The 57,671-nt window shown below is 69.5% G+C and carries 53 protein-coding genes and 1 tRNA gene (1 of these 54 running past the window's edge); 19 read left to right on the top strand and 35 right to left on the bottom strand.

Features of this window, described 5'->3' with window-relative positions:
* From PKD89_RS03305 to PKD89_RS03330, 6 genes are all read right to left on the bottom strand, one after another.
* On the bottom strand, positions 1-1,237 hold a 1,237-nt coding region (locus PKD89_RS03305), incomplete at its 3' end, for a DUF222 domain-containing protein (RefSeq protein ID WP_324332273.1).
* 169 nt (positions 1,238-1,406) lie between these two features.
* A tRNA-Asn gene (locus tag PKD89_RS03310) sits at positions 1,407-1,479 on the bottom strand.
* Positions 1,480-1,541: 62 nt separating this feature from the next.
* The gene (gene rpoD / locus PKD89_RS03315; RefSeq protein ID WP_289010997.1) at positions 1,542-2,822 is read right to left on the bottom strand and encodes an RNA polymerase sigma factor RpoD; all 1,281 of its coding nucleotides are present in this window, start codon (positions 2,820-2,822) and stop codon (positions 1,542-1,544) included.
* Positions 2,809-4,725, bottom strand: coding sequence for a DNA primase (gene dnaG, locus PKD89_RS03320; protein ID WP_287374182.1), 1,917 nt, complete (start codon positions 4,723-4,725; stop codon positions 2,809-2,811). Before dnaG ends, rpoD begins: the two co-directional genes overlap by 14 nt.
* A 4-nt stretch (positions 4,726-4,729) precedes the next feature.
* Positions 4,730-6,268 carry a putative PEP-binding protein gene (locus PKD89_RS03325; RefSeq protein WP_287392471.1) on the bottom strand — a complete coding sequence of 513 codons (1,539 nt, stop codon included), beginning with the start codon at positions 6,266-6,268 and terminating at the stop codon, positions 4,730-4,732.
* Positions 6,269-6,289: 21 nt separating this feature from the next.
* On the bottom strand, positions 6,290-7,669 hold the full coding sequence (locus tag PKD89_RS03330; protein WP_289010996.1) for a glycine--tRNA ligase: 1,380 nt from the start codon (positions 7,667-7,669) through the stop codon (positions 6,290-6,292).
* Between the two features lie 100 nt (positions 7,670-7,769).
* Here PKD89_RS03330 and PKD89_RS03335 point away from each other — a divergent pair, with 100 nt between their 5' ends.
* Entirely contained in the window at positions 7,770-8,141 is a 372-nt protein-coding gene (locus PKD89_RS03335; protein WP_287392476.1) for a tRNA-binding protein, read from the top strand.
* A 207-nt stretch (positions 8,142-8,348) separates the two neighbouring features.
* Positions 8,349-9,104 (top strand): hypothetical protein, encoded by a 756-nt coding sequence (locus PKD89_RS03340; RefSeq protein WP_287392479.1) that lies wholly within the window; start codon positions 8,349-8,351, stop codon positions 9,102-9,104.
* 53 nt (positions 9,105-9,157) lie between these two features.
* On the opposite strand, the gene recO is transcribed toward PKD89_RS03340, so the two are convergent.
* Positions 9,158-9,871, bottom strand: a complete 714-nt coding sequence (recO, locus tag PKD89_RS03345; RefSeq protein ID WP_287379688.1) for a DNA repair protein RecO — start codon at positions 9,869-9,871, stop codon at positions 9,158-9,160.
* A gap of 61 nt (positions 9,872-9,932) precedes the next feature.
* On the opposite strand from recO, the gene PKD89_RS03350 reads away from it, so the two are divergent.
* Positions 9,933-12,011 carry an ATP-dependent DNA helicase gene (locus tag PKD89_RS03350; RefSeq protein WP_287379687.1) on the top strand — a complete coding sequence of 693 codons (2,079 nt, stop codon included), beginning with the start codon at positions 9,933-9,935 and terminating at the stop codon, positions 12,009-12,011.
* Between the two features lie 137 nt (positions 12,012-12,148).
* Positions 12,149-12,985 carry a hypothetical protein gene (locus PKD89_RS03355; RefSeq protein ID WP_289010994.1) on the top strand — a complete coding sequence of 279 codons (837 nt, stop codon included), beginning with the start codon at positions 12,149-12,151 and terminating at the stop codon, positions 12,983-12,985.
* Between the two features lie 24 nt (positions 12,986-13,009).
* Here PKD89_RS03355 and era read toward each other — a convergent pair whose 3' ends face one another.
* Genes era through PKD89_RS03375 form a run of 4 tightly spaced genes read right to left on the bottom strand, consistent with a single transcriptional unit; the run spans position 13,010 to position 16,955 of the window.
* Complete coding sequence (gene era / locus PKD89_RS03360) at positions 13,010-14,011, bottom strand: GTPase Era (protein WP_289010993.1); 1,002 nt, start codon at positions 14,009-14,011, stop codon at positions 13,010-13,012.
* Complete coding sequence (locus PKD89_RS03365) at positions 14,004-15,407, bottom strand: hemolysin family protein (RefSeq protein ID WP_287392486.1); 1,404 nt, start codon at positions 15,405-15,407, stop codon at positions 14,004-14,006. Before PKD89_RS03365 ends, era begins: the two co-directional genes overlap by 8 nt.
* Positions 15,392-15,934 (bottom strand): rRNA maturation RNase YbeY, encoded by a 543-nt coding sequence (gene ybeY / locus PKD89_RS03370; RefSeq protein ID WP_289010992.1) that lies wholly within the window; start codon positions 15,932-15,934, stop codon positions 15,392-15,394. The genes PKD89_RS03365 and ybeY overlap by 16 nt, the downstream gene beginning before the upstream one ends.
* Positions 15,918-16,955, bottom strand: coding sequence for a PhoH family protein (locus tag PKD89_RS03375; protein ID WP_425591225.1), 1,038 nt, complete (start codon positions 16,953-16,955; stop codon positions 15,918-15,920). The genes ybeY and PKD89_RS03375 overlap by 17 nt, the downstream gene beginning before the upstream one ends.
* Positions 16,956-17,126: 171 nt before the next feature.
* Here PKD89_RS03375 and PKD89_RS03380 point away from each other — a divergent pair, with 171 nt between their 5' ends.
* Both PKD89_RS03380 and PKD89_RS03385 read left to right on the top strand, forming a co-directional pair.
* Entirely contained in the window at positions 17,127-17,681 is a 555-nt protein-coding gene (locus PKD89_RS03380; RefSeq protein ID WP_287379680.1) for a hypothetical protein, read from the top strand.
* Positions 17,682-17,756: 75 nt separating this feature from the next.
* The gene (locus PKD89_RS03385) at positions 17,757-18,398 is read left to right on the top strand and encodes a hypothetical protein (RefSeq protein ID WP_289010991.1); all 642 of its coding nucleotides are present in this window, start codon (positions 17,757-17,759) and stop codon (positions 18,396-18,398) included.
* On the opposite strand, the gene dapB is transcribed toward PKD89_RS03385, so the two are convergent.
* On the bottom strand, positions 18,384-19,175 hold the full coding sequence (gene dapB / locus PKD89_RS03390) for a 4-hydroxy-tetrahydrodipicolinate reductase (protein WP_289010990.1): 792 nt from the start codon (positions 19,173-19,175) through the stop codon (positions 18,384-18,386). The genes PKD89_RS03385 and dapB overlap by 15 nt on opposite strands.
* Positions 19,176-19,234: 59 nt before the next feature.
* Here dapB and PKD89_RS03395 point away from each other — a divergent pair, with 59 nt between their 5' ends.
* The 4 genes from PKD89_RS03395 to PKD89_RS03410 all read left to right on the top strand — a co-directional run bounded on the left by PKD89_RS03395 (position 19,235) and on the right by PKD89_RS03410 (position 22,951).
* Positions 19,235-20,215 (top strand): galactokinase, encoded by a 981-nt coding sequence (locus PKD89_RS03395; RefSeq protein WP_324332275.1) that lies wholly within the window; start codon positions 19,235-19,237, stop codon positions 20,213-20,215.
* A complete protein-coding gene (locus PKD89_RS03400) occupies positions 20,212-20,988 on the top strand; it encodes a sugar phosphate nucleotidyltransferase (protein WP_289010988.1) in 777 nt (258 codons plus the stop codon). The genes PKD89_RS03395 and PKD89_RS03400 overlap by 4 nt, the downstream gene beginning before the upstream one ends.
* Before the next feature lie 85 nt (positions 20,989-21,073).
* Positions 21,074-22,321, top strand: coding sequence for a glycosyltransferase family 2 protein (locus PKD89_RS03405; protein ID WP_287374207.1), 1,248 nt, complete (start codon positions 21,074-21,076; stop codon positions 22,319-22,321).
* Between the two features lie 3 nt (positions 22,322-22,324).
* Entirely contained in the window at positions 22,325-22,951 is a 627-nt protein-coding gene (locus PKD89_RS03410) for a class I SAM-dependent methyltransferase (protein WP_287374208.1), read from the top strand.
* On the opposite strand, the gene PKD89_RS03415 is transcribed toward PKD89_RS03410, so the two are convergent.
* The 12 genes from PKD89_RS03415 to PKD89_RS03470 form a co-directional block, all read right to left on the bottom strand.
* A complete protein-coding gene (locus PKD89_RS03415) occupies positions 22,908-23,705 on the bottom strand; it encodes a TylF/MycF/NovP-related O-methyltransferase (protein ID WP_289010987.1) in 798 nt (265 codons plus the stop codon). The genes PKD89_RS03410 and PKD89_RS03415 overlap by 44 nt on opposite strands.
* Positions 23,706-23,742: 37 nt before the next feature.
* A complete protein-coding gene (locus PKD89_RS03420; protein ID WP_287374210.1) occupies positions 23,743-24,483 on the bottom strand; it encodes a transaldolase in 741 nt (246 codons plus the stop codon).
* 42 nt (positions 24,484-24,525) lie between these two features.
* Positions 24,526-25,329: a hypothetical protein gene (locus PKD89_RS03425; protein ID WP_287374211.1), complete on the bottom strand. Its 804-nt coding sequence runs from the start codon at positions 25,327-25,329 to the stop codon at positions 24,526-24,528.
* Positions 25,330-25,403: 74 nt separating this feature from the next.
* A complete protein-coding gene (locus PKD89_RS03430) occupies positions 25,404-27,011 on the bottom strand; it encodes an ArnT family glycosyltransferase (RefSeq protein ID WP_289010986.1) in 1,608 nt (535 codons plus the stop codon).
* Positions 27,008-27,163, bottom strand: a complete 156-nt coding sequence (locus tag PKD89_RS03435; RefSeq protein WP_287374213.1) for a hypothetical protein — start codon at positions 27,161-27,163, stop codon at positions 27,008-27,010. Before PKD89_RS03435 ends, PKD89_RS03430 begins: the two co-directional genes overlap by 4 nt.
* Positions 27,160-27,330, bottom strand: a complete 171-nt coding sequence (locus PKD89_RS03440; protein ID WP_287374214.1) for a hypothetical protein — start codon at positions 27,328-27,330, stop codon at positions 27,160-27,162. Before PKD89_RS03440 ends, PKD89_RS03435 begins: the two co-directional genes overlap by 4 nt.
* The gene (locus tag PKD89_RS03445) at positions 27,327-28,337 is read right to left on the bottom strand and encodes an NAD-dependent epimerase/dehydratase family protein (protein WP_289010985.1); all 1,011 of its coding nucleotides are present in this window, start codon (positions 28,335-28,337) and stop codon (positions 27,327-27,329) included. The genes PKD89_RS03440 and PKD89_RS03445 overlap by 4 nt, the downstream gene beginning before the upstream one ends.
* Positions 28,334-28,942, bottom strand: coding sequence for an SIS domain-containing protein (locus tag PKD89_RS03450; protein ID WP_349257317.1), 609 nt, complete (start codon positions 28,940-28,942; stop codon positions 28,334-28,336). The genes PKD89_RS03445 and PKD89_RS03450 overlap by 4 nt, the downstream gene beginning before the upstream one ends.
* Before the next feature lie 55 nt (positions 28,943-28,997).
* On the bottom strand, positions 28,998-30,221 hold the full coding sequence (gene serB, locus PKD89_RS03455) for a phosphoserine phosphatase SerB (RefSeq protein ID WP_287374217.1): 1,224 nt from the start codon (positions 30,219-30,221) through the stop codon (positions 28,998-29,000).
* Positions 30,218-31,732: a hypothetical protein gene (locus PKD89_RS03460; RefSeq protein WP_287374218.1), complete on the bottom strand. Its 1,515-nt coding sequence runs from the start codon at positions 31,730-31,732 to the stop codon at positions 30,218-30,220. The genes serB and PKD89_RS03460 overlap by 4 nt, the downstream gene beginning before the upstream one ends.
* Positions 31,719-32,471 (bottom strand): hypothetical protein, encoded by a 753-nt coding sequence (locus tag PKD89_RS03465; RefSeq protein WP_289010984.1) that lies wholly within the window; start codon positions 32,469-32,471, stop codon positions 31,719-31,721. Before PKD89_RS03465 ends, PKD89_RS03460 begins: the two co-directional genes overlap by 14 nt.
* Positions 32,452-35,010 (bottom strand): polyribonucleotide nucleotidyltransferase, encoded by a 2,559-nt coding sequence (locus PKD89_RS03470; protein ID WP_287392516.1) that lies wholly within the window; start codon positions 35,008-35,010, stop codon positions 32,452-32,454. The genes PKD89_RS03465 and PKD89_RS03470 overlap by 20 nt, the downstream gene beginning before the upstream one ends.
* Positions 35,011-35,337: 327 nt before the next feature.
* Here PKD89_RS03470 and PKD89_RS03475 point away from each other — a divergent pair, with 327 nt between their 5' ends.
* Positions 35,338-35,622, top strand: a complete 285-nt coding sequence (locus PKD89_RS03475; protein WP_289010983.1) for a hypothetical protein — start codon at positions 35,338-35,340, stop codon at positions 35,620-35,622.
* A gap of 48 nt (positions 35,623-35,670) precedes the next feature.
* On the opposite strand, the gene rpsO is transcribed toward PKD89_RS03475, so the two are convergent.
* From rpsO to PKD89_RS03490, 3 genes are all read right to left on the bottom strand, one after another.
* Positions 35,671-35,952 (bottom strand): 30S ribosomal protein S15, encoded by a 282-nt coding sequence (rpsO, locus tag PKD89_RS03480; protein ID WP_425591226.1) that lies wholly within the window; start codon positions 35,950-35,952, stop codon positions 35,671-35,673.
* A gap of 104 nt (positions 35,953-36,056) precedes the next feature.
* Positions 36,057-37,181, bottom strand: a complete 1,125-nt coding sequence (locus tag PKD89_RS03485; protein ID WP_287392520.1) for an alpha/beta hydrolase — start codon at positions 37,179-37,181, stop codon at positions 36,057-36,059.
* Positions 37,174-38,163: a bifunctional riboflavin kinase/FAD synthetase gene (locus PKD89_RS03490; protein WP_287374223.1), complete on the bottom strand. Its 990-nt coding sequence runs from the start codon at positions 38,161-38,163 to the stop codon at positions 37,174-37,176. The genes PKD89_RS03485 and PKD89_RS03490 overlap by 8 nt, the downstream gene beginning before the upstream one ends.
* A 159-nt stretch (positions 38,164-38,322) precedes the next feature.
* Between PKD89_RS03490 and PKD89_RS03495 the strand changes: the two genes are divergently transcribed.
* The 3 genes from PKD89_RS03495 to PKD89_RS03505 all read left to right on the top strand — a co-directional run bounded on the left by PKD89_RS03495 (position 38,323) and on the right by PKD89_RS03505 (position 43,020).
* Positions 38,323-41,028, top strand: coding sequence for a GNAT family N-acetyltransferase (locus PKD89_RS03495; RefSeq protein ID WP_289010982.1), 2,706 nt, complete (start codon positions 38,323-38,325; stop codon positions 41,026-41,028).
* Between the two features lie 129 nt (positions 41,029-41,157).
* Positions 41,158-42,618: a C1 family peptidase gene (locus PKD89_RS03500; RefSeq protein ID WP_289010981.1), complete on the top strand. Its 1,461-nt coding sequence runs from the start codon at positions 41,158-41,160 to the stop codon at positions 42,616-42,618.
* Positions 42,619-42,699: 81 nt separating this feature from the next.
* Positions 42,700-43,020, top strand: a complete 321-nt coding sequence (locus PKD89_RS03505) for a protease inhibitor I42 family protein (protein ID WP_289010980.1) — start codon at positions 42,700-42,702, stop codon at positions 43,018-43,020.
* Between the two features lie 11 nt (positions 43,021-43,031).
* Here the strand turns inward: PKD89_RS03505 and truB are convergent, their stop codons facing one another.
* The 7 genes from truB to PKD89_RS03540 form a co-directional block, all read right to left on the bottom strand.
* Positions 43,032-44,009, bottom strand: coding sequence for a tRNA pseudouridine(55) synthase TruB (truB, locus tag PKD89_RS03510; RefSeq protein ID WP_287392528.1), 978 nt, complete (start codon positions 44,007-44,009; stop codon positions 43,032-43,034).
* 55 nt (positions 44,010-44,064) lie between these two features.
* Entirely contained in the window at positions 44,065-44,523 is a 459-nt protein-coding gene (rbfA, locus tag PKD89_RS03515; protein WP_287374226.1) for a 30S ribosome-binding factor RbfA, read from the bottom strand.
* A gap of 72 nt (positions 44,524-44,595) precedes the next feature.
* Positions 44,596-44,895, bottom strand: a complete 300-nt coding sequence (locus tag PKD89_RS03520) for a DUF503 domain-containing protein (protein WP_287374227.1) — start codon at positions 44,893-44,895, stop codon at positions 44,596-44,598.
* A gap of 42 nt (positions 44,896-44,937) precedes the next feature.
* Positions 44,938-48,126, bottom strand: coding sequence for a translation initiation factor IF-2 (gene infB, locus PKD89_RS03525; protein ID WP_289010979.1), 3,189 nt, complete (start codon positions 48,124-48,126; stop codon positions 44,938-44,940).
* A gap of 271 nt (positions 48,127-48,397) precedes the next feature.
* On the bottom strand, positions 48,398-49,747 hold the full coding sequence (nusA, locus tag PKD89_RS03530) for a transcription termination factor NusA (RefSeq protein WP_289010977.1): 1,350 nt from the start codon (positions 49,745-49,747) through the stop codon (positions 48,398-48,400).
* Positions 49,744-50,334 (bottom strand): ribosome maturation factor RimP, encoded by a 591-nt coding sequence (gene rimP / locus PKD89_RS03535; protein WP_289010976.1) that lies wholly within the window; start codon positions 50,332-50,334, stop codon positions 49,744-49,746. The genes nusA and rimP overlap by 4 nt, the downstream gene beginning before the upstream one ends.
* Before the next feature lie 146 nt (positions 50,335-50,480).
* Positions 50,481-51,608 (bottom strand): branched-chain amino acid aminotransferase, encoded by a 1,128-nt coding sequence (locus tag PKD89_RS03540; protein ID WP_289010975.1) that lies wholly within the window; start codon positions 51,606-51,608, stop codon positions 50,481-50,483.
* Between the two features lie 129 nt (positions 51,609-51,737).
* Between PKD89_RS03540 and PKD89_RS03545 the strand changes: the two genes are divergently transcribed.
* A complete protein-coding gene (locus tag PKD89_RS03545) occupies positions 51,738-51,962 on the top strand; it encodes an AbrB/MazE/SpoVT family DNA-binding domain-containing protein (RefSeq protein WP_289010974.1) in 225 nt (74 codons plus the stop codon).
* Positions 51,959-52,324: a type II toxin-antitoxin system VapC family toxin gene (locus PKD89_RS03550; protein ID WP_289010973.1), complete on the top strand. Its 366-nt coding sequence runs from the start codon at positions 51,959-51,961 to the stop codon at positions 52,322-52,324. Before PKD89_RS03545 ends, PKD89_RS03550 begins: the two co-directional genes overlap by 4 nt.
* Before the next feature lie 14 nt (positions 52,325-52,338).
* On the opposite strand, the gene proS is transcribed toward PKD89_RS03550, so the two are convergent.
* On the bottom strand, positions 52,339-53,757 hold the full coding sequence (gene proS, locus PKD89_RS03555; protein ID WP_287392542.1) for a proline--tRNA ligase: 1,419 nt from the start codon (positions 53,755-53,757) through the stop codon (positions 52,339-52,341).
* 164 nt (positions 53,758-53,921) lie between these two features.
* Here proS and PKD89_RS03560 point away from each other — a divergent pair, with 164 nt between their 5' ends.
* The 3 genes from PKD89_RS03560 to PKD89_RS03570 all read left to right on the top strand — a co-directional run.
* Positions 53,922-55,442 carry a flavin monoamine oxidase family protein gene (locus PKD89_RS03560; RefSeq protein WP_289010972.1) on the top strand — a complete coding sequence of 507 codons (1,521 nt, stop codon included), beginning with the start codon at positions 53,922-53,924 and terminating at the stop codon, positions 55,440-55,442.
* Complete coding sequence (locus PKD89_RS03565; RefSeq protein WP_289010971.1) at positions 55,435-56,658, top strand: hypothetical protein; 1,224 nt, start codon at positions 55,435-55,437, stop codon at positions 56,656-56,658. The genes PKD89_RS03560 and PKD89_RS03565 overlap by 8 nt, the downstream gene beginning before the upstream one ends.
* Before the next feature lie 80 nt (positions 56,659-56,738).
* A protein-coding gene (locus PKD89_RS03570; RefSeq protein WP_289010970.1) for an N-acetylglucosamine-6-phosphate deacetylase crosses the window boundary here: on the top strand, positions 56,739-57,671 show its 5' portion. Its footprint extends 234 nt past the window's final position; the window shows 933 of its 1,167 coding nt (coding positions 1-933); the start codon lies at positions 56,739-56,741; its stop codon lies off the right edge, out of view.

Below are 57,671 nucleotides of genomic sequence, written 5' to 3' on the forward strand. Positions count from 1 at the left end.
TGGCGGCTGTGCGGGCCGAACCGGTGAACCGTCGGGCCCGGCCGAGGTCGATGACGACTCCTGCCGCGTCGACGATCACCCGCCGGACCTTGTGGAGCAGGCTGTTCGCTGCGGCTTCGGTCGGGTCGACGTCGTGGCCGTCGCCGGTGCGGCACATGAACATGTCCGGGTCGAACCTCGGCTGCCGGTCGGCGTCCATTGCGGCGAGCATTTCCTCGTAGGCCTGAGCTGACCAGTGGATGTTGTGCACCCATCCCGGCGCAATGGTTCCGGCGAGCGAACCGGCGGCGTCCCGGAAGATTTTCACCAGGGCGTCGGCGCGGCGTTGGGCATCGGTCCGGTCCAGGTCCTCCTTTGAAATCCCACCGCGGGCCAACACGTCGTCACCCAAACGGGCGACGGCGGCCTCCCAATCGGCCTTGAACTCGGCGTCGACGTAGCGGTCGAGGATCTCTCTCAGCTCGGCGCCTTGGGCGGACGCGAGGAACCCGGTCAGATCCCACGACAGATCAAACGGGTTCTGCACCAAACGGACGTCGCGCTTCTCGTGGTTGCGTTCGTTCGGCGGTTGCGGGCCGTCCTCGTCGATCAGCCGTGCCCACCGGTGCACCTTGTGCCCAAACGCCTTCGCACTCATCGTTTGGGCATCAGCCAAAAACTCGTCGTCACGCTGACGTAACGCTGCAGCGACCCGAGGGTTCGCATCCACCCGCCCCAACGCCCGCACCGCACACGTCGACACCTCACCGGCCTGCCACGCTGCAGTCACCTCCGGAACATCGGCGGCCAGCCGGGCCGTCTTCGCCCGGGCCAACGCCTCGGCCTCGGTCAAACGGGCGACATGGCGGACCATGATCTTCGCCGACCCATGACCGTCGGCGGTGTGCAACACCTGCCGCTGGATCGACCCCACCAACGCAGCACGAGCCGCGTCCAGCCGACGCCCCAACCGCTCGAGTTCCTCAATCCACACCACCGCATCACGAGCATCGGCAGGATCAACCCCAGCAGCAAACAACTCATCAATCGCAGCCTCCGCATCCGCCAACGCTCGGGCCGCAGCAGCATCGGCCACCCCCGAATCGGCCCTCGGTTCGGACGACGACGGAGGTGCCACCGCTTCCCTGGCCAGCCGCTGGCGCAGAGCCGCCAACGCTGCATCCCCGCAACCGGGGCGCCCTCGACCCACTCCCTCCGGACCGCTCCCGGCCGGATCGAAACCCGTGATCGAAGCCATGGGTCCATCCTGACGAACAGCTGTGACAACGAAGCCGACGTCCGAGCAGATGCTCAAGAATTTTTCAGATTCTTTCGGCGATCGCCGGCTCGCTGCCGTGCCCGCTCACGCTGCCAACCCGCCTACAACGACCGAAGGCCCTCGCCGGGAGCGAGGGCCTTCGATCTTGCTCCGGGGGTGAGGCTCGAACTCACGACATTCTGATTAACAGTCAGACGCTCTGCCAGCTGAGCTACCCCGGAATGGACGTGTCACTCTATCAGCGCGGGTGCATACCGGGACCAACCGGTTGGCCCCCGATCGGTCAGTTCTCCAGGTAATCGCGCAGGCGATCGGAGCGGTTGGGGTTACGCAACTTGGCCAGCGTCTTCGATTCGATCTGGCGGATGCGCTCCCGAGTGACGCCGAAGGTCCGGCCCACGTCCTCCAGCGTGTGGATCGTGCCGTCCTCCAGCCCAAAGCGAAGCCGGACCACCGCCCGCTCCCGCTCGTCGAGGTCGCCGAGGGCCTCGACGAGCGCCTCGCCCAGCATCTGCTTGGCGGCCAGATCCGCAGGGGCATCTGCACCGGCGTCGGGGATGAAGTCGGCCAGCGAGGTATCGGCCTCATCGCCCACCGGCGAATCGAGCGACAACGGATCCTGGCTCATGCGCAGGATCTCGCGCACCCGGGTCGGGGTGAGGTCGACCTTGTCGGCCAGCTCCTCGACGGTCGGCTCACGCTCGAGCTCCTGGATGAGCTGGCGCTGATAGCGGTGGATCTTGTTGATCGACTCGACCATGTGCACCGGAATGCGGATCGTGCGTGCCTGGTCGGCGATGGCCCGTGTGATCGCCTGACGAATCCACCACGTCGCATAGGTGGAAAACTTGAACCCTTTGGTGTAGTCGAACTTCTCGACCGCCCGCATGAGGCCCAGGTTGCCCTCCTGCACCAGGTCGAGCAGCGCCATACCCCGCCCGGCGTAGCGTTTGGCAATCGACACGACCAGGCGCAGGTTGGCCTGGGTGAGAGCGGACTTGGCCTGCTCGCCGTCTCGACGGGTGCGCTCCAGCGCCACGCGTTGCTCCCGACCAAGAGCATCCTGGCTCCCCTCGGTCGCCACTTCGGCGAGTCGCTGATCGGCTTCGAGCCCAGCCTCGATGCGCTTGGCCAACGAGACTTCTTCGGCGCCGTCGATCAGGGACACCTGGCCGATCTCGCTCAGGTAGAGCCGGACCGAGTCGCCCGAACCCCCCGACTCGCTCGACGATGACTTCGACCTCGTGCGCTGCTTGGCGCGACTTGGGCGATGGGGCCGCTCGATCACCCCGCTGCTGCGCCCACCCACCGTGACCTCCTCAGCGGGTTCGACGGATCGGTCCCGGTGATCGGGCGTGTGGTCGGACGTGTGGTCGGGATGAACCTCAACGTCGAGTCGGATGCCCTCCGGCTGCAGCGCCGCCTCGACCTCGGTGAGCACATCGATGGTGAGTTCGACCCCGAGAACCGACAACACCTCGTCCAGCGTCAGGCTGCCTCGCCGCCTGCCCTCGTCGATCACGCCTCGCCATTCCGTTGCCTCTACTTGTTCAATGATCGACACCCGATTGGTCCTCCCCCTCGTCCCCGCGTAGATACGCTACCAAGGCTCGGGCTGAAACTTCGGCCGTTTCGGGATCCCGGAGCTGATCCACCCGGCGGGCGACCCAGGCGTGCAAGTTCAACAGCTCGGAGGTGATCGACGTCCCCGCCTCGTCGCGATCTGCCTGGCGCAGCTCGGCTTCGAGCTCCTCCATCGCCCGCGCGCCCGCCCTGGCCACCAGGCTGTGGGCGGCCTCCTCCGGCGTGCCGTCGGGCTCACTGACCGCCAGCCGCGAGAGCAGGCGGGCCTCCCACGACTCGGGATCGGCCTCCGCCACCGCCTGGGCCACCGACCCCGCCGACACGAGGGCGGAGCGCACCGACCGGGCGAGCGGATGGGTAAACAGTTCGGCCGGCAGCGCCGCCAACTCGCCATCGGGTTGTGACGCCAGGTGGATCAGCACGGCCATCTCGGTGGTGTGCACCTTGCCGACCGGACGCGGTGGCGTGCGGATGGCCGGCTCGTCGCCGAAGGCGTCGGCCTCCGGACCCCGCGGCCCAGGATCGCCGTCCCCTGGCCGGATCGACTTGGCCGTGGTCGTGGTCGCGGCGGTGGACGTCGAGACCGCCTCACCCGTCACCACCAGAGTTCTGAGATCCTCCAGCTGGTTGCGCAGCAAGGACGGGTCGAGACGGGAACGGTCGGCCACTTCGAGTAGGTAGGGGTCGCGCACCATCGGGTCGGGGTGCTCGGCCACCACACCCAACGCCGTCGTCGCCCGACGGGCCCGGGCCTCGGGGGTGTCGGCGATCGCGGCCCCCAGCACGCGCTCCAAGCGGAAGCGCAGCATCGGCTCGGCGCTCTCCACCGCTGCGGCCAGGGCGTCGGGATCGGACCGGCTGAGCTCGTCGGGATCGGATCCCTCCGGCAGACGCACCACCTCGACCGCCAGGTTGAAGGCCTTTTCCCAGGCGTAGATCCGCTCGGCGGCGGCCTGTCCGGCAGAGTCGGCGTCGAAGGCCAGCACCACCTTGTCGACATAGCGCGACAACAGCTTCAGGTGGTCCTCGGTGAGGCTGGTACCGCACGTCGCCACCGCCTCCGGAACCCCGGCACGGTGAAACCCGATCACATCGGTGTAGCCCTCGCAGATCACCACCCTGCCGTTGCGCACCGCCGCCTGGCGGGCCCAGTTGAGCCCGTAGAGCAGGCGGCTCTTGTGGTACAGATCGCTGTCCCGGGAGTTCTTGTACTTGGCGCCCTCCTCCCCCGGCATGATGCGCCCGCCGAAGCCGACCGCATGGCCCTCCGCGTCGAAGATGGGGAACAGCACCCGCGCCCGGAAGAAGTCCTGCAGACGTCCCGCCTTGTTGGTGAAGCCCAGGCCCGTAGCGGTGGCGGTTTCGCTGTCGAGACGCAGCGACCGGCACAGGACGTCCCAGCTGTCCGGGGCCCAACCGATGCGGTAGCGGGCCACCTCCTCGGCGTCGAAGCCCCTGCTGCGCAGGTAGGAGCGAGCGGCCGAGGCATCGGGCGAGGTCTTCAGCCGCTCATGGTAGAAGTCGACCGCCTCCTCCACCTTGGACAACAGGCCCTTGCGCTTCTGGCGGGTAGCCGACTCGGCGCGGTCGGTGTAGTTGAGGGCAATGCCCGCCTTGGCCGCGAGGCGCTCGACCGCTTCGACAAAGTCCAGCCCCTCCAGCTCGCGCAGGAAGGTGATGGCGTCGCCGGACACACGACAGCCGAAGCAGTAGTACAGGCCCTCGGCCTGATTGACCGAAAACGACGGTGACTTCTCGGAATGGAACGGGCACAGGCCGCTCCAGCGGCTGCCCACCTTTCGCAGTTGGGTGTGCTCCGAGACGAGCGCGACGAGGTCGGTCGCCTGGCGAACCCGCGCGATGTCCTCGTCGACGATGCCCATCGCCTCAGCCTGCCCCAAGCGGCGGGGCGCTGCCGCTTGTGTCGAGGCGGAGCAGCGCTTGGGCGGCGGCCAGCCGAGCACCGGCAACCCGATGCGGCGACACCGACAGCGTGGTGACACCCAGCTCGATCAGCGGGCCGATCGAGCTGGGGTCGCCGGCGACCTCGCCACAGGCGCTCACGTCGAGATCGGGCACTACCGCCCGGGCGTCGGCGATCGCCAGGCCGATCAGGCGGCCGACCCCATCGACGTCGAGGGAGGCGAAGGGGTCGATCTCCCCGGGTACTGGGGGGGCGTTTCGGTCGACTCCCCAAGCGAGGGCCGTGAGATCGTTGGTGCCGATCGTCAGGAACGCCGAGCGCCGGGCGATCTGAGCGGCGGTCAGCGCCGCCCTGGGGACCTCGATCATCGCCCCGACCGGCAGGGCCACCCCCTCAGCTGCGGGTCGCAGCTCGTCGAGCAGGCCCGACACGAACTCGAGGTCGTCCGGCCCGCCCACCATCGGCACGAGCACCCGCAACCCGGCCGGTTCACCCCGAGCCGCACGGTCGGCAGCGACGCCGGTCAGGGCGCGCAGCTGGGCTCGGTACAGATCACTGCGCAGGCGGGCCGCCCGCACACCCCGCTCGCCCCTCACCCCACCGGCAATCCCGAACTCGGCGGGCGACGCATCGAGCAGCCGCACGGTGGCGGGCGCTCCATCGAGCGCGTCGAGCAGCGCCTCGGTGGCCAAGCGGTTGACCTGCTCGAACCGGTCGAGCAGCGCCGGGTGCTCCGAATCAGAGCCCCCGGGCAACAGCTGGGCGAGCAGCGGGCGGTGCTCGCCCAGAAACCAGTGCTCGCTGCGGCACAGGCCCACGCCCGTGGCGCCCAGCCGCATCGCAACTGCCACGTCGGCGGGCGATTCGGCGTTGGCGAACACCGCCACGCGGCCGGCGGTGATCTCATCGGCCCACGTGAGCAGCTCGGTCATCTCGCCAGGAAGCTGGGGCGTGGTCGGTGCCGGCGTCCGGGCGGGTGTCTGAACGGCCCCGCCCACCATCTCACCGGCTGCCACTCGGCCAACTGCCGCATCGCCTTCGGGGGCACGCCGGATGACACCGGTCGACCCATCGACGACGAGCGCGTCGCCCGACCTCACGGTTGCGGCACCGAAGCGGGCCGACCCGGCCTCGAAGCTGAGCCGATCGACGCCGCACACGGCGGGCACGCCCCAGCCACGGGCGACGATGGCCGCATGGCTGGCCGTGCCCCCGCCGGCGGTCACCACCGCAGCGGCGTGACGGATCACCGGTTCGTCGGCCGGGGACGTGCTCGGCACGACGAACACCACCGCCTCGCCCCGATCGAGGCCCGCCAGCGCGGCATCGAGTTCGAAGTAGGCGGCGCCCGCGCCCCGGCCGGGCGAAGCGGGCACGCCGACGGCGAGCGACTCACCCGTTGCCTGGGCCGTGATCAGGTCACGGGCGACGAGACCCTGGAGGACATCGGGGTCGAACGCAGCCACCGCCAGCACCCGCTCGGTTGCGCTGGGACCCGTCACGACGCCAGGCCGGTCATCGCATCACTTGAGCCGTGGGCGCAGCCAGTCGGCGACTCCCTCGAGGGGGATGCGAACCTGCTCCATCGAGTCGCGGTCGCGGATGGTGACCGCCCCGTCCTCGGAGGTCTCGAAGTCGACGGTGACGCAGTAGGGCGTGCCCAGCTCATCCTGGCGACGGTACCGGCGACCGATCGCCTGGTTTTCGTCGTATTCGCAGCTCCACTCGTCGCGCAGCTCGGCGGCCAGGGCCCGAGCGGTCTCCTGAAGGGGCGACTTCTTCGACAGGGGCAGCACCGCCACCTTGTAGGGCGCCAGCCTCGGGTGCAGGCGCAGCACGACGCGTTCTTCCCCGCGCACCTCCTCGACGTCGTAGGCGGCCAGCAGGAACGCGAACGCCGTGCGGGTGGCGCCGGCGGCGGGCTCGATCACATGGGGTACGTAACGCACGCCCTCGGCCTGGTCGAACCAGTCGAGGCGCTCGCCCGAGCGCTCGGTGTGGGCTTTGAGGTCGAAGTCGCCCCGGTTGGCGATGCCCTCCAGCTCGTCCCAGCCCCAGGGGAACAGGTACTCGACATCCGCCGTGGCCGAGCTGTAGTGGGACAGCTCATCGGCCTCGTGCTCGCGCAGGCGCAGCGACTCGCGGGGCATGCCCAGCTCCAGGTACCAGCGCTCGCGCTCGGCCTTCCAGTACTCGTAGTACTTCTCAGCGTCCTCGGGCGGAACGAAGTACTCCATCTCCATCTGCTCGAACTCGCGGGTGCGGAACACGAAGTTGCCCGGGGTGATCTCGTTGCGAAAGCTCTTGCCCACCTGGGCCACGCCGAAGGGCGGCCTCACCCGCGTGGTGTTGATGATGTTCTTGAAGTTGGTGAACATGCCTTGAGCGGTCTCGGGGCGCAGGTACGCCAGCGCACCCTCGTCGGCCACCGGCCCGGCGTGGGTGGAGAACATCAGGTTGAAGTTGCGGGGCTCGGTGAAGCTGCCGGTCGCCTTGCATCCCGGGCACTTGTCGGGGTCCTCCAGCTTGTCGAGACGCCAGCGCTGACCACACTTCTTGCAGTCCACCAGTGGGTCGGTGAAGTTGGTCAGGTGCCCCGAGGCCTCCCACACCGCCGGCGGGGTGAGGATGGAAGCGTCGAGGCCGACCACGTCGTCGCGCTGTTGCACCATCGCCCTCCACCAGGCGTCCTTGACGTTGCGCAGCAACAACACCCCCACCGGCCCGTAGTCCCAGGTGGAGCGAAAGCCGCCATAGATCTCCGCCGAGGGGTAGACGAAGCCGCGTCGCTTGGTGAGGTTGACGATCTGGTCGAAGCGCCCAGGGTCGTTGGAGGGCGTGGCGTCGTTCGAGGGCGTGGCGTCGTTCGAGGACGCAAACTCAGGGGAGGGGGTATCGGACATAGCCGTCGAGGATACAAGCGGCCGCCACCCAGGACAGAAGGGGGGTTTCACCCAGCGCGTCCATCTGCCCCGACCGGTCGCGGCGGGGCAGACTGGCGCCATGGGTCCCTCACCACAGACGCCCGCCTCCCCGCTCAAGGAACCGGTGTCCGTCGAAACGTTCGCCTCGCTCGATATTCGGGTGGGGGTGATCGTCGACGTCGAGGCGTTTCCCGAAGCGCGCGCACCGGCGTGGAAGCTGCGGGTGGACTTCGGACCCACCATCGGCGAGCTGGCGACCTCGGCCCAGGTGACCAACTATGCGCCCGCCGAGCTGCTCGGGCGCCAGGTCGTCGGCGTGATCAACCTGGGCGTCCGACGCATCGCCGGATTTCGCAGCGAGTTCCTCGTGCTCGGCGCCATCGCGAACGAGGGCACGGTGGCGTTGCTCGCCCCGGACCCGATTTCAGCGCCGGGTCGGCCGGTTGCCTAGGGTCGCCACGTCGATGCCTCTTGGAATCAACCAGCGTCCATCAGGATGCGACCTCGCACCGATAGTGTGTGAGTACCTTCGAGGAGGAGCACTATGAGCAACATCCCACCACCACCCGGCGCACCACCGCCACCCGGCCAGGGAGGCCCCGGCCAGCCCCCACAGGGACCGCCTCCGGGTATGCCCCCGCAGGGACCGCCGCCCGGAATGCCCCCACAGGGACCACCCCCAGGACCGCCTCCCGGCGGTGGCTACGGACCGCCCCCCGGTGGCGGTGGCTTCGCTCCCCCGCCCGGCGGCATGCAGGGTGGCGGCGGTGCAGTCGACGTCATGGCGGCGCCCTCGTGGGCGTTCAAGAAGTTTCAGGAGGACATCGGCACCTGGCTGCTGCTGGCATTCATCCCGCTGATCGTGTTGGCCCTCGTGTCGGGCGGCATCAATGTCGGGGCCGGCGTCGTCACGTCGAACAGCAACAGCTTCTTCCTGTCACTGCTTGTCAACGCGATCACGACGATCGTCGGCTTTGCCTTGTTCGGGCTCGCAGCACGCGGGTTGATCAGGGCCGGGTTGGCCGTCACCCGAGGTGAGAAGCCGTCGCTGGAACACATGACCGACATGACCGACATCGGCCCCTACCTGGCGCTGTCGGCCATCCTCGGCCTGGCGGTCGGCATCGGCACCTTCTTCTGCTACATCCCCGGCATCATCATCGCCGTGGTGACCGGCTTCGCCTACACGGTGCAGCTGGACCAGAAGCTGGAACCGATCGACGCGATCAAGAAGGGTTTCGAGATGGTGCAGGCCAACCCGGGCCCCGCACTGCTCGGGCTGTTCCTCTCCGGCCTGATCGGTCAGGTCGGCCTGATCCTCTGCTGCATCGGTGTGTTCTTCACCTGGCCGATCGGCTGGATGACCAACGTGCACATCTACAAGCAGCTGCGCGGCGAGCCGATCGCTCCCTGAGCAGTTCCCCTCCGGGGGACAACTGAATACTCCCCGAACCGCGGGTGTCCGAGCTACCAACCGGTAGCGCCGGGCACCCGCAGTCGGCGTTCCAGGTGTGCTTCCATCGACACCTGCGCCACCCGGGCCACCTCTCCGGCGGCCACCGGGGCCGACCCCAACACGTCGTTGACCCGGCCCTCCGACACGGCGCGTAGCACGCCGAGTGCGTCGGCACCCAGCGCCATGCCGGTGGCACAGCTTCGGCACTGCGCCCCGCCGACGGCCGGATCGACCGCCACCAACTCGGCCCGTTCGCCGCAGCTGACGCAGCGCTCCAGCTCCAGGCCGACACCATCGGCCTGCAACAGGCGAAGGTAGAACGCCGGGACGACCAGCGGCCCGGGACGCTCCTCGATCGTGCGCAGCACACCCACGCACATCCGGTACAGGCGGGTATCGCGCCCACCCTCGTTGGAGAGGTGCTCCACCGCTTCGAGCGTGGCCGCCACCGCCGCCATCCGGTCCAGGTCGGCTCGGCTCTCGCTGAACGTGTCGATCCGGACCGCCTGGGTGACGATCAACAACTCGCTGCGCCCCTCATGCAGCTGAACCGCTACGTGACCGCCCGGCTCGAGGCGGCTGCCGAACTTCGATGCGGTGCGTCGCACCCCTTTGGCCACCGCCCGCACCTTGCCCCGGCCCTCGGTCATCAGCACGATGATGCGGTCAGCCTCGCCCAGCTTGTGGGTCCGCAGCACCACGGCCGAGTCTCGGATCAGGGGCATCGAAGCAACCTACCGGCGGGCACTGCGGAGTGGGGGTAGTGGCCAGGTAGTTTGGCCCTCCGTGACCGACGCTCCGACCTCCACGCCCGCCGATGGCACCGCGGCGCAACCAGACCCCGTCGTCGGGGCCCTGGCGGCGGTCACCGGTGCCCTGGCCGGCGGTGGTGAGGAGCGGCCCGGGCAGGTGCAGATGGCCAGGGCGGTGGCCGAGGCGATTGCCGACGAACGCCACCTGATCGTGCAGGCGGGCACCGGCACCGGCAAGTCGCTCGCCTACCTGGTGCCAGCCGTACTGTCGGGCAAGCGCACGGTGGTCGCCACCGCCACCAAGGCGCTCCAGGATCAGCTCTTCGAGGTGGACCTGCCGCTCCTGGCCGCCGCGCTCGACCGCAGGGTCGACTTCGCCGTGCTGAAGGGCCGCTCCAACTACGCCTGCCTTCAGCGGGTGGATGAGGTGGCGGTGGACCTCGACCAGGGATCGCTCGAGCTGGACGACGCCGGGGGTGACGACCAGCGCGGCGAGCTGGCCCGCCTGGTCGAGTGGGCCGAGACCAGCCACGTGGGCGACAAGGCCGAGCTGGAACGCGACCCATCGGTGGCCGCCTGGGGCGCGGTGTCGGTCGGCCCGCGCGAATGCCCTGGGGCATCGAAATGCCCTCGGGGCGAGGACTGCTTTGCCGAGGCGGCGCGCGCCCGGGCGGCCGCTGCCGACGTCGTCGTGGTCAACACCCACCTGTGGGGGCTCAACCTGGCCGCCGACCGCATGGTGCTGCCGCCCCACGACGTGGCGATCCTCGACGAGGCCCACACCACCGAGGAGGTGATCTCGTCGGTGTGCGGCATCGAGGTGACCGCCGGCCGGTTCGCAGCCACCGCCCGGGCGATCGCCGCCATCGTGACCGACCCGGCGCTGATCGCCCAGATCGATTCGGTAGGCAGCGGCCTGAGCGACGACCTGGAGGACCATCGCGGCGAGCGGTTGGACAGCCTCGACGATGCGCTGATGCTCACGCTGAGCCTGGCTCAGGCCCACCTGAGCTCGGCGATGGACGCGGTCCGCAAGGTTCCCGACAACTCCAGCCCCGACGTGGCCACGCGCAAGGCCCGTGCGATGACCGCCGCCACGGCGCTGGCCGACGACCTGACCAAGATGGTCGAGCCGGCGGCCGATCTGGTGCGCTTCGTCAACGACGATCCGGGCCCGCCCCGCATGCGCCTGGCACCGTTGGCGGTGGCCGACACCCTCGACCGGCTGCTGTGGAACCCGGAGAACGGCGGCGGCGCCGGGGCGACCAGCTGGGATCCCGACGACGAAGCTGACCGGCATGACGCCGATGAAGGGGCCTTCGGCGGTGGGTTCGGCGACGAGCGGAGCGGCGAGGGCCCACCACCGGGACCCAGCACGGTGATCCTCACATCGGCGACGATCCCCGCCACCATGGGAAAGGTGCTCGGCATGCCCGACGAGGCCACCGAGGTGCTCGACGTCGGCAGCCCGTTCGACTACGAACACCAGGCGCTGCTGTACTGCGCAACGTCGCTGCCCGACGTGCGCGAACCGGGCTATCCCGAGGCGATGCGCAACGAGCTCGACCGGCTGATCCGGGCTGCCGGGGGCCGCACCCTGGCGCTGTTCACCAGCCACCGGGCCATGATCGCCGCCCACGAGGAGTTGGCGCCCGACCTGTCTTTTCCGGTGCTGCGCCAGGGTCAGCACTCCAAGGCGGTGCTGGTGCGCCGCTTCACCGAGGACGAACCGACATGCCTGTTTGCCACGATGGGATACTGGCAGGGCATCGACGTGCCCGGGCCCACGCTGTCGCTGGTGACGATCGACCGGCTGCCCTTCGCTCGGCCCGACGATCCGCTGCTCGATGCCCGTCGCGAACGTGCCGGCGCCGCAGCGTTCAAAACGATCGATGTACCCCGGGCGGCCACGCTGTTGGCGCAGGGCACCGGGCGGCTGATCCGCTCGTCGAAGGACCGCGGTGCGGTCGTCGTGTTCGACAAGCGCCTGGCCACCGCCAGGAGCTACCGCTGGGACCTGATCTCGGCGCTGCCACCGATGCGCCGCACCAAGGACCGCACCGAGGTGATCAACTACCTGCGCGAGATCCGCGACGCTTCGACAACGCCGTAGCCCAGAACTTGGGTGACGTGGCGGTGGAGCGGCAGTGACCATGGCTTGGTTTCATCATTCCCGAGTTGTCTCGGGAGGTCGCTCCGGCGCCTCGGCCCGCTCGCCGTCGGCGTCGCCATCTGCCTGGCGTTTGCCGGGTGCGGCACCGGGCTCACCGGCGACGAGGCCGAAACGGTGTCGTCGACCACGAGCGACACGGACGACCCGTCGACCACCGTTGCAGCACCGGGTACAGATCCCACCGGGAGGTCATCGCAGCGGTCGACGCCACCCTGGCAGCCCCATCCTTCACGCTGTCGACCGATGCCAAACTGACCACCGGCACGCTGCAGTCCCGTCTGATCGCCTCGGGCTCCATCGACTTCCCCCAGTTGATCGCCGACATGACCATCTCCGTCGAGAGTGGCAACCAAAAGGGAGAGTCCGAAACCCGCGCCAACGGCACCACCGTGTGGGTACGGGCGGACAATGATGGCGTCAACGAGCTGGACCTTCCCGACGGCAAGCGCTGGGTCGAGGGAGGAACGGAGCAGCTGACCGAGGTGCAGATCTTCCAGCAGGGCACCCGCGGGCTCCTCGGGGTGCTGCTGACGCTGCGCGCTGCGGAGGCCACCGAGACGATCGGCACCGACAACCTCGACGACACCGAGGTGACCCGCTACCGCACGTCGGTCACCTACGAGGACGCAGTTGAAGCGGCCGGTCCCGATTCCGATGCGCTCGAACAAGCGCTCAGCCTTGATGCGCCGACGCCGGTGAACCTCACTATCGATGTGGCCATCGGATCTGACGGGGTGATCAGGGAGTTTGTCCTGATCACCGAGAGCGATGCCGACTCGACAGGACTGGCGGTTGACTATCGGCTGGGCCTGACCGACGTCGGTCTGGACGTCGATGCTCCCGAACCTCCGCCTCGCGACGAGACGGTCACCGGGACCCAGGCGGAGGCTCTCTTCGACGGGCTCGGCGACTGACGATCACCTCGGCGAGCGGCTGGCTCAGTAGCCCAGCTTGTCCAGCTCGGCGTCCTTGCGCTGCCAGTCGCGGTTGACCTTCACCTTCAGCTCCAGGTGGGTGCCCTTGGGCAGCAGCTTGCGGGCGCCGATGCCGGCCCGCTTCAGGTTCTCGCCGCCCTGGCCGATCACCATGCCCTTCTGGGAGATGCGCTCGACGAGGATCTCCACCTCGATGTAGGGCCAGTTCAGCTCGACGCAGCGGGTGGCGATCGAGTGGGGCAACTCCTCCCGGGCGGTGGCCAGCAGCTGCTCGCGCACCAGCTCGGCCACCCAGAAGGCCTCCGAGGAGTCGCGCACCTGGTCCTCGGGGTACCACAGCGGGCCCTCGGGCAGGCGACCGACGAGGTGATCGACCAGTTCGGGTACGCCCTGCCCGGTGCGCGCCGACACCGGGAAGAACTCCGGCGACCCCTTCTCGAACCGCCTGGCCAGGGCATCGGCGGAGGAGATGGCGGCGAGGATGCGCTCGGGGGGCAGCCGGTCGATCTTGTTGATCGCCACGACGACGTCGTCGGGCATGGAGGCCATCAAGCGGGCATCGCCCGGGCCACCGACCCCCTTGGAGGCATCGACGACCAGGACGGTGGCGTCGGTGTCCTCGCGAGCCTCGAAAGCGGTGCGGTTGAGGCGCCTGCCCATCTCGGTCTTGGGCTTGTGCACGCCCGGCGTATCGACGAGCACCAGCTGCGCGTCCGAGCGGGTGAGCACGCCCCGGATCTCGTGGCGGGTGGTCTGGGGCCGGGGCGACACGATCGTCACCTTCTCCCCGACGATGGCGTTGGTCAGCGACGACTTGCCCACGTTGGGCCTGCCGGCCAGCGCCACGAAGCCGCTGTGTTGTCCGGCTGCGGGTTGCCCGGTGGCCGACCGACCGGCCGGCATCCCCTCGGCCTCGGCGAGCTCGTCGGCGCTGTCGAGGTCGTCGAGCAGCTGCCAAGGGTCGGCGGGCTCTGCATCGTCATCATCGATCGGGGTGTCAGCCATGTTCGTCGTTCCGTTCGTCGCTTCGGTCGCCGTCATCGGTCCCAGCGGAATGATCGTCCGGGATGGCTGGATCGGTCGGGGTGGGCGGGTGAGCTGCATCGGGTACGGACTCGACCAGCACCCACATGATCCTCCGCCCACGCATCTCGCGCACGGTGAGCCGATAGGCATCGGCCTCCACCTCGTCGCCGACGTCGGCGGGGCGCCCGAGTTGCTCGACGATCAGGCCGCCGACCGAGTCCCAGTCGCCCTCGGGGAGAGGTTCGACCCGTCGAAGCGACAGGTGCTCCTCGAGGTACTCGTTGGCGTCGTCGATGCTGAGCGATCCTCGCAGCAGCATCGATTCGTCACCCCTGGGAAGCGCCAGCGGCTCGGCCCGGTCGCTCTCGTCTTCGATCTCGCCGACCAGCTCTTCGAGCAGGTCCTCCATCGTCACCAGCCCGGCGGTGCCGCCGTGCTCGTCGAACACGATCGCCATGTGGGTGCGGGCGTTGCGCATCTGCGGGAGCACACGGTTGACCGCGATCGTCTCGGGCACCAACAGCGCCGGGGCGGCCACCGACGCCACCTTGGTCCCGCCTTCGCCACCGCGCACGCGTCGCAGCGCATCCTTGATGTTCACCACGGTGGCGATGTCGTCGGCGTCCCCCTCGTGAACCGGCATGCGGGTGACCCCCCGCCGCAAGGCCACGTCGATCGCCTCGTCCAGATCCATGTCTCCTGCGACCGTGATCATCTCGGGACGGGGCACCATCACCTCCCGCACCAGGGTGTCGCCGAACCCCAGGACCGATTCGATCAGATCGCGCTCCTCCTCATCGATGGCATCCGCCTCGACCAGGTCGGTGGCGAAGTGCACGATCTCCTCGTCGGAGAAATACGGCCCGGCTCGGCGACCCTTGCCCGGCAGGAGGACGTTGGTCAACCGGATCAGCGCCGACGACAGCCAGCGCAGCGGCGGGATGCCCGCCAGAAATTCGACGAGTGGCGCCGCCTGGATCGCCGAGTCGGGATGATCGAGCGCCCAGGTCTTCGGGGCGGCCTCGGCGAGGACAAAGACGACGACGACGTTGAGCGCCGTGGCGACGATCAAGCCGAGCGGGCCGAACAGCCGGGTCCCCAGCACGCCGACCAGGGTGGCCTCGATCAGCTGCAACATCAAGGTGAGCAACAGCATCACGTTGACGAAGCGTTTCGGGTTGGTAGCCAGGCGCAGCACCCGCTCGGCGCGCCGACCCTGACGGTCGACCATCGCAGCGGCGCGCGCCCGGGTGGTGCGGCCGATCACCGTTTCGGCCCAGGCGAGGACGGCGATCGTCACGACCAGCGCCACGACGACCGAGGCCAGGATCCATTCGGTGGTGCCAAGCTCAGCGGCGATCACGGCGTCGCCCACGGGTCGCCGGCCAGCGGCCCCCAGCAGCGCTTGAGGATCTCCCGCTCACGGGTCACCATCGCCGCCGCTTCGGCGGGCTCGGCGTGGTCGTGGCCGGTCAGGTGGAGCCCGGCGTGCACGACGAGCAGCGCCAGCTCGTCGGCCGGGCTGCCCGCATGACCAGCCGCTTGAGCCTCGGCCACCGCCGGGCACACCACGACGTCGCCGATCAGACGGGCAGGCTCGCCGGGCCCGGCCGGCCAGTCGGGGTCGGCAAACGGCTCGAGGGGAAAGCTGAGCACGTCGGTCGGGCCCTCACCGTCGAGGTGCTCGGCGTTGAGCTGGGCGATCTCAGCCGGGTCGACCAGGCTCAGGCCCACCTGGGCCGGGCCGCTCACCCCCTCGGCCTCGAGCGTCGCTCTCAGCAGTTCCATGAGGCGCGCTGGGTCGACGGGAAGCGGGTCGGCGCGGTCCCGCGCGTCATCGAATTCGACGGAGATCGACGTCGCCGGGTCGATGCTGGTCCGGTCCTCAGCTGGGTTGGCCACGAGGCCCCTGCGCCTGCGCCCCGGCGGCGGTGCGGGCGTCGAAGCGTTCGTAGGCATCGACGATCTCGGCCACGATGCGGTGCCGCACCACATCCCGTCGGGTGAGCTCTACGAAGGCCACCCCGTCGATGCCCTCGAGCACCTCGGCCAGGCCGTCCAGGCCGGAGCGACCGGTGCCGACGTCCTTTTGGGTTCGGTCGCCGGTGATCACCGCCTTGGAACCGAAACCGATGCGTGTCAGGAACATCTTCATCTGCTCGGGCGTGGTGTTCTGCGCCTCGTCGAGGATAATGAAGCTCGAGTTGAGGGTGCGACCCCGCATGAAGGCCAGCGGCGCCACCTCAACGGTGCCGCGCTCGAGCAACCTGGCTGCGCCCTCGGCGCCCACCATGTCGTGAAGAGCGTCGTAGAGCGGGCGCAGGTACGGGTCGACCTTGGCCATCAGGTCGCCGGGAAGAAACCCCAACCGCTCCCCCGCCTCGACCGCCGGGCGGGTCAAGACGATGCGGTCGACCATCTTGGCCTGCAACGCCTGCACTGCGGTGGCGACAGCCAGCCAGGACTTGCCGGTACCCGCCGGGCCGATCCCAAAGGTGACCAGGTTGTTGGCGATGGCGTCGGTGTAGCGCTTCTGGCCCGCGGTCTTGGGGCGAACGTTGCCGCCGACGCTGCGCCGCAGCACGGTCGAGGTCAGAACGTCGGCGGGTGCCTCGTCGGCGCGCACCATGTCGGTGGTACGGCGCACGACGCCGGCGTCGATGCGCTGGCCGGCCTCGGCGACCACCAGCAGCTCCTCAAAAAGCCGGGCGACGTTGGCCGCCTCGGGCCCGTCAGCGGTGATCTCGTTGCCCCTGACGTGCACGGCGGTGCCGGCGAAGGCGTGCTCGATCACGTCGAGGTATTCGTCGGCCGGGCCAAGCAGCGTGCCCATCAGGTGGTTGGCCGGGATGCGAACGACAGCGCTGGCAGTCGGCATGAGCGCTGGTTCGGAAGGCTGAGATGACGGGGAAGGCTTGGTCATAGACCCGGTTCTGATCGCTGGCGTACTCGTCGGTGCCCGACGCCTGAGCGCAGTGCCGATCGACTCGCCCCCAGCATAGGTCCGCTCGGGGCACAAACCGGCCGCGATCGGGGCTGTCTCGGCCGGGCCCGAAGGGTTGACACCTGCGTTCGCGGTGGAAACGATGAGCTGGTGGAGACCTCGGGTGACCCGGTGCAAGCGGCGCTCGAGGAGCGACGCGCCCGACGGGTCGAGGCGTACCGCCTCGATCGCGGCCTCACCATCGCCGATCGCTGCCGGGATGCCGCCGAACGGCGGCTGCGGGTGCGGGCCTTCCTGATCGGCAACACGTCGGTGGCGGGCATCGCCCTGGCCGCGGACGACGCCCTATTGACGATCGAGAGCACCAACGGCGCCGGCCCGACCCGTCTGGCATACGTTGCCGTCGATGCCCTGGTCCGTCTCACCGTGGCCGAGGTGCGCACCGGACCCCGAGCGGCACCACTGACCTCCCCCGATGCTCCCCCGCTGCCCCGTGCGATCGCCGAGCTGGCCCGCGATGGTTCGGACCTGACCGTTGTCCTCAGGGATGGCTCCACCGTGCGCGGGCCCCTCGTCTCGCTGGGCGATCGGACGATCGGCTTCGGTGCCCCGGGCGCTTCGATCGATTGGGTTGACCCGGAACAGATCGTCTCGGTGGCCAAGATCGCCCGACCCCCGACCGACGCCGGGCACCACCGGCGCTAGCGTGATCTGATCGCCACACCAGAGGCCCATCCCCCGGTCAAGCCGTTTGGCAAGCCGGCCCTCGTCGCCGTCTTCGTGGCGATCGGGCTGCTGATCGCCGCCAACAACATCGGCTTCGCCAACCTCGCCCGTTGGGTGGACACGCGTCCGGCGCTGTTGCTCGCCTTCAACTCGACCAACAAGATCCTGATCGCAGTGGCCGGACGGGTGCCCGAATGGGTGTTCTTCACCGTGCCGCTGCTGCGCCTGTTGGCGCCCGACCCGTTGTTCTATGCCCTGGGGGCCCGTTACCGGGACGTCGCCGTGCGTTTCGGGTCCGACCTGTACCCCGGCGCCAAGGACTGGCTGACCGAGCTGACCAGCGGGGCCAACCCCGGCGCCCACCGCACCCTGGCAGCGCTCACCTTTCTGGCCCCCAACAACCCGGTGTGTCTGGCCGCCGGCGTCATCCGCATGCCGCCCCGCCTGTTCTGGTCGCTCAACATTGCCGGAACGCTGGCCCGCATCGCCCTGATCCGGCTGCTCGCCGCCCTCTTCGCCGATCAGCTCGACCGCCTGGTCGACACGATCGTCGACTACCAAAGCTGGTTCACCCGCATCACCCTGGTCGTGCTGGCGTTCTACACCGTCATTCAGCTGCGTCGTCTGGCCGGCAGCGCCGAGGACCTGAGCGATCCCGACATCCCAGAGAACCCGGCGGGCTCAGAGGTCGAGTAGGACGTCCAGCCCGACGGTGACGCCGGGTCGGTCGGCGATCGCCTTGGCGGCCATGACGACGCCGGGCATGAAGCTGGTGCGGTCGTAGCTGTCGTGACGGATGGTCAAGGTCTGGCCGGTCGTCCCCAACACCACCTCCTGATGGGCGACCATGCCCCGCATGCGCACCGAGTGGATACGCACTCCCGGCTGGGCCTCGCCGCCGCGGGCACCCTCGACCACCGTCGTGGTCGTCGGGTCGTCCGCCCACTGCGCCGACGCTTCGGCGATCCGCTCGGCGGTCAGCATTGCCGTGCCCGATGGCGCATCGACCTTCTGGTCGTGGTGGTACTCGATCACCTCGGCGGTTTCGAAGTAAGGCGCAGCGTCGGCGGCAAGGCGCATCATCAAGATGGCGCCGATGGCGAAGTTGGGGGCGATCACGCAGTTGGAGCGGGTGAACTCCGAGCGGAAGCGGGCCAGGTCGGCCTCGTCGAAGCCGGTGGTGCCCACTACGGCGTGGATGCCTGCGTCGGCCAGCCATGCGAGGTTGGCTCGGGCGGCGTCGAGATGGGTGAAGTCGACGACCACCTGGGCGCCGGCGGCCGCCAGCGAATCGGCGTCGTGGGCGATCTGGAGGTCGCCCACCGTCGGGCCGGCCACCGCCGACAGGTCGAGCCCCGCATGGTGCGGGTCGACCGCGGCCACCAATTCCAGGTCGCGGTCAGCGGCCACCGCCTGGCACACCGTCGAACCCATCCTGCCCCCGGCCCCGAACACACCGACCCGTATCGTCATGGTCGGTCACGCTAGCGGCCACCGTGAAGGTTGTGACCCCCCCGGTCCGACCGACGCGGATGACCATCCCCCGACCCCCCCTCCGCACCCCGATGGGCGGGGGCGGACCCGACCTGCCCAGCTACTACCGCCGCAAGGGCGGTCGCCTGGTGTCGGCGGCGATCAACCGCTACGTCTACATCTCGATCAACACCACGTTCACCGACGACTACCTGTTGAAGTACTCGACGATCGAACGGGTGGCGACCACCGCCGAGATCGACCACGACATCCTGCGCACCGCCCTCGAGTTGCACAAGATGGCGCCGGGCATCGAGATCGTGTCGATGGCCGACATTCCCGCCGGTACCGGCCTGGGCAGTTCCGGCTCGTTCACGGTGGGGCTGTTGCGGGCGTTGTACGCCCACCGCCTCCAGCCGGTGCTGACCGACGAACTGGCCGAGCAGGCCTGCGCCATCGAGATCGACCACCTGAAGGAGCCCGTGGGCAAACAGGACCAGTACATCGCCGCGTACGGCGGGGTCACCTCGTTCGCGTTCCATCCCGACGACCGAGTGGACGCCGCTCGTCTCGAGGTGTCCGATGACACCTTGAGCGAGCTGGAGGAGCACCTGTTGTTGTTCTTCACGGGCTACTCCCGGGCCGCGTCGCAGATGCTGGCCGACCAGGACCGCCGCTCGACTGAGGCGGACGAGGCAATGCTGGCCAACCTCGACCACACGATGGCGCTCGGCGACGAGATCGCCAACGCCCTCATCGCCGGCGACACCGAAGCGTTCGGGGAGCTGATGCACGAGCACTGGGAGGCCAAACGAGCCCGCACGTCGGGCATGTCCAACCCCGACATCGACCGTTACTACGCGGTGGCACGCTCGGCCGGCGCACTGGGCGGCAAAGTGGTTGGCGCCGGGGCAGGGGGCTTCCTCCTCGTCTATGCGCCCGAACCAACCAAGGTGCGTCGCGCCATGAAGGCCGAGGGCCTCGACGAGCTGCGTTTTCGCTTCGATCACCTGGGCTCGACCGTGCTGACCGCCCAGTGAGCGAACCGCTGGACGAGCGAAATGACCAGCCGATGCAGTGTGCAATCCTGTCGGGCGGCCTGGGCACACGGCTCGGTGAGCTCGGCCGCCGCCACCCCAAGCACCTGGTCGACGTGCTTGGACGGCCCTTCGCCCACCGCCAGCTGGAATGGCTGGCGGCGCAGGGGGTCAGCGACGTCGTCGAATGCATCGGTCATCTGGGCGACGAGATCGTCTCGTCGCTGGCCGACGGCGGGCGCTTCGGCCTGTCGGTCACCTACAGCCGCGATCCCGACGCAACCGACGGCTCTACCCGGCCCGGAACCGGCGGCGCCCTGATCCTGGCCCACCGTCGCGGGCTGCTCGCCCCCCGCTTTCTGGTGCTCTACGGCGACTCCTGGCTGCGCCTCGACATCAACGAGTTGTGGCGCCATGCCGAGGCTCACGCCGACGACTACCTGCCGGCCACGATGGCAGTGATCGACAATCGGCACGGCTCCGAACCATCCAACGCCACGATCGACGGCCCGCTGGTGCGCTACCGCAAACCACAGGACGAGGTGGGTGCCAGTGCCGGCGCCACCCACATCGACTACGGGATCAGCGTCCTGTCGTCGTCGCTGCTCGACGTCGATGGACCCGCGCAAGGCGACCTGGCCCACATGATGGAGACCTGGTCGGCGGCGGGCCGCGTGGCCGCCCACGAGGCGACCCGGCCCTACGACGAGGTGGGCACGCCCGAGGGGGTCGCCCGCTTGGAGGCGGCGCTACTGGCACCCGGGCGTCCGGGCTGACACCATCTCACCCACACGGCGCGCCGACACACGGCACGTCCCACCCACGATGGAGCCCCCGCCCCAGCATGATCCGGCACCGACGATGAGCACCGATGCCCGGCTGGACCAACCCGGCGCGGTGCAAGCCCACCCAACCGATCCGGCGTTGGAGGTGTGGATCCCCGTCAACGACGTGCCCGACCCCGAGGTGTCGATCGTGATCCCCGCCCTCGACGAGGCGATCACGATGGAGGCCTTCGTCGCGTGGTGCCACCAGGGCCTGGCCGACGCCGGCGTGCGCGGTGAGATCCTGATCGTCGACAGCTCGACCGACGACACCCCCCACATCGCCCTGGCCGGCGGGGCCCGGGTGCTGCGCACCCCCAAGCGGGGGCTGGGCCGCGCCTACCTGGACGCCATCGACGTCATCCGCGCGCCGTGGGTGATCATGGGCGACGCCGACTGCACCTACGACTTCCGCCTGCTGGCCCCGTTCATCGAGGCGTTTCGCGACGACTACGAGTTCGTGATGGGCAGCCGTTGGAAGGGCACGATCGAGGCCGGATCGATGCCGGCGCTGCACCAGTACTTCGGCACGCCCTTCACCACCTGGATCCTCAACCTGTTGTACAAGTCGGACTTCTCCGACATCCACTGCGGCATGCGGGGCCTGACCAAGGACGCGCTGGTGCGCATGCGGTTGGTGTCCCAAAGCTGGGAGTACGCCTCGGAGATGGTGATCAAGTCGGTGCATCTGGGCCTGCGCACCCAGGAGGTGCCGGTGCGCTTCCTCAAGGACACCGAGGGGAGGGTCAGCCACCACCGCCGGGCAGGCTGGTTCAGCCCGTTCTCGGCCGCCTGGATCAACCTGAAGGCGATGTTCATCCACGGTGCGGACTTCTTCCTGGTGCGCCCTGGCCTGGCGGCGTTGATCGTCGGGCTGCTCCTCACCGTGCCGCTGGCCGCGGGGCCACTGACCGTCGCCGGGGTGACGTTCACGACGACGACGATGATCTTCGGGCTGGTCGTCACCACCTTGGGCGTCTTCAGCTACCAGCTGGGCCTGCTCGCCCGCGCGATCTACGACCGTCGGGGCATGACGACCGCACGCCTGTTGCGCCGCTACCGCTACACGCGCACGGTCGGCACGGCGATGGCCGGCGGAGCGCTGGGCGCGTTGGCCACCCTGCCGCTGATCGTGCGCTACGCGACGAACGACTTCACGCTGACCGAGGGCGACCTGCGCGTCGCCCATGTGGCGATTGCCGGGCTGACGCTGGGCATCGTCTGCTTTGCCACGTTCGCCTTCACCCTGCTGCTACACGCGGTTGCAGCCGCACGCCGGGACTGAAGCGTGCCCTCCGAACGCACAGGGTCCTTCGGCGAACACGCCGCACCAAGCCCGGTCGACCGCCTGGGCACGTGGTGGGGCCGCGCCGCGTTTGGACGTCGGGTGGGGCCGCTCACCGCCAAGCGCGTGGCCGACCTGGGCTGCGGTTACGACGCCGCGCTGGCCCGCTCGATCGCCGCCGACGTGGCGTCGGTGACGCTGGTCGACCTGGCATTGAACCCCGAGTTGGAGGCTCTGCCCAACGCCACCCTGGTGCGGGGCCAACTCCCCCAGGCGCTGGCCGACCTCGACGAGCAGTCCTTCGACGTCGTCGTCCTCAGCTCGGTGCTCGAACACCTCGACGACGACCAGGGGGCCCTGACCGCCTGTCACCGGCTGCTCGCGCCGGGGGGCGTGCTGTTCATCAACGTGCCCAGCTGGTGGGGCAAGACCGCGCTCGAGTTCTCGGCCTTTCGGTTGGGGCTCTCCCCCGCCGAGGAGATGAACGACCACCGCCGCTATTACGACCCGCGCGACCTGTGGCCCAAGGTGGTTGCCGCCGGGTTCGTCCCCGAGGACATCGCCTGTCGCCGGCACAAGCTGGGGCTCAACACGTGGGCAACGGCTCGTCGGACAACTTCACCAGGGTGAGGTGACCGTTGAGGCTGGTGATCCCCCGCAGCGCCGTACCGGCGGCGGCCATCAGCTCGGCGCCGAGGGTGGCCACCCCCTCGCACTCATAGAAGCCGTAGTCGTCGAAGATGACCAGGCCGCCGACGCCAAGACGGGGCCAGGCCCACTCGAGCGTGGCCTTGGCCGAGTCGTACACGTCGACGTCGATGTGCACCAGGCGCAACGACCGGTCGGCGAGCGCATCGCCGGTGTCGTCGGGGAACATGCCCTCGGCCACCAGGGTGCTGATGCCGGGAAAACGGCCGAGCAGGTCCTCGACCAGGGCGACCGACGTGTCAGAGTGTTCACCGCCTCGGTACCATGGGTCTTCCGAGCCGGCCCCAACCACCCCGCGAAAGGTGTCGGCGAGCACGACGGTGGCATCGAGGCCCAGCCAGCGGGAGCGCTCGGCGAGCAGCGCCCCGGTGCCGCCGCGCCATACGCCCACCTCGAGCACATCGCCGGATACCGCAGCCACCTGGGCCAACGCCGACCACAGGTCCCAGCAGCGATAGATGTCGACGAGCGTGTGGTCGGCCACCGCCTCGTAGGTGGCGAGAAACCCCTCGTCGTCGTACCAGGGCGACAGCGTGGCCGTGGGGGCCAGAAGCCGGTGGGAGTGCCGGGAGCGATCGCCGTCGACCGGGATGCGGGCGAGCAGGCGTTCGAGGCGCCGCCGTTCGCGCAGCCACAGCACCGACGCCTTGCCGCCCCGGATCACAGCGTCACGCACGAGCGAGCTCACCGGCGTCGGCCCGGGCAGCGGGCGGTCACAGGCGATAACCGGAGGCGACGGCGTCGTTGCGGAACATCGCCACCGTGTCGAGGGAGAACTCGTCCAGATCCTTGCCGATCGTGGGCAGCTTGGCCAACAGATCGGCGGTCATCGTGATCACCTGGCAGCCCACCTGGGCGGCCTGCACGTAGTTGTAGGCCTCGCGGGGGCTGGCCCAGATCAGGCGCTGGTCGGCCTCGGCCGCCATGATCGCCACCGAGGCGGCCATGATCGGCAGCGGGTCGCGCCCTGCGTCGGCCACCCGCCCGGCGAACACCGAGATGTAGCTCGGCGGCCCGCCGGCCAGCGCGGCGGACACCACGGCCACCTGGCGAGGCGTCATCAGCGCCGTCACGTTCAGCTGGACGCCGTCGGCCGCCAGCTCGGCCACCACGTCGTGGGTCGAGGTGCCATCGGTCGTCGTCACCGGCACCTTGACGAACACCGCGTCGCCCCACCCGGCGAGCAGACGGGCCTGGCGAACGATCTCGGCGGGCTCGTCGGCAAACACCTCGAAGGAGATCGGACGATCCCCCACCACCTCGAGCGCGCTGCGGGCGAAGGCCTCGTAGTCGCTCACACCGGCCTTGGCCAGCAGGGTCGGGTTGGTCGTGAACCCGTCGATCATCGGATCTTCGGCCAGCTTGGAGATCGTCGGCAGATCCGCACCGTCGGCGAACAGCTGCGGTGGGGTAAGGCCCCCCGCTTGGGGGAGTCGGTCGAGCGGGTAGGTCATCGGGTTCCTCTCACGGCCGGGCCATCAACCGGTGGTTCGCATCTAGTCATCGACGATCGCCGCCAACTCCGGCTCGGTAAATCCGGCCGGGGCGTCGGTCGAGGCGATCACACCCACCTGGCGGGGCTTGGCCAGCGACTCGTCCGACACGGTGAGAAACGGCTCGCCGCCCTCGGCGATCGTGATCGTCTCGCCCTGGTGGGCCAGGGTGTAGCGCTGTCCCTCGGCCAGCCCGGATGGGCCGATGATCTTCACCTGCGTCGTCTCGCCATCCTCGACGCGGTTGATGACCACCGCCGCATACTGCTGGTTGGACCGAAGCTCCCAGTAGTTGTTTTCGTCCACGACGCCCCAGACGAAACCGGCATTTTGGGCCGGAGTTTCGACCGAGATCGAAAACGCCCAATCATCGCTCAGTTCGTCGGGAACGGCGACGACCGCCAACGGGTTGGCGTCCGCCGGTTCGCTCGACGAGCGCAGCACGCCGTCGTCCACGCTCCATGAGCCGTCACCGAGCAGTGCCCAGTCGAGGGGGCCACCGGCGAGATCGGCTCGCGCGAGGTCGTCGGCGACCGGGTCGGTGGTCGGCGACATCACCGCAGGCGCTTCGACGATCGTGCCGTCCGACAACTCGGGGGCGTTTTCGGCCGTGCCTTGCTCCGCCTTCGTGGGGTCGTCGTCGCCACCGAGCATTTTGATCGCCAGCACGATCACCACCACGACTGCGCCGGCGATTCCCAGCCCGATCAGCAGTCGCTTCTCCGCCCTGGTCAGGGCCTCGCCGTCGGATTCCGGACCGTGACCCTGGGAGGCCTCCTCAGCCGTTTGCTGCTCCGGAGCTGACACGCTGATCCTCCCGCCCAACCTCGGGGTGAGGCCGGTTCCTGCGCAGCCGAATCTAGTCCCGCTGCGCCCTGGGCTCAGTCCCGACCCGCCTCCACCTCGGTGTCGCCTCCGGTGTCGCCGTCGGGGGGGCAGACGCGACCCACCCGAATCTCGGTGTTCCAGCTGCGAAACCGCTGCCACTCGCACACCGCATCGAGGCGCTTATCGTAGAAGGCGATCTGGCCGCCCCACCGAGCCTCATCCCAAAGGATTCCGTCGGTCGTCTCCGACGACGACACGATCCAGTCGACGTCGCCCTCTTCCAGACGGTCGAGACCGAGCTCGGACAGCAGGCCCACCTCCTCCTGGTCGATGTCGCTGCGGCCCAGGTACGGGGTACCGAACTCCCCCACGATTCGATCCCCCGGCTGGATGTGCTCGTTCATCCAGTCGCGGGCCTCGGCGCGCTCATCGGCGACGGCCGCCCCGAACTCGAACAGCCCCTTGGTCGTCTGCAACCCCGCCCATCCGGCGACGATCAGAACGACGGCGGCCGTCACCGCGGTGTTGCGCCGGCGACGCAGCAAGGGCCAGCCGGCGCGCAGCGACATGGCTCCCAGCACGCACACCGGGAGCACCAGCGGCATCACGTTGCGGGCGATGCGCACCTCGTAGCGACCCTGGAACAGGATCCATCCGAGGATGCCGGCGGACAGACCCACCGCGGTCGCCAGCTCCCAGCGCTCAGCGTTGCCCTGCCGGTCAGCCGGGCTGCGTCGCCCGATCGCCACCAACGGAACGGCCATCAGAGCCAGGACGGCGAGCGGACCGGCGTCGTCGAGCAGGGTCCGGAAGTTGAACTCGTTCGCTCGGCCGGTCTCACCGGTGAGCGTAAATGAGTAGACCTTGTTCTGGGTGGAGAGCTCGTCGAGGAACTCACCGAAGTGGATCAAGGCGTAAGGGTTGGTGATCGCGAAAGCCAGCATCGCCGCCAACCCGGCGACGCCCACCCACATCAAACGGCGTGACCACGAGCGGGTGCCGACGACCGCCGGAACCACCGCCAGCAGCGCAAAAGGTGCGCCGTTGTACTTGGAGGCCACCACCAGACCGATCGCCAGGCCGAGCGCCGCTTGGCGGCGCAGCGACGGCCGCTGCAACGTCCACGCCAGCGCCCAGACGCACACCATGGCGAAAAAGACGGAGAAGCCGTCCGGTGCGATGCGCGGCGCGATGGCGATGAGCATGGGCGCCACCGCACCGATCCCACCAGCGAGTGCGGCCACCCAGTCGGGCGCCCCGAACCGGCGCGAGGCATCCCAGGCGAGCGCCACCGCTGCTGCGCCGAGAAGGGCGGCCACGGCTCGCAGCACGAACCACGGCATCGGGTTGTTCGCACTGCGATCGCCAAAGATCCCCGGCCCGGCGATCACGTCGGCACCCTCCCACCCGGCAACGCCGCCCACCGCCGTGAGCGTGGCCACCGAGAGATCCTTGTACAGCGCCGGATGGGCGTACCCGGACGGCTCGAGGGTGTTCTGGCTGTACATGCGCCCGACCTCAAAGGTCATGAACAGCGGTTCGTCGTAGTCGTAGAGGTGGGGCAGATCGGCGACGGCGGGCCCGAGGCGCAGGACGAGTGCAACCAGGAACAGACCACAGCCCGCCCAGGACACCCAGCCACGCCCTGCGCGGGCGGTCACGGCGAACCGAGTGAACCGGCGATCACGGCGGCGATCGCCACCATCAGCACCGCCCCGACCACGGCCACCACCAACGGCAACGTGATCGAGCGCAGCACCCTGGCGGTGAGCACCTCGACGCGACCGGGAGCAGCCGTTGGCTCGACGTTCACTGGCCGGGCCCCTCGTCGCGGGCGTCCCCCGACTGGAACTGGACCGGGTTGTTCTGGGGGACGACCGAGCGGGATCCGCCGACGCGGGGGAGGTAGATCGCTGCGCCCAGCGCCAGCCCGAGGACCAGGCCGAGCACGGCCAGCTGCACGAGCGAGCGCCGGCTCATCCACCAGGCCGATCGCCGTCCGCCCCGTCGGTCAGTGCGTCAGCCATCGACGCCAACGCCCACTCCATGGCGGCCGCCGAGGAGCGTTTCGGGGCCCACCCCCTGGACCGGATGCGGGAGGTGTCGAGGCGCACCACCGGGACATCACCGTTCCAGCCACCCCGGCCGCCGGTGTGGTCGAAGACGACCGCAGCGGGATCGAGGCCCGATGCCCGGCAGGCAGCAGCGGCGATCTCGTCGACGCTCAGCGCATCGTCGGTCGACACGTTGAACACCTCATAGGGCAGGTCTCCGGGCTCGTCGATCACGCCGAGGATGGCGTCGAGGACGTCTGCGATCGCGATGTAGCACTTCGACTGGCGGCCGTCGCCCAGGATCTCCAGGCGGGTAGGGTCGCCGGCGAGCTTGTTGAGAAAGTCGTAGCCCACCCCATGGGTCTGACGGGGACCGACGACGTTGGCGAATCGAAACGCCCGACCCCGCAGGCCGAACATGTGCGCATACGCGCACACCAGCGCCTCGCCGGCCAGCTTGGAGGCGCCATAGGTGGAGACCGGACGGAGCGGACCATGATCCTCGGGGATCTCCAGGTCGCCCAGGTCGCCATAGACGCCGCTGCCCGACGCGTAGACGATCGTGTTGACGCCCTGGGTGCGGGCTGCCTCGACGACGCTGTTGGTCAACAGGGTGCCCGAGGAGAAATCGATCTCGGGTTCGGTCACCGCCCGGGCGATGTCCGGGTTGGAGGCCAGGTGGACGACGACGTCGACACCCTCGAGCGCCCGGCTGCTCACCTCGGGGTCGCCGCAATCCCCCACGATCAGGTCGACGCGCGAATCGCCGAGCGAATCGCCGAGCGACTCGCCCAGCATCTCCCGGCTGCCCGAGGACAGGTTGTCGAGTACCACCACCCGGTCGACCCGCTCCTCGGCCAGCAACCTGCCCACGAGGGTGGAGCCGATGAATCCGGCACCGCCGACCACGCACCACGACCGACCGGCGCTCATGTCATCGACCCCCGGAGCGATTCCCACTTGGTCGGCTGGGTCTGAAGGGCCGGGTGGCTGACCAGCAGGTGCCACACCACCGCAGCCAACCCCTCGGTGTGGGGGGTCACCCGCGATGGCTCCACCGTGGGGATGACGACGCAAGCGTCCGCCCGGCGAGCGGTCTCGCCTCCGTCGCGCCCGACGATGCCACCCACACTGGCGCCGACCGTTGCGGCAGCGTCGATCGCCTCGACGAGGTTGGCCGACACGCCCCGCTCGCGATCGCCGCCACCAACGCTGAAGATCAGCAACCCATCGACCGGACCCAGCCGCGAGCCGGCCAGCCAGCCGGCAAACACGCCCGACCAGCCGTCGTCGTTGATCCTGGCGGTCAGCTCGGACACGTTGTCGGTTGGCGCGTACGCCTCGAAGCCGCACAGCTTGCGAAAATCGTTGACCGCATGCGACGCATGGCCGGCCGACCCACCGACGCCGAGGATGAACAGACGCCCCCCGCCGTCGCGCACCGCCGCCAGCGTGGTTGCCAGCGCCTCGATGGCGGCGACGTCGAGGCGCCCCACGATCGCTCGGGTTTCGGCCAAGTAGTCATCCACAAAGCCCAACGGGCACCTCCGGCGATCGACCGGCGAGGCTACAACCGCTGGCGATGGGCACCGCTCATCGGTCGAGTTGATCGCCGAGGGAGCCCTCCGCCGAGGAGGCGGTGGGCGGGTCCGCCCGGGTGAGGTGCTCGCGCTCGACGTCGTTGCGGCCCACGCCCAACAGAAACAACACGACATCGAGGTAGGGCACCGAGATCGCAGCGTCGGCAACCTCGCGCAGCACGGTCTTGGCGTTGAAGGCGATCCCCAGGCCCGCTCGGCCGAGCATGTCGAGGTCGTTCGCGCCGTCGCCCACCGCCACCGTCTGCTCGAGCGGGATGCCCGCCTGCGTGGCCAGCTCGACGAGCAACTCGCCCTTGCGGGCCCGGTCGACCACCCGGCCGACCAACCGGCCGGTGAGGACGCCATCTGCAACCTCGAGCTCGTTGGCGTGGGTGGCGTGCAACCCGAGCCGTTCTCCGACGATGGCGGTCATCGTTGAGAAACCGCCGGAAAAGGCGACGACGGTGAAGCCGAGCCGCTTCAGCGTGGTGACCAGGGTGCGCGCACCCGGGGTGAAGGGCACCTCGGCGGCGATGCGGTCGAGCACGGTGGCATCGAGCCCCTTCAGCAGCGCCACCCGCGCCCGCAGGGCGTCCTCGAAGTCGAGCTCCCCCGCCATGGCCGCCTCGGTGATCGCCGCCACCTCGGTCCCGCATCCGGCCACCTTGGCCACCTCGTCGATCAGCTCCCCCTGGATCAGCGTCGAGTCGACGTCAAAGGCGACCAGCCGCATGGCGCGACGACCGAGGGTCTCGCGCTGGACCGCGACGTCCACCCGGGCCGCCGAGCCGGCGGCGGTCACCTCGGCACGCACCCGCTCCGGGTCGGCACCGGACACCCGCAGCTCGTAGCAGTACACCGGGTAGCGGGCCAGGCGGACGATGCGCTCGATGTTGGCCCCGAGCGATCCGAGCACATCGGTGATGATCTCGAGTGCCGCCGCGCTGATCTGGGGCGCCAACACGGTGATCACCTGCGTCTCGCCCGGCTGTTGGTCGGCGCCGGCCACCGTCTCCAACTCGACGGTGAGCCCGTGGCGACAGCCGAAGGCGGCCAGCTCCCGCCGAACCGAGTCGGGTCGAGACGTGCCGACGACGACCGCCAGGATCAGCCGCTGGCGCACCAACACCTGTTCGACGTCCTGCAGTTCCGCGCCGAGGGCGGCGAGCGTCGACATCAGATCGGCGGTGATCCCCGGCCGGTCGGCACCGACCACTCGCACAGCCAGGTTGATCACGATCGACTTGTCGCTGATGGGGACGAGGCTACAGCCGTCCGCTCGGACGACTGATCGTCCGCCCCGGGCGACGGGTCGCCGGGCGGCTGCGACTCGGAAACTTGGGCTTCAGGCCGGGGCGACCACTTTCGCAGCCACCGTCCCGGCCCCGTGTCGGCCAGCGCCGGGGTCGAACGGCCGACCACCGCCAGGCTGAGGGCGATCGCAAAGCCGGCGTAGGCGATCAACAGCGGCTCGAGGGCCATGCGGTAGCGGTCGGCGCCCTGGGTGAGCGCCACCGCGAACACCACCGCTCCGGTCACCGCCACCACGGGGGCGATCAGACGCCCCTCACGACGGGCGAGCACCACGCCGGCCACGCCGAGGGGCAACAGCAGCTGCCAGCTGATCAGCCCGCCCCAAACCACCCAGTGCGGGCCTCGCAGCTCGACACCCTCGATGATGCCGCTCTGCTGGACCGGCCGGAAGAACCCGAACGTGCGGGCCACCCTGGCCACCGCCACCACCGGTAAACGACCGAGGTTGCGGCCGATGTAGTCGGTGGCGATCTCGCGCCCGAGCACGTCGCGCTGGGAGGCATCCATTTCGGGGGTGACCACGCTGCGGGTCCGGTCGAAGCAGGCGAAGTCGGAGTAGCCGGTGTAGGGCCCATAGAACCCGGGGGTGCAGTTGCCCTGAACCATCGTCGTGCCCAGGCCGGTCGTCATCACCACCGGTTCTTCGAACCGGTGCAGGTTGCTCCACACCCATGGCCCGAGAAACAGCACCAGCCCGGCTGCCATGGCCGCTCCGTGGGCCACAAAACGACCCCAGCTCAGCTGGCGCCGGCGTCGGTACAACAGCACCGGAATCACCAGCACCGCCACCAACAACTCCGACCGGGTGGCAGCGGCGATGCCAAAGGCCAGGCCCAGGCCCAGCGCCGAGCCCCACGACGGATCGTCGTCGTAGGCGAGGGCGCCGTACAACCAGGCGGCAACCGCCGCCAGCACCAACGGCTCGGCGAGGATGAGCGGGTCCCAGACCCACATGTTGACGTCGAGTGCAGCCAGCGACGCTGCGGCGATCGCCGCCCACGCCACCACCCGTGGGGCCGGCGGCGGGCCGCGGCGTCGGGCAGCGGCCAGCCGCCCCCCGGCCAGCCCCAGGAACGGTATGGCCAACGAACCGACAAGGGCGGAGACCAGGCGGTGCTCGTCGCGCGAGTCCAGCCCCACACGGCTGGCCAGGCTCAACATGGCCGGATAGCCGGGCGGATGGTCGGCTATCTCCTCGGCGACCCCCAGGCCCGTCGGCGATGAGAACCCATCGCCGTCGGCAAGCCGGTTGCCCAGCAGGTGGTAGTAGAGGCCGTCGCCGGTGAGCGGCTGGTCGGGGTTGATCACCGTCAGGTACACCACCCGAAATCCCAGCGAAGCCAGCCAGATGGCCAGGATCCACCACAGGGCTCGTGCCGGCAGCGGGGTGCGGGCACTGCGCTCACCCGATCCCAGCCGGCTACGGGCCGACATAGACCCGCACGTCATCAAACTTGGCGGGCGAGCCCGCCGCCGACGACAGCCCAAACGACCGTGGCGCCCCGGCGCCGTCGAGGGCCACCTGGCCGACCACCTGGTTGCCCACCCACAGCTGCAGTTCATCGCGTGCGAACTCCAGGCTGACCTCGTAGGTCGCCGGGATGCCCACCGGCCCGAACCGACCGATCGTCTCGGCCCCGCCGTTGCGGATCTGCTCGACGCCCACCGCAGCAAAGGTCGGGTTGAAGCCGATCCGGTTGAACTCGCCGGGTCCTGTGTAGCCGTAGACCACGCCCACCCCGTCCTTGGGCGAGTCGATCGTCATCTGGATCACCAGGCGTTCGGCGGCGGGCACGTCGGTCACCGCCAGAGCGGGCACCAACGCGCCGGCCGGGTCCTCAACGATCTGGGCGGACCCGTCGGCGATCACCCAGTTGCCGGTGACGACCTGCCAGTCGCCGCCCAGTGGTCCGTCGCCCCGGTCGAAGGCGTCGGCAACCACCTCGTCGCCCAAGACCAGGTCGGCCGGCTGGGAGGAAGCGTCGACCGACTGGGTCGACGTGGCGTTGTAGCGCTCGACGAGCACGACGGCCGCCCACAACAACAGGGTGACCTGGGCCACCCGGAAGATGACGCGCAGCGGCGACCGCCCCAAAAGGAGCGATCGCCGCTGCGGCGCGTCGTCGTGACCCGCGTCAGAAACCTGCGGCTGGCTAGCGGCCGCGTCGGCCACCGCGGCTCCCGCCGCGACGACCCCCACCCGCATTGCGCGGTGCGGGCTCGGGCCCAAGGTCGCCGTAGGTCTCGGTCAGCTTGGCTTCGAGCACTGGGGCAAACTCGGGCGCCCGCTGGGGGCGCTCGGTTCCGGTGTTCTCCGAGCCGGTGTCCTCCGAGTCTCGAGCATCGTCAGCCGTGCTGGCATCGCTACCGGTGGCAGACGACGTCGTAGCGCTCGAGCGGCCCCGGGGAGGGGCATCAGCTTTTGGGGAATCACCGCGCTCTCCGGAACTGCGGCTGCCGGAGCCCTTGCCCGCGGAATCCGCCTTGGTATCGCCCACCATGCGCAGCGACACCTTGCCGTTGGGGTCGATGTCCTCGACATAGACCTGGAGGTCCTGGCCGAGCTCGAGCACATCCTCCACCTTGTCGATGCGCTTGCCGCCACCGATCTTGGAGATGTGCAACAGGCCGTCGCGCCCGGGGAGGATGTTGATGAAGGCGCCGAACTTGGTGATCGACACCACCTTGCCGGTGTACTCGGCGTTCACCTCGGGGGTTGGTGGGTCGAGGATCAGACGGATCTGACGCTCGGCCTCGGCAACCGCGCCGCCGTCGACGGCGGAGACGGACACGATGCCCACCATGCCGTCGTCGTCGACGGAGATGTCGGCTCCGGTCTCGCCTTGGATCGAGTTGATCACCTTGCCCTTGGGGCCGATGACCTCACCGATCTTGTCGGCGGGGATCTCGAAGCTGATGATCTTCGGCGCCGTCTCGTTCACCTCGGGGCGAGGCGCCGGCAGGGCGGCGGTCATGTTGTCGAGGATCGCCATACGGGCGTCCTTGGCCTGGTTGAGGGCGTCGATCAGCACGTCGGCCGGGATGCCCTCGATCTTGGTGTCGAGCTGCAGCGCGGTGACGAACTCGGCCGTACCGGCCACCTTGAAGTCCATGTCGCCGAAGGCATCCTCGGCGCCGAGGATGTCGGTGAGGGTGGTGTACTTGCCGTCGGCATACACCAGGCCCATCGCAATGCCGGCCACCGGCGCCCGCAAGGGCACACCGGCGTCCATCAGCGACAGGCTTGAGGCGCAGACCGACGCCATCGAGGTGGAGCCGTTGGACGACAGCACCTCGGACACCAGCCGGATCGTGTAGGGGAACTCGGCCATCGAGGGCACGAGCGGGAACACCGCCTTCTCGGCCAGGGCGCCGTGGCCGATCTCGCGGCGCTTCGGGCCACGCATGAAGCCCGGCTCGCCGGTGGAGAACGGCGGAAAGTTGTAGTGGTGCATGTAGCGCTTCTTGGTGACCGGATCGATGCCATCGATCATCTGGTCCATGCGGCCGATGCCCAGGGTGGTGATGTTCATCACCTGGGTCTCGCCACGCTGGAACAGGCCGGTGCCGTGCGCTGTGGGAATGACGCCCACCTCGGAGGACAACGGGCGAAGGTCGGCGGGGCCACGACCGTCGATGCGGGCGCCCTCGTTGACGATGCGGCTGCGCACCGCCTCCTTGGTGGCGGCGCGGAAGGCGGCCTTGGCCTGCTTCTCGACCGAGCCACGCTCGGCCTCATCGGCGGCGCCGGCAACCTGGGCGACCAGATCGTCACGCAGTGCGGCCTCTGCGGCGGTGCGCTCGGCCTTGTCGGCGATCGCAGCGGTCTCCGAGATGCGGTCACCCGCAGCGGCGGCGACGGCGTCGGCCACCTCCGGGGTGTAATCCACCTGCGGCACCCAAGCGATCGGCTCGGGGGTGCCGTGGGTCTCGTGGTGCACCTCGACCAGCTGGCGCTGCAGATCGATCATGGCGGCGATGTGGGCCTTGGAGGCCTCGAGGCCGGCGGCAAGCGCCTCCTCGTCGACCTTGGGGGCGCCCTCTTCGTAGAGCTCCCAGGCACCCTCGGTGCCGCCGGCTTCCACCATCATGACGGCGATGTCGCCGGGCTCACCATCGGAACCGTCCAGCTGACGCCCGGCCACGACCATGTCGAAGGAACCGGCATCGCTCTCGGCGTAGGTTGGGTGGGGCAGCCACTCACCATCGGCCGAGTAGGACAGGCGCACCGCGCCAACCGGACCCTCGAAGGGGATGCCGGACAGCATGAGCGCTGCGGAGGCGCCGTTGAGCGCCAGCACGTCGTAGGGGTTCTCCTGGTCGGCGCCGAGGACGAGGCCGACGACGTGGACCTCGTTGCGGAAGGTGCTCGGGAACGACGGGCGCAGCGGCCGGTCGATCAGACGGTCGGTGAGGATGGCGGCCTCGGAGGCCCGCCCCTCACGACGAAAGAAGGAGCCGGGGATCTTTCCGGCGGCGTACGAGCGCTCTTCGATGTCGACGGTGAGCGGGAAGAAGTCGGCGCCCTCGCGGACCCGGCGGGAAGCGGTGGCGGTGACCAGCACCCGGGTGTCACCCAGGCCGACGAGCACGGAGCCGTCGGCGAGGGACGCCAGGCGACCGGCCTCCATCGTGACCTCTTTGTCACCGGCGGGATCGTCGGCGACCGTGGCGCGGACGCGCAGTGCGCCCTCAATTGGCGTTGTGACCATGTAGTTCTCCTTGATGAGGTGCGCGGCGACAGCGTCGCGTCAATGCGCACCGGTTGGAGCGGAGAGGCCAGCAGTCAGTTGTCGACCCCCGAACATCCCTGCTGTCAAGACGGCCGGACAGCTCAGCTGTTCGCTGGACGCTGGCGGGCCACCGAAGTGGGTTGCGTATTCGGGGGGCGGCAACTGGCGGCTGAACTCAACCGCGTTCGTGAACGGCCCATCGTAGTCGACCGGCGGCCCCGGCGGCTTCACCGGGTACGCTCGACGGCCATGAACCAACGTGGTGGGCCCCCCACCGGATCGCCGACCCGCCGTGCGCAGCCTCGGTTGGCGGCGATCGTCGCGGCGATCGCAATCGTCCCCATGGTCGCGTGCGGTTCGTCGGGCGATCTGTCCCAAAGCGATTTCGAGGCGGTGATCACCGACTCGCGCATCGGCACCGAAGTCGGGGCGGTCGTCGCACGCAACTACGCCGCCTGCCTCTACCGCGCAACCGGGGGCGAGGTGAGCGAGATCGTCGACCATGTCGACGACGAGGCCTACCAGCCGAACGGCACCGATGCCGACGCACTGGCGGCCTGCTCGGATGTGTTGATCGACGCCGCCGGGTGACCGGCGGCTGACCGATTCAGCGACTGATCGACGCAGTCGCCGCTCGAATCAGCGGCGGAGCCCCAGCTCGGCGATCAGCGCACGGTAGCGCTCGATGTCGGTGTTCTTCAGGTAGTTGAGCAGACGACGGCGGCGGCCGACCATCTGCAGCAGGCCCCGGCGGGTGTGGTGATCGCGCTTGTGCGAGCGGAGGTGCTCGGTGAGGTGCGTGATCCGCGCGGTCAGCAGCGCGATCTGCACCTCGGGCGAGCCCGTGTCGGATGCGTCACGGGCATGCTTGGCGATGATGTCGCCCTTGGGCGGCATGTTGGTGGGAACGTGGTTGGTCATGGTGCTCCGGTGTGGGCGTAGGGCCCGGCCTCCCTGAGGGTGCCCCGATCACCGGGGCTCCGCGCGGGACGCGGGTGCCGGGGATTCCCGGCGGACGGGCGACGCTACCCGGTTTGGTCGTCGCGGTGCCAACGGAAGGCGGGTTCGGATCGTGCGACCGACGCCCCGGCATACTCGACCTCTTCGGGCAGCGCCAGGTCGAAGACCGCCGCCCCCGGGTCGTAACAAACCGATTCGATCGCTGTCAGGTCCGGGTCCTCCCCCACCCCCAGCGCCACGAACGCCGCCCGCAGATCGTCGCCGAGTTTGCCCTGCAGCAGCTCGGCGATGATCGCCGGCAGCGTCTCCGGGTCGGTCAACAACCAGGAGTGTCCGGCCTTTTCCACCGTGATCAGATCGGCGCCGACCCGTCGGGCCGCGTCCTCACTGGTTCGGTGCGGCACTGCGATGTCCCGATCGCCGTGGAGAATGTAGAACGGCGTGCCCGCATCCGCCGCAGCGTCGAGGGCGTAGCGGCTCGACCGGGTGCGCAGGATCGAGGCCATCGGGCCGAGCAGCCGCCACGGACGGATCAGGTGACCGGCCATCGTCGGGGTGGACAAGCGCAGCAGCTTCATCGCCTGGGTCGGGTTGCGCGTCAGCGGCGGGATCAGCATCGAGTCGACCAACAACATGATCCCGACCGCGCCGAGCAACGGCGGCCACACCCGAAACAGATACACCATGCGGTCCCAGGTGTCGCCGACGATGGCATCGACCAGCACAACGCCCAACACCCGGTCGGGCTGGTTGGCCGCCAGCTGGGTGACCAAGCGGCCGCCCATCGAGTGACCGGCCAGCAGGCAGTGCCGCACGCCCAGCTTGTCGAGAACCCGGCCGACCAACGCCGAGTATGCCCCGATGTTGAGGCCGTCCTCGGGGAGACCGGCCGTGCCCCCGTGCCCTGCGATGTCGATGGCGATCACGCGAAACCCCATGCCGCACAGCCGCGACAGGGTTTGGGCGTAGAGGAACCCCTCGGCGGTGAAGCCATGGATGACGACGAGGGGAATGCCCTTGCCCGCCAGCGTGATGCCCACCTCGTGGCCATCGTCGAGATGGATGCGGTGGCGGGCCAATCGAGGCGTTCTGCCCAGCCCGATCGCCGGGGCATCGGGGGCGCTCGGCCCGATGAGCGGATCGATGACCTCGTCGTCGCCCGGCAGGTCCTTGATCAGCTGGTCAACCACGGTGACCACCACCTTCCACTCGCTCCGACCCTGGCCTGCCGGGCGACGCTGCCAACACGCGCCGTGCCTCGTCGCAGTCCCGCCGGATCTGTTCCACCAGCTCGTCGAACGTGTCGAAAGCCGCGTCGCCACGAATTCGGTCGGTGAAGCGCACTGCCACCGCTTCGCCGTACAGGTCGCCCTCCCAGTCGAGCGCGTGTGCCTCCAACACGACCTCCCCACCGTCGCCGTAGACGGTGGGGCGGTTACCCAGGTAGATCGCGGCATCGAGCAACGAGCCGTCGCTTCGCACCACCCGCCCTGCGCAGATCCCTGGCTCAGGCAACAACATGTCCGATGGGACCGCCACGTTGGCGGTGGGAAACCCCCAGGTCCGACCCCGGCGGTCGCCCTCGACCACGACCCCCCGCAGCTCGTGGGGGCGGCCCAGCATGGCGTTGGCCGCCTCGAGGCGGCCCTCGGTCAATGCCCGCCGGATCGCGGTCGAGCTGACCTGCTCCTCGACCCGCACCGGGCGGCCGTCCATGCCGACAAGCGCCAGCCCCTCGACGTCGAAGCCCAGTTCGCTGCCGGCCTCCTCGAGCATGGTGACATCGCCGCCGCGCCGGTGCCCGAACCGGAAGTCGCTGCCGACGATCACCAGCCGGGTCGACAGTTCATCGACGAGCAAGCGCTTGATGAAATGCTCGGGTGCCTCCTGGGCCCGCTCGGCGTCGAAACCGATCACGTAGACCGCATCGACCCCGGTGTCGGCCAGCAGTTCGAGCTTGGTTTCGAGGTCGCACAGGCGTCTCGGCGCCGACTCGGGCCGCAGCACGGCGGCCGGGTGAGGCTCGAAGGTGACGACGACCGACGCCAGGCCGCGTCGTTGCGCCGTCGAGGTCAGCTTGGCGATGACCGCCCGGTGCCCCAGGTGGACGCCGTCGTAGGCGCCGATCGTCACCGCGGCCCCGTCCCGCAGCCATTCCGCAGCGGATTCCATCGAGGGCTCCGCGAACGGGCGCACAGCCGTGGGGTCGCTCGGACCGGGGGCGCCATCGCCGAAGATCAGCACCCCTTTACCGTACGGCGTGCGGACGCTCGACGACGACTGCGACATGAAACGACACCCGAGGGGGTCGGTCCGCCCTACGATCGGAGGGTGCCCGAGCCCGACGAGACCGACCAGCCGACCAGGCCCTATCCGCCCGGATGGGAGGCCGACGTCGTCCTGCGCGACGGCGGCACGGTGCATGTGCGCCCGATCGTACCCAGCGATGCCGAGCGTCTGACCGCCTTCCACCAGCGCCAGTCCGCCGAGAGCATCTACTACCGGTACTTCTCCGCCCGACCAAGGCTGTCGGAGAAGGACCTGATCCACCTCACACAGCTCGACTACGTCGACCGGGTCGCCTTCGTGGCGTTACTGGGCGACGAGTTGATCGGCGTCGGACGCTACGAGCGGTGGGGCGAACAGCCGGTGGCCGAGGTGGCGTTCTTCATCGACGACGCCCATGCTCAGCGGGGCCTGGCCAGCGTGTTCCTCGAATACCTGGTTGCCGCGGCGCGCGAGCGGGGCCTGGCACGCTTCACCGCGTCGGTCCTCCCCGACAACACCAAGATGCTCATCGTGTTCTCATCGGCCGGCTTTGAGGTCAGCCGACAGTTCGCCGATGGCGTCATCGAGGTGTCCTTCGAACTCCACCCCACCCCGGAGGCCGAGGCGGCTCGCGAACGTCGCGAGGCGACCGCTTCGGCAGCCTCGGTGCGTCGCCTGTTCACCCCCTCCAGCGTCGCGGTGGTCGGCGCCGGTTCCACCCCGGGCACGCTCGGCCACGAGGTGGTGTACAACCTGCTCGCCCAGCGCTTCGCCGGCACGGTCTGGGCGGTCAACGAGCGGGCCCATGTCGTCTGCGGCCTGCCCGCCTTTCCCAGCCTGCTCGACATCCCGGCCGACGTCGACCTGGCGGTGATCGCCACCCCGGCGGAGCGGGTGGTCGAGTCGATCGAGCTGTGCGTTCGCAAACACGTACGGGCCGTGGTCATCCTCACCGCCGGCTTCTCCGAGGCCGGCCCCGAGGGCGCTGCGGTCGAGGCCGAGGTCGTCGCCACCGCCCGACGCGGCGGCGTCCGCGTGCTCGGCCCCAACTGCCTGGGCCTGGTCAACACCGACCCAGAGGTTCGCCTTCACGCCACGTTCGCACCGACCGCGCCCATGGAGGGCGATATCGGCATCCTCGCCCAATCGGGGACGCTCGCCGCAGCGATCATCGACCGCACCCGCCGGGTGGGGCTCGGCCTCAGCTCGTTCGTCGCCGCAGGCAACCGGGCGGACATCGGAGCGTCGGACCTGCTGCGCTACTGGTACGACGAACCTCGCACCAAGGGCGTGCTGTTGTACCTGGAAAGCTTCGGGCGAATCGAACGCTTCGTACGCTCGGCGAGGGCGCTCACCGCCGCCAAGCCGGTGATCGCCGTCGCCGCCGGATCGTCGCTCAGCGCATCGCCGAGCACCGGCCTGGGCCAAGCGCCCGACCCGGAGGCCCGCCTGCGCCAGCGCATCGCCAAGGCCGTCTTCCGCCAAACCGGCATCGTCCGCGTCGGCACGCTGCACCAACTGCTCGACGTCGGCCGCCTGCTCTCCGCCCAGGGAGTCCCCCAGGGCATCGGCGTGACCGTGGTCGGCAACTCCGGCGGGGCGGTCGACCTCGCCGTCGGCGAGTGTGCGTCCGCCGGCCTCACCGTGCTGCCCGGCCCCCGCCTGTCCTGGCGGGCGGATGCCGAGGACTATCGGGTTGCCCTCGAGGAGGTGCTCGCCGACGAGCGTTCCGCCTCGGTACTGATCGTGCATGCTCCGCCCGAGCTGCGCCCGAACCCGGCGGTCAACGACGTGATCCTCGACGCAGCCGTTGCCCACCCCGAGCGGGTGATCACCGTGTGCAACTTCGACGCCGCCGATGTCGACGAGTTACGGCGTGGCTCGACCGTCGTGCCGGTGTATGAGTTTCCCGAACCTGCAGCCCGGGCCCTGGGTCGCCTCGCCGGGTATTGGGCCTGGACCCACACCCGACAGAGCCTCGACGATCAGGACGCCATGCTCGACCCGGTGACCGACGGGGTCGGGCCGGACGAGCTGGCCCGGACGATGCTCGACCAGCACGGGGAGGGCGCCCTGCCGCTGGGCACCGAGGAACCGCTGCTCGCCGCTGCCGGTGTGCCGATCGCGCCCCGCGTGGTGGTGGAAAGCGCCGAGGATGCCTCGGCCGCCGCCGAAGAGCTGGGCTACCCGGTGACGGTCAAGGGCGCCACTCGTGACCGGGTGTTGCGGTCAGAGGCCGGCGGAGTGTCGCTCGACCTCTACGACGCCAAGTCGGTCGACGATGCCGCCACCCGCCTGGTCGAGCGCTTCGGCGACGGGGCCATGCCGCTGGTCGTCCAGCGGATGATCGATCGCGGCGTCGACGTCGGGGTCACGTTCCGTCGACGCCAGGGCGTGACGACGGTGACCATCGGCGTCGGAGGTGTGTTCGCCAACGAGGACGACGCGTCGCTGGGCGTTCTGCCCGCGTCGCGCACCGACCTGGCGATGCTGGTCGGAGGCACCGACGTCGGACGCCAGCTGGGACGCATCACCGGAACCGAGGAGCTGGTGGACCTCCTTGCGCGCATGTGCGCCCTGATGGAAGCCGCCCCCGAGATCGCAGCGCTGACCGCCAACCCGATCATCGCCGGCATCCACGGCGTTACCCTGGCCGACGTGGTCGTCGAACTGGCCGAGCCTCCCGCCGAAGACCTGGCCGCCCGCCGGCTCGACTTCGAGCCGGAAGCCAGCGACGCCCGCTCACCGGGGGCATCAGCTCTCACCTGAGGGTGGCACGTCAGCCCTGACCGCACGGTTCGTGACACTCGTCACCGGCCGGTTCCTCGGGGTGGAATCTCTACCAATTGTCAGATCGAGCTCCCATGATGGAAAAGATCCATCTGAGGCGAGCGATCCATGAATGAGACCAACGAATCGGCGTCTGCCCAGTACGAGACACGGGAAGCCGAGGCACCGAAACCGGTGAAGCAACAGTTGTCCGCCCTGAGAAAGCAGGCGGCCGACGCCGAGTGGACCTTCGATGTGGGGTACACCACGGCGCTGGATCTTGAGATCGAGCAGATCGCCGGCTTGGTTCCGCCCGAGAACTGGCAGGCGGAGGCCAGCGCCCAGAATGCCCTGGCCGTGGCGATGATGGACGAAGCTCCGCTGGAACTCGACGGCTGCGAAGCGAACGCTGCTGCCTTCAATTGGGCCGACAACGGGTGTGTCACACCGGTCAAGGACCAGGGTGCGTGCGGTAGCTGCTGGGCGTTCGGGACCCACGGAGCGTTCGAGGGTAGCTACGCCGTGCTCAACAACCATGCCTTGGTCGACACGTCCGAGCAGCAGACCCTCGACTGCAGCGGAGCGGGCAGCTGTAATGGCGGGTGGTGGGCGTTCCAATACCTGATCGACCACGGCACGGCGGCCGAATCGAGCTACCCCTATGCCGGCTCCGATGGCGCCTGTCCGAACGTCGATGGAACCTACTGGGCGTCCACGTGGGGGTATGTCGACCCAAACGCTGAGATCCCCAGCGTGGAAGCGCTGAAGGAGGCCCTGTGCAGCTACGGGCCCATCGCCATCGCCGTTGCGGTCACGCCGGCGTTTCAGGCGTACACCTCGGGTGTCTTCAACGAGAACTCGCCGGACAACATCAATCACGCGATCACGCTGGTCGGGTGGGACGACGACAAGAAGGCCTGGAGGATCAAGAACTCGTGGAGTACCGGCTGGGGTGAGGGTGGCTACATGTGGATTGAGTACGGGAGCAATCAGGTGGGCTACGGGGCGGCATGGGTCCAGGCCAATGCTGCGGCGCCTGCGTGCGACGACGCTCCAAGCGAGCTGGCCCAAACCCAGTTCATGTTCGTTGACCAGAAGCAGTACAGCACCAACGCGAACATCGAATCGGTGACGTTCACGCTCTCCAGGGACATGTTCGTGCACGTCGTCGGGGAATCGTCCGCCACGCTCGCCAGCGGCTCAGGGCCGACCACCGTCACCACCGGGCTGTACACCGAGGAGTCACCGTCGATCATGTGGACGGCCTCGTACCGCAGGGCCACGATCCCCGGCACCAACCACACCGTATCGCTCCACACCTCGTTTGCGATGCGGCTCGGCGCTGGTGTCCACACGATGTACTGGAAGCTCTGGATTGATGATGGGAGTGCGATCCAACTCGACTCGGGCACCCTCACCGCATTGGCCGTACCGTGCAGCATGGGCGGCCAGGTCAGCGTGAGCGCCGGCCTCCAGGCAGGTGCGGTTGGGGAACCACAGGTTCTCAGCGGACCGGGACACATCACCATCGCCAACCCGAGTGACCCGGGGCTTGCGGTGACGGTCGATCACGCTTCATCCAGCGGGTGAGGACCTGCGGTACCGTGGCCTTGGCTGGCTCACAGGGTCGGCTGAAGCCACGGTGCCGGCGATCGACCTGGAGGTGAGACGATGGCAGAGATCGTGCTCCGGAGGGCGACCTCAGACGGCGTCGTCTCGGCGAAACCCGGTGACACGCTCGTCGTGGAACTGGAGGAGAACCTGTCAACCGGCTACTCCTGGCAGATCGCCTCGCAACCCTCCTGGTGTGACCTCATCGCTTCGGAGCACAGCCCGGCGACGAGTGACCTCATGGGGGCTTCCGGCATACACCGCTTCCGCCTGTTGATCGCTGACGTCGGCGCCGGCGCCATCGAGTTGTCCTACCGGCGCCCGTGGGAGTCGCTGGAAGCCGAGTCGGACCATGTGTCGATCCAGGTCGACGCACGGTAGACCCATCCCGGTCACTCGACGACCAGAACCACCTCGGGCTTGAGCGTCGAACCCTTGTGATCAACGTAGATCGCCACCACCGGTGCGGTGCCCGATTGATCGGCGAGGCCGTGCACGGCCCACGGGCCCGGATCGTCCGGGGCGGCCCCCAGGACCTCGCGCGGAAGCACCTGACCATGGCGCACCCTGGCCAGCGCATCGGCGTCCGGGCTGAGCGAGTCCAGGTGGGCGACCGCCTCGGCTGCGCTGCGCAGCGGCGCAGCCTCCCAGCCGAGAGCGTCGGCCACCGAGTACTCCCCCACCCGGGTGCGCCTCAGCGAAGCCAGGTGCGCTCCGCCGCCCAGGGCGACGCCCAGGTCGTGGGCAAGGGTGCGCACATAGGTGCCCGACGAGCACTCGACGGTGGCGCAATACATCGGCGGCGTGTCCTCGGAACCCGCAGTCACGGCCGGCGCCACGCCACCGATCCAGGTCTGGTCTCCGACCTCGCTGCCCGAGGCCAAGGAGATGTCGAAGCGGTCGACCCGAATCGGGCGGGGCGGTCGCTCCACCTCCTTACCCTCCCGAGCCAGCTCGTGGAGGCGCTTGCCATCGATGCGCACTGCCGAGACCATCGGGGGGATCTGCTCGCTGTCCCCTTCCATTTCTCGGGCCGCTCGAGCCACGGCATCGGGGGTCATTCCCGACATATCAAAGGTGCCGGTAACCTCCCCGGCAGCATCCTGGGTGGAGGTGGACGCACCGAAGACGATCATCGCCTCGTAGGTTTTGGGCAGCCCGACCAGAAACGTCAAGAGACGCGTTGCCTTGCCGACGCCGATGAGCAACAGGCCGGTGGCGTCGGGGTCGAGGGTCCCCGCATGGCCAACAGCCGGGGTGTCGAAGCGCTTGCGGAGCCGAGCGACCACATCGTGGGAGGTCAGCCCGGCACCCTTGTCCACCAGCAGAAACCCGGTCGGCCCGTCGCGACGGCGGGACTTTCGACTCATCGGGCCGCCCGTATCGAGGCCGCGCTCACCGAGCTGCCGATCACTCGGCTTCCGATCACTGGGCCTCGGCGTCGTCGGCAGGTTCGTCGACCCGATACACCGATTCGTCGAACGGCTGATCCGACGGCGGGTCCAGGCCGGCCAGCACCGCCTCGATGCGCAGGCCGGCCTCGATCGAGGTATCGCGAACGAAGCTGATCTGAGGGGTCTTTCGGGCCCGCACGCTGCGGTTGATCACCTGTTGGATCGGCCAGCGCAACTGCTCCAGCGCCTCGGCCACCTCGGCGGAGCGGCCCTCCTCGGTGGCGAGCACCGCCGAGTAGTACACCCGGGCGCGGGCCAAGTCGCCGTCGACGTCGGCACTGGTGATCGTCACCAGCTCCAGCCGCTCGTCGGCGATCCGCTCGAGTTCCTCGGCTACCAGCTCGCGCACCAGCTCGCCGATCCGATCGGTGCGGGCGAAGGGACGGCCCGGTCCGGTCGCCCGGCCACGCGAAGTGTCTCGTCTGCTCATCGTGCCATCCTCGCGCTCTTGGTATGAGGTCACCCACCCACAGCGGTGTGGACCGCCGGTGATCCGTTGGGCTCAGTCAGTTTCCAGCCACCAATTGGTGACGTCGAGGACCTCGATCTCGGGACGGGACCAGATCAGCCGCTCGGCCGAGTCCATCGCCTCCTCGCAGCGGCCCGGTGTGGTCGCCACGACCGCCAACCCCAGGCTGGCGAGCTGCCAGGAGTCCTGGTGATCGATCTCGGCCACCGAGATCTCCCGGCGATTGGCCAGGCGGTCCAGGATGGGGCGTAGTGCGATTCGCTTGGCCTTGAGCGACGCCGCGCCGCCCACCCGAAGGTCGAACCGCGCCGCGAGGACGTGGAGCTCAGCCATCAGGAGTGCTCGTTCCCGTCCCCGGACGCAACCGCCGACGCATTAGGTACGGGGGATCTCCCGCAGCTCATAGGTCTCGATGATGTCGCCATCCTTGAGGTCTTGGAAGTCCGACAGGCCGACACCGCACTCGAAGCCGGCGGCCACCTCGCGCACGTCCTCCTTGAAGCGACGCAGCGACGAGACCTCTCCGGTCCAGATGATCGTGCCTTCACGCAGGAACCGAACCAACGATCCCCGCTTGATGACACCGTTGAGCACCTGGCAGCCGGCGACGGCACCGATCTTGGGCACCCGGAACACCTCCCGAACCTCGGCGTCGCCGGTGACGACCTCCTCGTATTCGGGTGCGAGCATGCCGACCATGGCCGCCTCGATGTCCTCGAGCAGCTTGTAGATGATCTCGTACGTGCGGATCTCCACGCCGGACTCGTCGGCCATCTCCCTGATCTTGCGATCCGGGCGGACATTGAAGCCCAGGATGAGTGCGTTGGAGGCGGCGGCGAGCTGCACGTCGCTCTTGGTGATGCCGCCGACGCTGCGGAGCAGCACGGCCACCTTCACCTCGTCACGCTCCAGCTTCTGGAGGCTCTCGGTCACCGCTTCGAGCGAGCCGTGCACGTCGGCCTTGACGATCACGTTCAGGGTGGCGGTCTCGCCGGCCTGAATCTCCTTGAAGATGTCCTCCAGCTTGGCCCCACCGGCCAGCGCCGACGCGTCCCGGCTGCGCTGAATCTCACGCTGCCAGCGCTCACGGGTGGCGCCGACCGCCTTGGCCTTGCGCTCGTCGGGGGCGACGACGAAGTTGTCGCCCGACTGGGCCACGTCGGAGAGGCCGAGGACCTGCACCGGTGTTGACGGACCAGCCTCGTCGACCTGCTCGCCGTGATCGTTGATCAGCGCTCGCACCTTGCCGAACGCCGGACCGGCCACCATCGGATCGCCCACCTTGAGCGTGCCTCGCTGCACGAGCACCGTGGCAACCGGGCCACGCCCGATGTCCAGGTTGGCCTCGAGAACCACGCCGGTGGCCCGACCGTCGGGCGTCGCCCGCAGATCTTCCACGTCGGCGACGACCAGGAGGTAGTCCAGGAGGTCGTCGATGCCCAAACCCTGAAGGGCCGACACCTCGACGCAGACCGTGTCGCCACCCCACGCCTCGGGGACCAGCCCGTGCTCGGAGAGCTGCGTGAGCACCCGGTTCGGGTCGGCCGACTCGCGGTCGATCTTGTTGACCGCCACCACGATCGGCACCTCGGCCGCCCGGGCGTGGGCGATCGCCTCGATCGTCTGGGGCATGACGCCGTCGTCGGCCGCCACCACCAGCACGACCACGTCGGTGGCCTGCGCCCCGCGTGAACGCATCGTGGTGAAGGCCTCGTGGCCCGGGGTGTCGATGAAGGTCAGCACCCGGCCGTCGTGCATCGCCTGGTAGGCGCCGATGTGCTGGGTGATGCCACCGGCCTCGCCCTCGCCGACCTTGGCGTTGCGGATGCGGTCGAGCAGCTTGGTCTTGCCGTGGTCGACGTGACCCATCACCGTGATCACGGGTGGGCGCTCTGGCAGCTCGTCGTGGTCAACCTCGTCCTCGGGCACGTCCAGCTGGCGCACCAGCTCGACCTCTTGCTCCTCACCGGGATCGACCAAACGAACCTCGGCGCCGATCTCGGCGGCGAACAGCTCGATCATGTCGTCGGTCAGCGACTGCGTGGCGGTCACCATCTCGCCCTGCTGCATGAGAAAGCGGACGACGTCGGCGGCGGTGCGGTTGAGCTTGGGACCCAGGTCCTGGGGCGGCGACAACCGCTCGACGACGATCACACCCTCGGGAACCGCCGCGTCATCGGGCGTGTAGCTGGGGGCGTCCATCGGCTGCAGCTCTTCGCGGTTGCGACGGCGACGGCTCTTGCGTCGGCGCTGCGGGCCGGCGGGGCCACCGGGACGGCCACGACCCGGAGGTCCACCACCCGGACGGGGCGGGAAGCCGCCACCGGGAGGCATCGGTCCACCACCGCCGCCGGGGCGGGCGCCGCCGGGGCCACCGGCTGGGCGTCCGACGCGTGGGCCGGCACCGGGCCGACCGGCGCGGGTGGGCGCAGGCATGCGGCCACCCATGCCGGGGGGCGGAGGAATCGGCTTGCCGCTGGCCGACTTTGGCGGGCCAGGGGGCGGCGGGATCGCCTTGCCAGAAAGGCTGGTCGGCCCGGCCGACTCGCTGCCGGCGGATTCGTCGGGGGTCTCGGTTGCGGCCTCGGTCGGCGCAGCGCCTTCGGCGACGGGACTGGCCTCAACCTGTGCCACTGCTTCGGCGGCTTCGCTTGGAGCGGCTGCAGCGGACGCCGCCTCGGCGACGGGCTCGGTAGCGGTCGGCTCGGCGGGCGCAGGCTGGGCCACGGCGGGCTCGACGGCTTCGGGTTGGGCGGGTGTTTCAGCCTGCTCGGGGGCGGTCGGTGCCGTATCGACGGTGGGCGCCTCGGCCTCGACGGCCTTCGCTTCGGTGGCCTGCGCTTCAGCAGCCTGCGCTTCAGTCTGATCCACCTCGGCCTGCTTGGCCTCGATCTGTTGCTTGTCCAGCGCATGGCCGGCCGGAGGGGTGACCACCTTGCCGGTGGCGCGCATCGGCCGATCGGCGGACCGGGGCTGTTGGGGCTTGGTCGTGTCCGGCGTTGCCGCCGCGGACACCGACTGGGCCTCGACGTGCATGGCGCGGGCCCGATCGCGCGAGGAGATGGTGCGTCGCGAACCCGGAGGGGGCGGCGGCATCTTCGGACGCGGCTTGGTTGACGGCGCGCCCTCTCCTGGCTGGGAGCCGCCCGAGTCGAACGGGGCGGTGGGCTCGGGGACCGGTTCCTGGGTCTCCTGTGGCGCCTGGGCCACCGGGACAGGATTCGAATCCATCGCCTTACCGGTGGCGCGCATCGGCTTGGCGCTCTCGGTGGCCGCCTTGCCGGTGGCGCGCATGGGCTTCTGCGAGGCGGGCGCCTTCGTCGGCGCCTTCTTGGCGGGTGCCTTCTTCTTCGGTGGCGCCTTGGCCGGCTCCTCGGGCTGTTCGTCCCTGGTCAGGCCCTCGCGCTCAGCCTTACGGCGCACGCGGTCGGCTTGGGCCTCGATCATGCCGGAGCTGTGGCTCTTCACGCCGACGCCCAGGTTTTCGGAGAGCTCCAAGACCTCTTTGTTGGTCATTCCGAGCTCTCGGGCCAGTTCGAAGACCCGAATTTTCTTTGCTGCCAAGGTGATCCCTGTACTTCGCGTGATGTGGTTGCTGTGCTGAGCGCTGTTGCTCTAAGTGCTGAGCGCTGAATGCTGTGTCTGTGGCCTACCGTTGGGTTGCGATGTGCGGTAGGCGGTGGAGTTGTCGCTAGGCGGAACCATCGATATCCGACGACCGAGCCGTGCTGGTGCCGGCCGGGGGGCGGTTCGTGGTCGTGCGCTGACGCGTCCGGTGCTGGGCCGACGGTCCAGTCTCGCGCGTGCGAGAGTTCCGTGCCGAACGGCTGACGTACTAGGTGGCCTCGTCGGCGTCGGCCGCCTCATCGGAGATCGCTTCGTTCGACTCGTCGGGCTCGGTCTCGGCCGCCTGCTCGGCGTCCCCACCATCATCGGCCGAGGCAGACACTTCGCCGTCGTCGACCTCAACGGTGTCGGTGGCCTCGTCGCCCGAGGCCTCGGCGCTTGGCGATTCCTCACCGGCTGCCTCGTCGGCAGTGGCCTCACCCGCAGCCTCATCACCGGCGGCGGCGTCGGTCAGCTTGTTCCAGTCCTCGAGGCTCAGCGGTGCGGAGCCATCTGCCGGCTGCCACATCTGCTCACCGGACTCGGGGTCGACCACCCATTCGCCGTCGGCATAGTCGGCACCCTCTTCGTAGGGCTGGTAGTCGGCCTGGGCGTCCTCGGTCTCCGAGCGGATGTCGATGCGCAGACCGGTCAGGCGGTGGGCCAGGCGGGCGTTCTGGCCCTCCTTGCCGATCGCCAGGCTCAGCTGGAAGTCGGGAACGATCACCTCGGCGGTGCCCAGGTCGCGGTGGATGCGCACCTCGCGCACCCGGGCCGGTTGCAGCGCCTTGGCCACGAACTCGATCTCATCGTCGGAGAACGGCACGATGTCGATCTTCTCGCCGCGTAGCTCGTTGACCACCTGGCGAACGCGGGCGCCGCGGGCGCCGACGCAGGCGCCGACCGGGTCGATGTTGGGGTCGTTCGACCACACGGCGATCTTGGTGCGCTGACCCGGTTCGCGGGCGCACGCCTTGATCTCGACGATGCCGTCCTCGATCTCGGGCACCTCCATCTCGAAGAGGCGGCGGATCAGGCCCGGGTGGGTGCGGCTGACCACGATTTGGGGGCCCTTGGCCGTCATGCGCACCTCAACGATGTAGGCCTTCACCCGGTCGCCGGCGTGGGCCCGCTCGTGGGGTACCTGCTCGCTCTGGGGCATCAGCGCCTCGACACGACCCAGGTCGAGCAGCGTGTAGCGGCTGTCGGTCTGCTGCACGATGCCGGTGACGATGCCACCCTCGCGGCCGGCATACTCCTCGTACTTCATCTCGCGCTCGGTCTCACGGATGCGCTGGTTCATCACCTGCTTGGCCGCCTGGGCAGCGATGCGGCCCATGTCGGTGGGGGTGACGTCGTAGGGCTCGCCGAGCAGCTCGTAGTCCTCGCCCAGCTCCTGGGCCCAGACCCGAATCTCGCCGGTCTCGGCGTCGATCTCGGTCCAGGCGAACTCCTCGGCGCCCGGCATCTTCTTGTAGGCCGCGTCGATGGCGTCGGCCAGCACGGTCAAGAGGGTTTCGGTCGAGATGCCCTTGTGAGCGGCAAGCTCTCCCAGCGCGTCCATCATGGCGAGGTTCATGGCTGGTTGTGTCCTTCGGTCGGGGTGTCGTCACCCGAGGTGGTCGTTGCGGGCTTGGCGGAGCCCTGCTTCTTGGCCGGGCCCTTCTTGGGGGCCTTACCTGGTTTGGACCCCTTGCCCGGCTTGGGGGCGGGGCCCCACTCAAACTGGGTGCGGGCACGGTCGATGTCGGCGTACGCCACCGTCCGCTCGCTGCCGTCGCCGGTGCGGACGGTGGCGGTGGTGTCGTCGGCGGCGATCAGCTCACCGTCGGCTCGGCGCTCCCCCGGTGCTCCCGGGTTCAGCTTGATCTTCACCGTCTCGCCGATCGCTCCGCGGAAGTGGTCGGGTCGGCGCAGCCTGCGCTCGAGCCCCGGGGTCGACACCTCGAGGGTGTAGCTCCCGGGAATCGGATCCGCCTCGTCGAGGTGACGAGCGATCGCACGGCTCACCGAAGCGACCTGATCGAGGTTGGCGCCCTCGGCGCCCTCGGCGCCGTCGACCATGACGAGCAGCGACGAGCCGCGAAACTCGGCGTCATAGAGGGTCAGTCCCGACGCAGCGACCACGGGCTCGATGATCTCGGTCAACTTGGCATCGTCGAGCATCGGCACCTCCCTGTGGTTGTTCTTGCGTCGGTTGTGAGCGAGGTTGCCGGACAAAGAAGTGGCGTGGGCCAATGGCCCACGCCCCACTCAGGCGACTCAAGCTCAAATCATCGTAGTACAGACCGCCAGAAGCGGGCCGACGCCCCTCAGCCAACCGGTTCGATCGTGCGCATCCAGCCGCGAGTGTCGACCGCACGGCCGTATTGGATGTCGAGCAGGGCGCTGCGCAGCGCCATCGTCACCGATCCAGGCTCGCCGTCGCCCACGGTTCGCGTGACGTCAGCGTCGATCAGCCGGCCGACCGGCACGATCACCGCCGCGGTGCCACAGGCGAACATCTCGCGCAGCTCTCCCGACTCGATCCCCGCCCGCACGGCCTCGATCGACGTCGGCTCCTCCAGCACCTCGTCGATGCCGATGTCACCGCCCTGTTGGCGGGCCAGCTCGAGCAGCGAGTCACGGGTGACACCCTCGAGGATCGTGCCCGACAGCGGTGGTGTGCTCAGCACGGTCCGACCGTCGCGCTGCCAGACGAACATGGCGTTCATGGCGTTGAGCTCCTCCACCCAGCGGTGCTCGACAGCGTCGAGCCACAACACCTGGTCGCCGCCCGCCGCCGACGCCCGACCGTGGGCGGCGAACCCGGCGGCGTAGTTGCCGGCGAACTTCACCGCACCGGTGCCGCCGGGCGTCGCCCGCACGTCGCTCGACTCCACCGCCACGCTGATCGCCCCCAGCACCGGGCCAAAGTACGAAGCGACGGGCGAGGCAATCACCGCATAGAGGTACTCCTCGGCCGGGCGCACCGACAGGTGGGCCTCGGCGGCGAAGAGGAACGGCCGCACGTACAGCGCCGAACCGTCCGCTGTCGGCACCCACGCCCGGTCGGCGTCGATGAGCGCTTCGCACGACGTCTCGAAGGCCCCGTCGGGCAGCGTCGGCATGGCCAGCCGACGGGCGCTCTGGTTCATGCGGGCGGCGTTGCGCTCGATGCGAAACACCCCGACCGATCCGTCGGCCTGCGTAAAAGCCTTGAACGCCTCGAAGATCGACTGGCCGTAGTGCAGCGCCAACGTTGCCGGGCTGAGCGACAGCGGGCCGAACGGACGCAACTCGATCGGCCCCCACTCCCCCGCAGCTTGCCCGGTGGCAGTCCAGCGCATCAGCACCATGTGGTCGGTGAAGGCCTCGCCGAACACCGGGGCGTCGAGGATCGCCTGACGCTCGGCAGCGGGTCGGGGATCGGACTGGCCAACACGAACGAGGGGATGCACGCCTCCATCTTCGCGCCCACCACCCGGTCAACGGGCTTCGCTCCGAGCCCGTCCCGGACGAAGCAGCCCCTACCAGACAGATCTCTCCCGTGGTACCTTGAGTCCGTGAGTGGGACCAACAATGTAACGATGGGAGATCGGGGTCGTCTGGTGGTACCCGCCGACGTGCGCACACGTCGTGGACTCAGCGAAGGAACACCATTGGTCCTGCTCGACACCCACGAGGGGATCGTGCTCCTCACCCGAAAGCAGCTCCAGGCCCGAGTTCGAGCGGATTTGGCCGGGTTGGATCTGGTTTCGGACCTCCTGTCCGAACGGCGCACCCTTGCCCATGGCGAGGACGACGCTCCGTGAGCGTGGTCGATGCTTCGGCGCTGCTTGCCTTCTTGCAGGGCGAGCCAGGCGCCGACGTGGTGGAGGCCGCCTTGGAGCGCGGCGTCACCTGCGGGGCGGCCAACTGGTCGGAGACTGCACAGAAGGTCTTGGGCAAGCAGCGCAATTGGACTCTTGCCCGGGCGCTGCTGGAGAGCTATTCGATCACCGTCGAACCGGTGACGATCGAGGACGCCGAATGGGCCGCCAGCCGATGGCAACCCGGCGAGGGCCTGTCACTCGGTGATCGGCTCTGCCTGGCACTCGGCGAACGGAAGGATGGTCCGGTCCTCACCGCCGACGCCGAATGGGGAACCGGCGGTCGCATTGTCCAGATCAGGTGAGGTAGGCGCTCGCGTCAGTAGCTGCGGCCGACGACGGCGATCAGGCCGTCCCCGTCGTCGCTCTCGGCCACTCCCCCATCGGCTGCGAGCAGGCACCGAACGGTGATGGCGTGCTCGCCCAACTCATCGACCCCGGCGTCACCGATCGCGTTCCACGGCAGCCGGGCGAAGCCGGTCGCACCCGCCTCGATTGCCTCGCCGACCGTGGACACGTCGACGGTGTTGGCGTCGCGGAATGCCAACGCCTCGGCGAAGAGCGAGGCCTGGATCTCATCGAGCAGCTCGGCCACCCGGCCAGCCACCTCACCGCTGGGCACCGGGTTCTTCTCGCCGGTGTCGCGCCGCACCACCACGGCCACGCCCTCATCGAGGTCGCGCGGCCCCATCTCGATGCGCACCGGCACACCCTTCAGCTCCCAAGCGGTTGCCCGCCGACCGAAGCCGGTGTCGGTGTTGTCGTCGACCTTGCAGCGGATGCCCGCACCGACCAGGTCGCCGGCCAGGTAGCGGGCGGCGTCGCCCACCCGACCGGCGTCGTCCTCGCGCACCACCATCACCACCACCTGGGTTCCGGCCACCTTGGGCGGCACCCGCAGGCCGGCGTCGTCGCCGTGCGCCATGATCAGCCCGCCCATCATGCGGGTCGACACGCCCCAGGAGGTGGTCCACGCCATCGCGTTGGCGCCGTCGGCGCCCTGGAAGGAGATGTCGAACGCCTTGGCAAAGTTCTGGCCCAGCTCGTGGCTGGTGCCCATCTGCAACGCCTTGCCGTCGCGCATCATCGCCTCGACCGTGAGGGTATTGGTCGCCCCGGGGAAGCGCTCCTGGGGGATCTTGCGACCGCGGAACACCGGGATGGCCAGGTACTCCTCCATGAAGTCGGCGTACACCTCGTGAAGGATGCGCACCGCGTAGCGGTTGGCCTCCTCCTGCGTGGCGTGAGCGGTGTGGCCCTCCTGCCACAGGAACTCGCTGGTGCGCAGGAAGATGCGGGGCCGCTTTTCCCAGCGGACCACGTTGCTCCACTGGTTGAGCAGCATCGGCAGGTCGCGGTGGCTCTGGATCCACTTGGACATGAACTCGCCGAAGACCGTCTCGGACGTGGGCCGCACCACCACCGGGTGCTCCAGCTCGTTACCCCCGGCGTGGGTGACGACCGCCAGCTCGGGACTGAAACCCTCGACGTGGTCGGCCTCGCGGGCGAGGTATTCCTCGGGGATGAACAGCGGGAAGTAGGCGTTCTCGGCACCGGTGGCCTTGAGGCGGCGATCCACCTCGGCCTGCATGTGCTCCCAGATCGCATAGGCGTAGGGGCGGATTACCATCGTGCCTCGCACCGGACCGTTCTCGGCCAGCTCGGCCCGACCGATGACGTCCTGGTACCAGCGGGGGAAATCGTCGGCCTGGGGGGTGAGTACACGCTTGGGAGCCACGCGTCGATCGTAGGCGCAGCCATCGGCCCCGAGCCGATTCGGCAGAATGGCGAGCGTCGGGGCGCGACACTGGTTGGCGACCGAGCCGAGGGGGTGTTCGTGAGAAAACCCGAGAGCGACGACCGATCGGCCAACATGGCAGCCGTCGTTGCTGCGATCGCCCTATGACCGATGCCGACGCTGACGCCGACGTGATCGTTGTCGGGGCCGGGTTCGCCGGGCTGAGCGCCGCCCGGGCGCTGGCAGGCGCGGGCTTGAAGGTCGTCGTGCTCGAAGCGCGCAACCGGGTGGGCGGACGCACCCACACCGTCGAGCGATCGGGGGTGACCCTCGACCTGGGCGGGCAGTGGATCGGGCCGGGGCAGAGCCGCATCGCCGCCCTGGCCGACGAGCTGGGCGTCGACACCTACCCGCAGTACGACGACGGCGACGATGTCGTCGTGCGCGCCGGCACCGTCGTGCGGGTGGCCAGCCCGGCACTGGCCTTCGCCAAAGAGGAGCTGCTCGGCTACCTCGAGCTGGTCGCCGCCCTTGAGGCGCTGGCGGACACCGTTCCGACCGACGCACCTTGGCAGGCCCCGAAGGCCGCTGCGTTGGACCGCCAGACGCTGGCCACCTGGATCGACGGCCGGAACGTCCCTGACGCTGCGACCGAGCTGTTCGAGGTGGGCGTTCAAGCGGTGTTCGCCGCCACCTCCGCCGACCTGTCGCTGTTGCACGTGGCCCACTACGTGGCCGCAGCCGGCGGGTGGAGCGCGCTGACCGACACCACGGGCGGCGCCCAGGAGCGTCGGATCGTCGGCGGGCTCGAACCGCTGGCCCGGAGGCTGGCCGAGCAACTCCCCGGAGGGGTGCAGCTCGACAGCGAGGTGCTCGGCCTCGATTGGGACAGGGACAACGACGGAGTCACCGTCACCGTGGCCCGCCCGGTCTCGGATGGGAGCGGCGTCGCACAAGCGGGCGGCCCGGTCGTGAGGTCGACCGGGTGGCTGCGTGCCCGCCGGGTGATCGTCGCCGTACCGCCGACCGTCGCCCAGCGCATCGCCTTCGATCCGACGTTGCCGCCCGCCCGCGATCAGCTCATGGCCAACATGCCCGGCGGCTCGGTCATCAAGTTCCACGTCATCTATCCGACGCCGTTTTGGCGGGCGGCCGGTCTGTCCGGCCAGGTGATCGCCCCGGGCGCGGTCGTCGGGGCCACCTTCGACGGCACCGCTCCGAACCACGTATCGGACGGGCCGGGAGTGATCACCGGGTTCTTCGAAGCCGCTCACGCCACGGCCGCCGGGCGCCACTCCCAGCAGCACCGACGTCAGATGGTCGTCGACCACCTGGTGGCCGCGCTCGGCGAGGAGGCGGCGACGCCGCAGGACTACGTCGACCTCGACTGGTCGACGGAGCCCCACACCCGCGGCTGCTACGGCGCCCACCTGCCGCCAGGGGCGTGGACCCGCTGGGGCCCGGAGCTGCGCCACCCCGTGGGCCCGATCCATTGGGCGGGCAGCGAGTGCGCCACCCGATGGGTGGGCTACATCGACGGCGCCATCGAATCAGGCCGGGCCACCGCCGCCGAGGTGGCCAACCAGCTCCAGCCGAATGCCCCTTCGGGGGCCCATCACCAGTACGACGGCGACCCGCACGGCCGCGACCCGCACCACAGCCCAACGGAGCGAACAGATGTGTGACACCTTTGCCGTGACCACCCCGACCGGCACCCTGTTCGCCAAGAACTCCGACCGGCCCGTCGCCGAGCCACAGGTGCTGCGCTACAAGAGCCCCCGGCCCGCCGGCAACCGGCTGCCCACCCAGTACCTGAAGCTTGGCGAGGACCCAGGTTCGGTCGGCGTGCTGCTCAGCCAGCCGGACTGGCTGTGGGGTGCCGAAACCGCGCTGTCCACCCAACGGGTGGCCGTCGGCAACGAGAAGATCTGGACCACCGACGACCCGGCCTCGGCTCAACCGGCGCTGATCGGCATGGACCTCGTGCGTCTTGCCGCCGAAGGGGCCAAGGACGCTGCCCACGCCGTGTTTCTCATCGGCCGGTTCCTCGAACGCTACGGCCAGGGCGGGGGCGGCGAGCGCGGCGACGACGCTGCGACGGGCACCGAGCCTTACTGGTCCTCGTTCCTCATCGCCGACCCGGGAACGGTCTGGCAGCTCGAGACCAGCGCTTCGGCCTGGGTGGCGCGTGAACTACCCGGGGGCGGAGCGATCTCCAACCGGCTGACCGACGACGCCACCTGGGAACGCCATGGCGGAGGCGCCGACCCCACAACCTGGGGGCAGCGGCGCAACCCGGACGTGCCCACCGAGCTGGCCGACCACCGCCTGGCCTGCACCTCGGCCTTCGTCGCCTCGCCCGGCGAAGCGCCCACGCCCGCCGACGCGGTGGCGGTGCTGCGCAGCCACGGCCCCGTGCCCTGGGGCGACCCGGTCGGCCGCACCCGCAACGACGGCGAGGTGGTGGCGCCGCCCGACGACGTCCGTGACGATTTTTCGGGCATCAGCGTGTGCATGCACGTGCGCGACTACCAACGCACGACCGCCTCCTTGGTCACCTGGCTGCCTGCCGACAGGGAGGAGCGCCCCCGCACCGTCGCTGCGCTCGGCTCGCCGTGTTGTTCGATCTTCGTGCCCTGCGGCACTGGATGGATGCCCGAGGTGCTCGGCGACGCGGCGACCTGGGCGGTCGTCGGCGGCCTGGCCGATGCGGTCGAGGCCAGCCCCGACGCGCTCGCCGAGGTGAGGATGGTGCTCGACCCGGTCGAGGACCGCATCTGGGAGCAGGCCACCCAGCGCCCCGGGCGACCGCCCCTCGACGGCGGCGCTGCCTGGTCGGCCGACGTGCGTTCTGCGCTCGCCGCTGCCGTCGACCGCGTGGGCGCTGGTTCCGGTGGGTGACCCGGCGGCGTCCGATTGCGCACCGCGCGCGAACGGCTCGCTCGCGTGACCAGCGGCGCTCAGGCGATCCGGTTGCTCCGATGACCAATCCCGTGGCCTGGATCGCAGCGCAGCGGGGCCTGCGAAGCGACGGTCGCCTCGACGGGCCGGTGTGGGTCGCCCACGACGACGGCCGGCTGAGGGAGATCCGGTGGGGCGACGCCCCCGCCGGGGCGCCCGACCCGACACCGGGAACGCTCACTCCGGGGCTGATCGACCTGCAGTGCAACGGCGGCGTGGGCATCGACCTCGGCTCCACCCCGCCCTCGCTCTGGGGCCCGTGGCGCCGCTCGCTCGCTGCGGCCGGCGTCACCGCTGTGGCGCCAACCTTCATCACCGGGCCCTTCGAGCGGCTGCTCGGCCAGATCGCTGCCACCGAGGAGGAGCGTCGGGACCGCCCGGCGGGCGCTGCGACCGGTGCCCGGCTGGTCGGCGTGCACCTGGAGGGACCGTTCATCGCGCCATCCCGCCTGGGGGCACACCCGAGCCGTTTCCGTCTCGATCCCTCGCCCGGGCACGCCGACGCCCTAGCCCGGCTGCCCCTGGGGGCGCTCGCCATCGTCACCCTGGCCCCCGAGCTGGGGGGTGCCGACGACCTGATCGTCGCACTCCGGCGGGCCGGCGTGGTCGTCTCGATCGGCCACTCCGATGCCACCGCCGAGCAGGTGCACCACGCCGCCGGCGTGGGCGCCTCGATGGTGACCCACCTGGGCAATGCCCAACGGGGCCTGCACCAGCGGGAGCCGGGCGTCGTCGGCGCAGCGCTGGTCGACGATCGCCTCACGCTGGGACTGATCGGCGACCTCGTCCACGTCCATGCCGACCTGATCCAGCTGGTCCGACGGGCGGCGCCCGACCGCTGCGTGCTGGTCACCGATGCGGTCGCCGAGGCCGGGGGCACCGACCGTGCACCCCGGGTGGCGGCCGATCGGGACGACGCCGCCGGCCGGTCAACGGCGGATGACCCTTCCGTG

The organism is Candidatus Neomicrothrix sp. (assembly GCF_035329545.1).
Lineage (GTDB): Bacteria > Actinomycetota > Acidimicrobiia > Acidimicrobiales > Microtrichaceae > Microthrix > Microthrix subdominans.

Excerpts from the sequence above, each read along its gene's own strand:
- dnaG (WP_287374182.1), bottom strand. The coding sequence starts at position 4,725 with ATGGGCATCGTCGACGAGGACATCGCGCGGGTTCGCCAGGCGACCGAC.
- PKD89_RS03330 (WP_289010996.1), bottom strand. The coding sequence starts at position 7,669 with ATGTCCGATACCCCCTCCCCTGAGTTTGCGTCCTCGAACGACGCCACG.
- PKD89_RS03335 (WP_287392476.1), top strand. The coding sequence starts at position 7,770 with ATGGGTCCCTCACCACAGACGCCCGCCTCCCCGCTCAAGGAACCGGTG.
- PKD89_RS03340 (WP_287392479.1), top strand. The coding sequence starts at position 8,349 with ATGCCCCCACAGGGACCACCCCCAGGACCGCCTCCCGGCGGTGGCTAC.
- recO (WP_287379688.1), bottom strand. The coding sequence starts at position 9,871 with ATGCCCCTGATCCGAGACTCGGCCGTGGTGCTGCGGACCCACAAGCTG.
- era (WP_289010993.1), bottom strand. The coding sequence starts at position 14,011 with ATGGCTGACACCCCGATCGATGATGACGATGCAGAGCCCGCCGACCCT.
- PKD89_RS03375 (WP_425591225.1), bottom strand. The coding sequence starts at position 16,955 with ATGACCAAGCCTTCCCCGTCATCTCAGCCTTCCGAACCAGCGCTCATG.
- dapB (WP_289010990.1), bottom strand. The coding sequence starts at position 19,175 with ATGACGATACGGGTCGGTGTGTTCGGGGCCGGGGGCAGGATGGGTTCG.
- PKD89_RS03395 (WP_324332275.1), top strand. The coding sequence starts at position 19,235 with ATGACCATCCCCCGACCCCCCCTCCGCACCCCGATGGGCGGGGGCGGA.
- PKD89_RS03405 (WP_287374207.1), top strand. The coding sequence starts at position 21,074 with ATGAGCACCGATGCCCGGCTGGACCAACCCGGCGCGGTGCAAGCCCAC.
- PKD89_RS03420 (WP_287374210.1), bottom strand. The coding sequence starts at position 24,483 with ATGACCTACCCGCTCGACCGACTCCCCCAAGCGGGGGGCCTTACCCCA.
- PKD89_RS03440 (WP_287374214.1), bottom strand. The coding sequence starts at position 27,330 with ATGAGCCGGCGCTCGCTCGTGCAGCTGGCCGTGCTCGGCCTGGTCCTC.
- PKD89_RS03445 (WP_289010985.1), bottom strand. The coding sequence starts at position 28,337 with ATGAGCGCCGGTCGGTCGTGGTGCGTGGTCGGCGGTGCCGGATTCATC.
- PKD89_RS03460 (WP_287374218.1), bottom strand. The coding sequence starts at position 31,732 with ATGTCGGCCCGTAGCCGGCTGGGATCGGGTGAGCGCAGTGCCCGCACC.
- PKD89_RS03470 (WP_287392516.1), bottom strand. The coding sequence starts at position 35,010 with ATGGTCACAACGCCAATTGAGGGCGCACTGCGCGTCCGCGCCACGGTC.
- rpsO (WP_425591226.1), bottom strand. The coding sequence starts at position 35,952 with ATGACCAACCACGTTCCCACCAACATGCCGCCCAAGGGCGACATCATC.
- PKD89_RS03490 (WP_287374223.1), bottom strand. The coding sequence starts at position 38,163 with ATGGAATCCGCTGCGGAATGGCTGCGGGACGGGGCCGCGGTGACGATC.
- PKD89_RS03500 (WP_289010981.1), top strand. The coding sequence starts at position 41,158 with ATGAATGAGACCAACGAATCGGCGTCTGCCCAGTACGAGACACGGGAA.
- PKD89_RS03505 (WP_289010980.1), top strand. The coding sequence starts at position 42,700 with ATGGCAGAGATCGTGCTCCGGAGGGCGACCTCAGACGGCGTCGTCTCG.
- truB (WP_287392528.1), bottom strand. The coding sequence starts at position 44,009 with ATGAGTCGAAAGTCCCGCCGTCGCGACGGGCCGACCGGGTTTCTGCTG.
- rbfA (WP_287374226.1), bottom strand. The coding sequence starts at position 44,523 with ATGAGCAGACGAGACACTTCGCGTGGCCGGGCGACCGGACCGGGCCGT.
- PKD89_RS03520 (WP_287374227.1), bottom strand. The coding sequence starts at position 44,895 with ATGGCTGAGCTCCACGTCCTCGCGGCGCGGTTCGACCTTCGGGTGGGC.
- nusA (WP_289010977.1), bottom strand. The coding sequence starts at position 49,747 with ATGAACCTCGCCATGATGGACGCGCTGGGAGAGCTTGCCGCTCACAAG.
- rimP (WP_289010976.1), bottom strand. The coding sequence starts at position 50,334 with ATGCTCGACGATGCCAAGTTGACCGAGATCATCGAGCCCGTGGTCGCT.
- PKD89_RS03545 (WP_289010974.1), top strand. The coding sequence starts at position 51,738 with ATGGGAGATCGGGGTCGTCTGGTGGTACCCGCCGACGTGCGCACACGT.
- PKD89_RS03560 (WP_289010972.1), top strand. The coding sequence starts at position 53,922 with ATGACCGATGCCGACGCTGACGCCGACGTGATCGTTGTCGGGGCCGGG.
- PKD89_RS03565 (WP_289010971.1), top strand. The coding sequence starts at position 55,435 with ATGTGTGACACCTTTGCCGTGACCACCCCGACCGGCACCCTGTTCGCC.